This window comes from Kushneria avicenniae (assembly GCF_900112585.1).
GTDB classification, from domain to species: domain Bacteria; phylum Pseudomonadota; class Gammaproteobacteria; order Pseudomonadales; family Halomonadaceae; genus Kushneria; species Kushneria avicenniae.
The window spans coordinates 1-57,671 of sequence record NZ_FOLY01000004.1; the positions used below are offsets into that span (position 1 = coordinate 1).

Here is a 57,671-nt window from a genome sequence, read left to right on the forward strand (position 1 = left end):
CGGTGGGGCAGCAGCGCGGCGCCGGGCAGTTCCAGCCGCAGCAGGCGCTGTGACTGCGAAAGTGTTATGTCGAACTGTTCCAGCACACTGTTCAGAAATGAGGTTTCCGCCATCTTTCTCTCCTCGACATTGATCGCTTGTGCCCCACCTCTGGCAGTGGCTAAATTAACGTTTATTCACGCACCCGAACAGGGGGCGCCTTCATTCACTCTTTTCGGAGAATTCCGACAACATGAAAGGTATCGTTGTACTGGGTGACGCCACCAGCCATGGTGGCAAGGTCATCACCGCGCAGAGCAACTATCTGGTCAATGGCAAACCGGTGGCCTGTGTTGGCGACAAGGTGACCTGTCCGAAAAGCGGCCACAGCACCAACGCCATTGTGGAAGGCCATCCGACCATGACTGTAAACGGCAAACCCGTAGCCATGCACGGCCATAAAACAGCGTGCGGCGCCACGCTGATCTCCTCGCATAATGGTGACCATGGTCACAGCTGATCCCCTGGGGCTGACGGGCCGCCACAGGCCCGCAGCACCATCGCGCTGCTCTGTTTCTCACCGGCAATCTCCAGCACCAGCGCATCCTCGCCCTCCTCGAGCGCTGCCGTTGCAAGCACCAACTGCAGGCACATCATGGCTTCTCCGGGCCAGCCACCGTGGATATCCACTCCGATACCATCATCGATCAGGTCAAATGCCTCCCATCGCGTCATCAGTGCACCACCAGCTTCTACCGCGCGTCCCGGCAATGTCAGGCTGTCTACGACAAGCCGCGCTGGCGCGTTCGACACGGCAACAGAGGAATCGGGCAAGTCGGCCTTGTCTGGCCAGGCATCATTCAGTAGAGCGAGAAGCTGCTCGCGACGATGATAGTCACGCTGACCAGATCGCTTCTCATGCGTAAAGGTCGTTGCTGGCTCGATCAGCCAGCCTTGGTCAAGGGATTCATCTTCCGGCAGAACACGCTGAATCAGCAGTGCATTCACGGCCTCCCCGGGATGCAGACCCGGTCCTTTTGATGATCGTCCCAGTACACCCTGTGCATCGAGGCGCGCCACATCTTCGTCATTGATCAGGCTGTCGGCGCTTAGCCAGAGCACCCAGGCCATGCCACCTTCCTCCGGCACTGCCATTTGATCATGCAGTCCCCCCTGGCAGGGCACCAGGCGAGCACTTTCGAGACGATCACCATACTGAGTCTCCATGATGGCCTCTCGAGCCTGCGCCAGTACGATCTCGCCAGCCTGGGGTGACCTGAGCGGCAGCGTCAGTATCAGATCAAACCCTGCCTCTTCCGGCAGGGCTTCCAGCATGATCAAGGCCTCGACCATCAGGGTCTGGACCAGTGCATTCAGCCGATGCGCCTTGCGCTCCAGCCGCTTCAATCGACTGTCTTCCAAAGGCATGACATCGACAATGGGATGCACCAGCAGGCGATAACCATCCGGTCCATGGAGAGATTCGGAAAGCACCGGCGGGACAGCCTCGGGCATCACGCCGCGCGCCATGAAACCGGCCGGGGTCAGCGCCACGGCATCGACCAGATGCAGACGATCGGTCAGGTAATCGCTGCGCACAGTCGTCTTTTCGACAACAGGTGCAGCCTCCTGATGGCGCTGATGAAGCAGATCAAAGATCGAAGCGCGGGACATGGTCAGTCGTCATCCCGTTGCTGGGTGCCAAGAGTATCGCGGATATTGTCGATTACACCGTCATCCTTGATGACATCCTTGAGCCACTCTTCGAGCGGCATACGCCCCCATTTGATGGCACGTTCGACCAGATAGGGAACCGGGCTGTGCGGCTCGCGCTCCTTGAAGTAGCGGGCCACGCCATTAAGCATTTCAAAGGCTTCGTCACGGCTTTGGGGATGCTTGCGAAGGCTGTCGGCAGGCCCATGGCCGACAGACGTTGATATCGCTTCATTTACTGGTGCAGCGACGCCCGCTTCCGACATGGCGATGGGGGCGTCGAGCGGCGTCTCAGCGCTTTCGCTGGTAAAACTCGCGCCGCGATCACGCAGCAAGCGTTCGGTGAGGTCACGACACTGTTCCATGACCTTTTGCAGCGCACCATAGCTGGGGGCATCGTGCCCGAGCTTTTGATCACAGATGCTTTCCAGCTGGTGTAAACCGGTCAGTGCTTCGACGATATTGGCATGACGGTCTTTCAGGAACTCGGTACTGCTGAGTACAACGGAGCGCTGGAAAATCTCGTCGTTGATCTTGCCTTCTCTCAGGGCGGTGCCCATGGCATCAGGATCATTGCGCGCCTGGTTTTCGACCTGACGAGACTCCTCATAATCGGCAAGGCCGTATCCCTCGCCGGCCACCAGAGGCAGTGTTCGAACCACGCTTGTCAGCGTGTCACTCAACCAGCTCAATCGAGCAGAGCGCTCCTCGAGGTCATCCTCATCAAACTCGGGGTAAAGGCTTTCCCAGTACTCGTCGAGCAACCGCCCTGTTAGATGCAGGCCAAAACGAATGCCGGCGAACCCTTCACGATGGGCAAGCCCTTCACACAGCCAGCCGGCCAGCTGGATATCCTTGCTTTGCTCGGCCAGTGCCTGACCGGCAAGACGAATGACCAGACCCCAATCAGCCTGTTTGAGTTCGGTCTGCCACTCCCCCTGTGGGAGGTAGTCCGGGTCGGCACGGCGTGCTTCCTTGATCTCATCAAAAAGCAGGGAAAAGGTGAGGTCTTCGCCGCTGCCGCCATTGATTGGCGCCAGCAGCGTTTCGACGGAAAGCTCACCGAGTTCGTTCATTGCCCCTCTCCTGATCCCTTGTACCTGATGACTCTCGCCTTTCAGGTCGCACTTTACTAAAACAATGCATTATACAGGCTGAAAAAACGCAATACGCCCACCAGAGACATTATTAATGCCAACTGACGGGCGTAAAAGGAACGATCAGGTAACCCTCATGTCGAGCGCTACCCTGCCACTCTCAATGAGCAGCGTTCGAACTCAGGAATAAACCTTGTTACGAGTGCGATCCCAGCCGCCAGCAACGTTACCGCCGCCCTGACCATCGGCGCGTTTCTGCTGGGTGTAAGTGATCTTGATGCGCGCATAGTTGAACTTGATGGTTTCATGCGGCAGATCATGGCGGTCTTCGCTCTGATCCTGCTCAAAGCCGGTGGATACAGAAGTGCCTTCCATGTTGGTCGAGGAAACGATGACCTCTTCCATTTTCACTTCCATATAGCGCACCTTGTCACCACCGGCACGGTTGACGTGCATGGTGATTTCCTTGATGTGCTGGCCCTTGCAGCAGGCTTCAAAAAGCTTGGCAGACGCCTTGTCGATGAACTTCTGAACGCGGAACTCGCTCAGGTTGACGCGTTCGGCAGAGGCACCGCCTGCAGAGCTTGCAGTCGCAGACGTGGACTGGCTGGCACCGAAATCGAAGCTCAGAAGCTCGATCCAGTCCTTGTGCTTGTCGTCCAGTGCCTCACCGGGAATACCGTCGATCTTGAGGTAGGTATCAAATGCCATGTTATCCAGCTCTCCTGTGTTTTCAGTGTTTGAAAAAGCGCACCAGACCATCGTGCCGGTGCCTTTTTCTCTCCCCGCCGATGCCTTGACTACGACAGGGAGACGCTGCGCACCCTATTACCTGTCCGAAAGGCTTCGGCACCAGGGCCGCCTGCCCGTGGCTAACCGATGGCCAGCGCGACACCGGTTAACTCAAATTATATCCGCGATATCTTTTATAGGGAATGTGAACATACCCTTTTCCAAGCAAAAAACTTGATCGATTCACACTTACACAAACATTTTTAATGTTCACGACTGCTTGCGCACCTCGATTTCGACGCGCCGGTTGGGTGCCATGCACTCGATCAATGCAGCTCGCGGCTGATCCCGGTCACAGCTCACCAGCGGGCGATCACTACCAGCGCCGATCGCTTCAACCAGCTCGGAAGGAACGCCCTTGCCCACCAGATACTGACGGACGGTACGAGCCCGCTGCAGGGAGAGCTGTCGATTGGTTTCAGCATTGCCAATAGGGTCGGCGTACCCGGTAATCTTGATTTCGCCCAGATCACGCGTATTGAGTAATCTCTGGGCCAGCGCATCGAGCTCCTGTTGGCCGGCCTTCTGCAGCCCGGCATAATCTCCGCGCCCAAAAGCAAAGAGGGTATCCGACTCCAGCACGATGGTTTCAGCACTGGAGAGCGTCTGTTCCAGCAGGCTGTCGATATAGTTGCGGCTGCTCGAGATTAGAAACGCATTGGAAGAGATCCTTGGGGTATCGACTTCGCCTAACTGGCTTGCGTAAAAATCGATCTGGCGACCGGCTTCCTGATAATCCTCGCCGGCACGAGAATCATCATCTGCCCGGTAGGCGATGTCGGGGTACCAGAAGGCTGGTAGCTGCTCTTTCAGGAGTTTTGGATCGATTTCCTCACGATCCGTCTCGGAGAGCATCAGATAGGTATCCAGCGTCGCTCGTCCAAATTTGGCCAGTGACTGGGCACTGTTGTTGTCAGGACGCGCAAACGGTGCCACCGTCTCGGGGCCATCCAGTTTGCGCAGCTCGTCACTGCTGCGCCGATAGACGTCGATGGTGGTCAATGTGTAGAGCGAGCGGGTCAGATTGTGCTCCACCGGCTCAAGCATAATGGGCTTTAACGCCTCGAAATAGCTCTGACGCAGGGCCGGCTCGATCTCATCGCCTTGATAAAGTCCCCACTGCATGGCAAGCGGTACCCCATCATCATGGCGACGATCGTAATAGTGCTGACTCCATTTTCTGAGCACATCAAGGCTTTGCCAGCGGGCATACTGCTCCGGCTGCCGGTCATCCTGATGACCGGCTTCAACCAGAGACTGCGACAGCGAATCGATTTCATCGTGGTTGCGTAGCGCAGAGTGGATCCATAATCCACAAATCAAAAGCCCCGCCAGCGCCAGTGCCATCAGCCCGCCCAGACGCTGGCGTCGGCCACGGGTATTATTGACGTGGCGCCCGGCCAGATGCTGATCGGCGATGATGACATCGCGAAACAGATTGGCGATGAAATAGGGTCGATGTGCCCGCTCGGCCGAGGTGACCGGGGCTCGATTCAGGGCGAAGTGGCGACTGACGCGGTGAGCGTGTTCTCCCTCGATCGCCTCTCCCTCCTGCAGGGCACTGACGAAATAGAATCCGCGTAAAAGCGGCGCACTCTGATAGGGGTTGGCATTGGTCAATGCGGTGACGAAATCGCTTAAAGGCCCGCGAAGGGCTTCAAATTCCAGCGGGAACTGAAACGCCGCAACCTCTCGTCGTGTATCGGTAATATCACGCTGCACGATTTCGTCATCCCCGACCCGCTGCCAGTGGCGACAGAGATCGCCAAGCGCCTTGTCGAATTGCTCTCCCCAGTTGACGTTATGCGGCTGTTGATGGGGAAAGGTGTGCCCCAGCACCTCACTGCGTCGAGCCGGATCCAGTCGCTCGAAAAAGGGGGCGAACCCCTCGATGAGATCGCATTTGGTAAAGACCAGATAGATCGGCACCCGTGACTGCAACTGCTCGCGGGCCTCCTGAACCCGCTCACGGAGACGCCGCGCCAGAATACTGCGCTGGTGATCATCTGCGCGGATAACATCGCTGATGTTGACGGCCACAATCAGACCATTGAGCGGGCAGCGCCTTCGCTGTTCGCGCAGCATGCCCATGAAGGCCTTCCATTTGCCGGCCTCCTCTTCGCTGTCCATATAGCGCCCGGCGGTATCCAGCAGGATGGCATCGGCACTGAAGAACCAGTCGCAGTGACGCGTCCCCCCCATACCGGCCACTCGTGCGTTCTCGCGCTCGGCAAAGGGAAAATTGAGGCCGGACTGATAGACCATGGTGCTTTTGCCGGCTGCCGGCTGCCCCACGACCATGTACCAGGGCAGTACATACAATGCGTCGCGTGAACGTTTGCCACGCCCCTTGCCAGTGCTCTTCAGACGTTCGATCGACTTGAGAAGTCGCTCGCGCAGCAGGCTGATCTCTTCACGATCCTGTGGGCTGGCGTCCAGCACAGCCGCATCGGCATCATCCATCAGCAACCGCTCAAGGTTGCGCTTTTGCCCCACACCGCGATAAAGCAGCAATACGTAGAGCGCCGAGGCCAGCAAAAACACCAGAATGCCGGTGAGCAGGCTGGTCAACGAAGACAGCCCCAGCGCCACGCCCAGACGCCATACAAGGAAAATGGCGATAAAGAACAATACGCCCAGAATATAAGGCTGATACTTGAAAAATATGTACTTCAGATAAGCCGGCTTAAAACGTTTCATTGCTGTCATCCGCTCAATGCTCACCGCCGTCAGGCGTGACTTGGAAAACGTGCCATGGCCTGCGCCAGGCTTAGATGCATATCAGGTAGTGCGAGTGTTCCGGGATGCGCTTCATCCGGATGGAACGGTGCCATCACATCGATACAGTGATGGTGATCACCCGGATCCGACAGCACTTCATAAAACTGCTCGGCACTTGCCCAGGACGGCATCAATAGAAGACGCGGCAGCATGAAATCATCGATCAAAAGGCTCATTGCCGGCTGGCCGCCGGGGCAGGCACGACCCAGCCACTGCTGCCAGAGATCTGCGACCGGACGCTTGAGCCCACGCTCTGCCGGTAGCGGCAAAAGCGCTGTTACCGGGCTTCCGGCCTGCCAGCGCTGCATGATGTAGTAAAGCCGGTGCAGACACGCCGACAAAACGAACTCGGGCCGATTCCACATCATTGCCGCCGTGACATCAGCCAGGCTGTAATGCTCCAGAAAGCGCTCATGGACACGCTGATAGAGCGCCAGATCCTGATCGTTCCAGCTACGGAGCTCGGGCAGTGCCAGCGTCGGGTCGATCAGCGCATCGCCGTGGACAGCATCGGTCAGGATCTGTCTGGCCTGGCCGGCGAAAATTTCGGCCAGGATATGCTGGCAGGGCAACGTACGGGCGCGCTCCCCGTTGAGCGTTTGATAAATAAAAAAGGGATAGCGCCGTTGGGAGGCATCCGAAGAGCTGATCATCGCGCCCATCACATTCCCACCGGCACGAGCGTGATAGCTGTAATAGCAGATAGGCAGCGCATCGAAACGCTGCTGCCAGTCCGCGTGATCCAGAAAGCGTAACAGCGCCTGCTGAAGCCACTGATCCAGTTCCCTGATGGCCTCTCCGGAGGCATTTACACCCACAAAGTCAGCTCTGCCGGGGATCTTGCCAAAGCAGCCAATCATGATGCTCTTCCCTGTTACTCACTGCCCCATACCGGGAATGCTGAGTGACTTGATACGCTTGAGATCCGAAACCTTGACGCCACCAAAGTTGCGGACATCAAAGCTGACCGCGCCCATCCAGGTCTGCCATCCAAAGCGCTGTCGGGCCTGATCAAGAGGGGTAATATGCGCACTGTCGATCATGCGCAAAAAGCCCCATCGCCCGGGATAGTCAAAGACCGTATGACGTTCACCATTGCGATTGATGATGTCCATGCGGGCACCGAAGGATTTGCCGTCACCGGGCCAGACCAGCCGCTCCCAGTGCTGACTGTTGTTGCGATAGCGAATGGTCTGGCCATCAATGGTCAGCACAATTTCCGTCAGGCCCGCGGTCGGATTCATCTGCAATTCGAAACCGTTTTGCAGATCGGAAAGACTGTCGATCACACGCCCGAGTTCGGTGGCATTGTCGATGCTTTCAAGCATGCGAGGATCGACCATGTTCGAACGCTGGCCACTGCCGGAGCCGGCCAGATCGCCGATTTCGTCACGGCGAAACTTCGACAGCACGCCGTCATCGGGATCGATGAAATGTGAGAGATCGCGTACTGAAGCCTCATTGGTCGAATCAGCCACCGGATAACGACCGGCGACCATCTGTTGCCAGGGCGTATGCACCTGATCATTCCAGGCACCGTTGAGTTGAGTGCGGGCCGGTCCGTTAAGCGCTTTCCAGGTATTCTCCACAGGTGTGTGAAACAGGGGCTGAAGTGAGGCCACCAGTGGCGTTCGAGAAGTGTCTACACGTGCAGCAATAAAATTACGCAGCGTGTTGATCTCGGAAGACTGCCCCGCCAGGGTTTCCATGATCAGCGACTTACTGCTGCGTCCCGTATCCTGAGCGCCACGGATGTTGTCGATGCGGCTCTTGAGCTGGCGCAGATCCAGCAGGTACTGGTTGACCACGGAGTCATCACTGCCGGTGGCTTCATCGGCTGCCAGCAGTCGTGAAACCGGACGGAAATGACGCGCCAGCATGCCGTCGTTGATGCGCGGCAGCGATGCCAGATCAATCGAGGGGCCATCAGCACTGTCATCGCCAAACACTCGGGTCACGCGCGTCCAGAAGCTTTGATCCTGCTCGCGGCCACTCTGATCACTTTGCTCATCGTGGGCACGCGGTGAATCCCAGCGAGTGTTGTCGTCCACGGCCGCCAGAACCTGGCGCAGCGGTGAGGTCTGGAGGTCGCTGTATTGAGCCAGTCGGGTACTGGACTGATCCAGCGTGTCGAACTGCGAAACATGAGTGCTGGTCAGAAAGCGCTCCCAGGCTCTGGCATAGTCGCGCTTGTAACGGGCCATTAATTGACTGACGAAGCGGGCCTTTGACTGCACGGCATCGTCGGTAGTTTCATCATCAAGTACCCAGTCGGACTCGCGGGCGAGATCTCCGGAAACGGTTTTGATGATCTCCGGGCGTAGATATTGCTCCCAGACTTCACGAGTATAAAAGGCCGGCACGGCGCGGCTGGCGTACAAGAGCCGACCGGGCATGTCAGGCGCCATGCGCGAAAGCGTGAGCGGATCAAAGCGTTTTTCAACTTCAAGCTGATAGCGCAGGTACTCTCGATCCACCAGGCTGCTATCGATCAGGAAGGCATTGAGGTTGTTGCGCGTATCGGCCACCAGTCGGTCATTGCGCTCAAGCGCCGGCGCCTCACCCTGCTGAAGGAAGTGAACATACAGCGCTGCACTGTCCACGATGCCTTCCTGAGACAGCGCGATGTCCCGAGTGCGAGACATGTCGGTCAGCAGACGCGGCAGCGCCGTGGCCACGAAGTCTGCCTGATCCTCATGAGCGCCTGGATCCGTCAGAATCAGATAGAGCTGCAGCGAGGAGTAGCCCTCGATCAGACGTTCGATGTCCGCCTGATCAAGTCGAGTCAGCATTTCTTCGGAAAGCGATGGTCCACGCGACTCACCCGGTGTTGATGCGACACCCTGTGCGTCAGCTTCGTCTCCGTTCAGATCTCCCAGAGCATCTTCGCCCTGGCGCATGCCCTCTTCCACGTCAGTGCGCAGATCGCTACGCGCCGAATACCATGCATCCCGAGCACTGTCGGTGGTACGTGAACGAGCCTCGCTACGCACACGGCTACCCACCTCGGACAGGCTGGTCGGCGCGCTGCCCAGCGCTGGGCGCTCGGTAGAGCGCTCTTTCATGCGGGACACGGCAGAGTTGCCGATGGCCTGACCCCGATCGCTCAATGCCTGTGTCCGGCTGTTATCACCGGCCGACGCTTCCGGCGTGGTTTCATTATCCGAAAGTGCATTCTGAGCCGCCTCGTCACTGGTATCGATACCATCATGACGGCCGGCCAGAGCCCCCAGCTCACGCAACTGACGCGCCAGACGCATCTGCAGGGGCGTCAGGGCCTCGGCCTTCAACAGCGCCCCCCAGGCCTGCATCAGGGCATCACGCATGGCATCACCCTGATAAAGCCCCATGTCCAGCCGCAGTGGTATCCCCTGCTGGCGATACTGTTCAATGCCAGTCAGCTGGCGTTGCATGTCTGCCAGCAGGGAAAGACGCTGGTCCCGGCTCATGCTCATGACCGGCCCGGCGCCCTCCTGCTCGAGCGTCTGTGAAATCTCGTCAACCCACTGGTGATTATGCCAGGCAGACCAGCCCTGCGCTGCAATCACGGCCACGCCCAGCAGCCCGGCAGTGCCGATCAGAAATGGCGGAAGCGAGCGACGATTGCCATGTCTTGAGTAGTAGAGGCTCAGATTGCGATCGGCAAAAATGACCTCACGGAAGGTATCGGTGATGAAATAGCTTTTCTCGCCCTGCGACACACGACTATTGGCCACATCCGCGCTCTGCTCCAGAGCAAAATCATGTCGCGTTTTTTCATCCAGCAGGGCTGGCAGGGTCGGGCCACTTTGCAGGGCACTGGTAAAGTAGAGACCGCGCAGTACGGGGGCCCGCTCGCCGTGAAACTGGCTGTCGAACTGTTCAAGAAAGTCGCTGAGCACGCCCGAGAGTTCGGCAAAGTAGTCGCTAAAGCGCAGAAGCTCGCTGTCCGCCCCGACGCCTTCTTCCATCACGCGCCGATCCACCGTGGTGCGAAGCTGGTCGACAAGATGCGGAAAACGCTGCTGAAAGGCGGCAATCACGCCCTGCTGGCGCAGCTCTTCAAGAGAGAAGGTAATGCCCCAGGGACGCTGGCGCTCGGTGGCATCAAGTGATTCAAAGGTACGCGTAAAACCGGGCAGCAGATCCGCCTTGCTGAAAAAGAGATAAACGGGCGGATTGAGCCCCAGACAATCACGATACTCACCAACCCGACTCACCAGCTGCTCTGCCAGTGCATGGGCCTGCTGCCGGGAATCGTTCAGCAGGTCCGGCAGACTGACGACCAGCACCAGACCGTTGATTGCCGGGCGACTGCGCTGTTTGCGAAGCGTTTTCAAAAAGTCGGCAAATTCACTGGCAGGACGGTCATCGGTGAGATACCGACCGGCCGTATCGATCATGACCGCCTCACGACTGAAGTACCAGTCACAGTGCTGGGTACCGCTGACGGCTGAAAGCTGACTGCCACCTGCCATGGTCGCCGACAGTGAAGAACGGGTCAGCAATGAGGTCTTGCCGGCCGAAGACATGCCCACGACCAGATACCATGGCAGTGCATAAAGCGATGCCTTGCCACCTTCAACCGAACGCGAGGCACGCTGCATGGCCATGGCATGCTTGAGACGTTCACTTAGAACCTGATAGTCACCCGGCTCGCTGTCAGCCGCTTCACGATGTACTTCGAGCTCGACCAGATTTTCGATGTTGCGCTCGGCTCGAATGCGATGGTACTGGCGAAGTACCACAGCCAGCAGCCAGACGGCTGTCACGAGCGCCATGGCGATAAAAATCTGCTCGCGCTCCCGGGTCACCAGCGGCAGCAACAACACGCACATGACAAGACCTGCCAGCCATAGCACGATGGCCAGTGACCAGAACCCCTTGAGCGAGCGCAGAAATCGTAGAAAACGCATCATGTCCGACTCACTCTTGCCCGGGGGTATTGAACAGTTGCTGTATCTGTTCGATCAGGGCATCCGTCGCACTGCCCAACCACCAGTGCAGCCCGCCATATACCGCCAGACATAACACCACAATGGCCAGCAGATAGACCCAGAACGGAATTTCATAGCGTAATAGCTGCCCGACCTGGTCGGGCAGTTTCCAGCTCTCGCTGATGCCGGCATCGTGATGGCGATAGCGGGCAATGTCCTGCCCCAGCGTATTGGCGATATAGCGAAGCTGCTCCCGGTTTTCCAGGCTGTATTTCCCCTCGAAACCCAGTGCCAGGCAAAGATGGTAGACCTCCAGCACATCGAGATTGCCTCGCACATCGGCGCGCAGCGCGTCCAGACGGTCATAGAACCCTTCGCCGGCCAGATGTACGCCAAAATAGCGATATTGAAACGGATGAAGCTCGACATGCTCGCGAATGTTGCCCACCCCCCCCTTGAGTACGCTCTCATCAAGGAAGGCACAGAGTGCATACTGAGCATCCTGCACGGCATCAGCGCTGTAATTTTCGCCCCTGGCACGCTCTTCAAAATCCTTGAGCCATCGATCAACGCTTTCCAGAAATCTCTCGACGCTTTCGGCCTGCTGACCGCGTCGCACCATGAGGACCATGGAGATGAAATCGCGCGAAAGATATTTCAGGGTTCGTGGAGCGGCCTCATCTACCGGCCGGGCAAGGGCTTCGTTCATTTCATTACCGCCATCAGTTCAATGCTGAGGTTTGTGAACCCGCTGGGCACGTAGAAGGCAATGGCCTGGGCCTGCATCATGCGTTCGTAAACGCTTCCCTGGGGCTCAAGAGCAAAATAATGGTTGTCCAGCCTTACCGGTATGGCACTGGGCAGACGAGAGGCATGCGTTAATGTGCCGCCGGGCATCGCCGTGTTGACCACGACCTCGATATCTTCCGGTGAGCCCACTTTGAAGGCCCGGGGCACCAGTTCGAGAATGCGCGCGCCGGGCATGTCGGCATGAACGCTGATATAGAAATCGGCGTCCTTGAGGCGGGCATCGTTGAGTCGGCCGACGTAATACGAGGGTCGGGTCTGTTCGAGCGGAATGGGGATATACTGATTGGGAACCACGACATCCAGCAGTTCCCGTACGACCTGCTCGAGTGCCAACAGTGAAGGGGCCGGATCGCGGTGGTCGTATTCGGGAATATCGGCCAATGCGTGCGACATTGAAAATGTCATCAGACTGGCGGCAAGTTCCGCCAGAAAGTGATAGAGCCTTTCCGGATGACATCCTGTATGGGCGAGAAGATGGGAAAGCTGGGGATAGGCTCGATTAATGGTATAGAGCAGCCAGAAAAGCGTCACATCGCTGGAGCCGAATTCAGCCACCTGGTCGGCGCGCTCGCGTCGACGACCTGACAGGGCTTCGCTGCGGGCCTGAAGCATTCCGATCAGACGATTGCCGATCTCGAGCGGCAGTGATGAAGAAAAGAGATGAAGCGAGGGCGGCATGAACTCACGCGTTTCGAGACTGAACCCTCCTGCTGCATTGCGCTTGAGCAGGGCGATCGGACAGCTGGTATAACCATCCAGACTATCCCCCTCCATCAAAAGGGTAACGTTGAGTTCCAGCGTCCCCAGTTCGTTTTCAAGCGAACCTTCGTTGAGATCAACCATCGAGTCAAAACGCTGGATAAAACGACGGTTGCCGCTGCGCGGCCCATGCTCGTTCAGATAGCTGGGCGCCCAGGGTTCCACGACTTTCAACGCTGCGTATATTCGCACCTCGGCATTGCGAGACAACTCATTGAGGTCACGCCCCAGCGGCAAAGGATCATGCTGGGGGGCATCCACCAGCGTACCGTCGGGAAATACCAGCTTGAGACGCGTCAGTCGAAGAGTACCCTGCTCAAGCGCTCCCTCATCAAAGGCCAGTTGCTGAACGCCCCAGTGAAACGGCGTCTGGGACTGACGTGCCGCTACCTGCTGGCGTTGATGAAATTCGTCCTGATACTGGAAGTGCTGGGGCAGAAGAAACATGCCTTCTGACCACATGATGCGATTACGCTTGCTCACTTGAATCCATCCCGAACGCCGCCGCGTTTACCTTTAAACTGTCAGCACACTGATACCAGAGCATCAGCGCCCTCATAAGATGTCCCATCAATGCCCGCTGCCGGCCGTCACCTGACGGTTGATCAGGTCATCGCCCCTCTCGAGCTCGATCCGATCATCCACAAGGCGCACCCGAATGCCTTCGGAAGCGCTTAGCAGACCGTCACGACGCAGCTCGTCGGCATCCAGCGCCACATGCCATACGTTGCGCTGCGTGTGACGAAAGAAAGCCGCGATGCCCACATACCGTGTCTTTTCATCAAGAGCTGCCACGTCAATTTTTTCATCGCCAGGCAATACCGTGAGCTCGCGCTGGGAAAGTAGCGCCTCACCCAGCACATCATCCGGATTATCCCAGAGCTGATCAGGTGCTGCCGTTGCAAAGGGTGGCAACTCCCCAAGCTGATAAAGACGCACCACCACCGACAGAGGCTCTCCCTGAGTATCCGGGTTAAGCGAGGCATCGCTTGCGATCACGACTCTCACACGCTCCTGATTACCGAACAGATCGCCTGCCCATGAATCGCTCATTCGGTTACCGACCCGATCGGCAACGCCACAGCCGCCAACCAGAAAAACCATGCAAAGCATTAATACTAAACGCATTAGCGACATCATCGATGCCTCGATTGAATGGACCCTTGATCGAGGAAAAGACATGGCTGCCATAACCTCTGTAAAATATCATGACGTACTTTATCAGATTAATTCGCTATAATCCGCCCAAAGATTCACTGTTAATTACCAAAACACACTTTTTGATACACGGAAGGACCATGAAGGTATTAACCCCACTGCTCGCAATGATGACAGTCCTGATGGGAGTGACAGGCTGTACTTCAACGCCCCCTACCGAAGTTCATGCCGTCAGGGCCCTGGAGCGATTTGAAGGGACCCTGCCCTGTCCGGACTGTAGAGGCGTTGCCACCGATCTTGTCATCCGTCGCGATCCCATTACTGGTGCTCCTGACAACTTCTATCTTCATGAAGTCAGAATCGATGCACCGGGCGGTCAACGCGTCAATACCAGCTGGGGACAGTGGCGCATCGAACATGACCTTTTTGACGAACACAACCACCGTTATCGGCTAACACCGGAAATTGGTGACGAACGCCTTATGCTGATTCGCTCGGATGGCGCGCTTCAACCCGTTGGCAGTGAAGGGCGCCCCCTCACCGACGACAAGAGTGACCCGGCCCTTTTAAAGCCCATGACACCTGACCTTTCCATGACCACAACGCCTTCTTCACAAGAGAAGCCAGTTCGGAATGCGGGCGAGTGAAGCGCAAATGGCAATGGAATATCAGCTTAAAGGCATGTCAAAATTAGCCGTGAAGATAACAGAAGCTTTAATGTAGTGGTACATTCATTAGCTATATTGATAAATACCGATATACGGTAGCGCCTGTCAGCCTCTGAATGACGCGGCTCACATGCAAGGCATCTGCAACCATGGTCAGGAAAACGTGATGACTCAGCCCTTCGATGTTGAAACGTTCATTCAGGCGAGAAAGCGCACACGGGTAATCTCGGATCTGCTCAGAACGCGGGCCAGTGATCATCTGTCCACACTGGCGCCGCTGGTCAGACCACAGCCCTTGTTCGGTGAATATCTGCAGGGTGCCCCACGAGGCAGCGGGCGGGAAAGCCAGCATCACTTCAAGGCTTTTCGCGCCCTGTTTGACAAGCATGCTGGCGCAGCCCCCTTCAATCTGATGAATGAGCTCGATATCCCACTGAATGTCATCAGTTCAACACCGGTCCTTTTTGCGCTGGAATACGACATTGACCTGACACCCGAGGAACGGATAAGTGTCATCAGCCCTGTGCGCTGGGTCGTGGGATACTCCTCCTTTGACCTGAGTCGCTTTCGAGAGGTGATCAACGATCCCAATCGCAGCAGCTCCGAACTACAGCGTTTTGTGGTGCACTACCTGATGCTGTTTCATTGTTTCAGCAAGGCAGATGGCCTGGGCAGACTGCTGCGGGATCTGCGTTTTCCCATCAGCTTTCAACGTTTGAAGGGCTTTGGTGATCTCCCCTTCTGTGTCATGGGCTCGCCCATTGATGCCACCCTGCCCGATGAAGGCATTATTCGTCAGAGTACCGAGATATCCGGTAGCCACAGCTTCGAAGAGCTGATCGATGACACTGCCATCGACACCATGCAGGACGATCTGCGTGAGCAGCTTCTTGCGGCCATACGCGACATGCCGACCAGGACATGATCCTTTGCCGTTCTGAGCTTCGATCATCCGCCAACAAGCCTGCCATAACGAGAGAGGAAACCTTTCATGGCCAGAAATGATAGTACCCAGCACAAGCTTTCACGCGTTCGTGCGCCCCGTGTTCATCTGACCTATGACGTCGAAATCGGCGACAGCATTGAAAAGAAGGAGCTGCCGTTCGTAGTCGGTGTCATGGGCGACTATTCAGGCAATCCGCTTGAGCCATTGCCGCGCCTCAAGGATCGCAAGTTCGTCAATGTTGATCGTGACAACTTCGATAGCGTCATGAAGGGCATCAAGCCGCGTCTGAGCTACCGGGTCGACAACACGCTGGCCAATGATGGCACTCAGCTGCCGGTAGAGCTCAACTTCAACCGGATGGAAGATTTCGAGCCGCAGGAAGTGGTGCGCCAGGTCGAACCGCTGCGCAAGCTACTGGAAGTACGCAGCAAGCTGGCAGACCTGCGCAACAAGATGGGAGGCAATGATCGGCTTGAAGAGCTCCTGATGGACGTTCTGCAAAATACCGACAAGCTCAAGACTCTGGGAGAAGAACTGGGCCGCCAGGCTGCCGCCAGCCCACAGGACAACAAGGAATAACAGGAGACACCATGGCCGAGAATCAGACAGATCAGCAGGCGCAGAGCGAGACCCGGGATGTTTTTGCACCGGAAGCCTCACTGCTTGACAACATCATTTCCGAAAGCCGCGTGGCCCGCTCGGAATCAGAACGCAGCCGCACACGCGATTTGATCGATGAGCTGGTTCATCAGGTACTTGATGGTGAAGTGACTCCCAGCAAGGATCTGATCGCTGTGCTCGATTCGCGCATTGCCGAGATCGACTCGCTGCTGTCCGAGCAGCTTAACGAAATCATGCATGCCAGCGAATTCCAGCAGCTTGAATCCTCCTGGCGCGGGCTCAAGTACCTGACCGATCAGACCGAAACCAGCACCAACATGAAGATTCATGTGCTGAACGCGCCAAAAAAGGATCTGGTCAGGGACCTCAAGTCGGCATCTGAATTCGACCAGAGTGCGCTGTTCAAGAAGGTCTATGAAGAAGAATACGGCACCTTCGGTGGCGCGCCTTATGGCATGCTGATCGGCGACTACGAATTTGGCCGCCATCCCCAGGACATGTATCTGCTTGAGCAGGTGTCCCATGTGGCTGCCGCCGCACATGCACCGTTTATCTCATCGGCCTCTCCCGAACTCTTTGGCTGGGACTCCTTCACGGACATGTCCGGTCCTCGCGACCTGTCGAAAATCTTCGATACCGTCGAATACGCCAAGTGGAAATCCTTCCGTAACTCCGAAGATGCCCGCTATGTGGGTCTGACCCTGCCGCACGTTCTGGGCCGGTTGCCCTATGGCGAGGAAACCACACCGGTGGAAGAGTTCAACTTCACCGAAAACGTCGATGGACGGGATCACAACCGCTATCTATGGATGAACGCGGCCTACACCATGGGCGCACGCGTCAACGATGCCTTTTCGAAATATGGCTGGTGTGTCGCCATTCGTGGTGTCGAGGGTGGTGGTCTGGTTGAGGATCTTCCCACCCACAATTTCCAGACCGACGATGGTGAAGTCGCCCTCAAGTGCCCGACAGAGATCTCGATCACCGACCGTCGCGAGAAGGAGCTTTCGGACCTGGGCTTTATCCCGCTGGTTCATTGCAAGGGCACCGATTACGCCGCCTTTTTCGGTACCCAGTCGGCGCAGTTGCCCAAGCACTACAATACTGACGTTGCCAACGCCAACGCTCGACTCTCTTCGCAGCTGCAGTACATCTTCGCCACATCGCGCATTGCCCACTTCATGAAGGCCATCATGCGCGACAAGGTAGGCAGCTTTGCCTCCCGGCAGGGTGTCGAGGATTACCTCAATGAATGGCTGTCGCAGTACGTTCTGCTTGACGACAACGCCGGTCAGGAAGCCAAGGCGCAGTATCCGCTGCGTGAAGCCCGCGTCGAGGTTGCCGAAGTTCCTGGCAAGCCTGGCGCCTACAAGGCCGTCACCTTCCTGCGCCCGCACTATCAGCTCGATGAGCTGACCGCGTCGCTGCGACTGGTGTCCGAGCTGCCGCAATCCACGCGCGGTTCCTGATCGAAAACGGGTCAACAGGCATCGGGCGCGTCTCCCGATGCCTGCCGGTTCAGGATCTTTTCCGTGTTGAAGGAGCGCAACGCCGATGAGTGACCACTTGCAAATGGTGCCGACCCTGCTGGATCGGCTGCTTGACGATGACCCCGCCAGATCGAGCGAGTCGCGGCCGGGGCACCTTTGCTCACTGACCGAGTACAAGGCAAGCGTTGTGCGCGACCTTGAGCTACTGGTCAACACTCGTCGCGAACTCGTTGCCCGTGAGCTGGACGACTGGCCGGCCCTTCAGGGCACCCTGCTTGACTATGGCCTGCCCGACTTTATCAGCCGGGGGCTGCACAGCAGCGAGGATCGACGCCTGATTCAGCGCCAGCTTGAGCGCACCATTGAGCATGGTGATCGACGTTTCAGCAGTGTCAGGGTGCGTCTGCTCAACCAGGAAAATCACGACCGGGTGCTGCAGTTTCGCGTTGAAGCCGTCCTGTCACTAAGCGAAGCCTCCCAGCGAGTCGCCTTCGATGCCGTGCTTCAGGTAACTACCCGTCAATACAAGGTTTCGAATCTGACCTGATGCTCGACGACCTGCTTCCCTACTACGAAAAGGAACTCTCGCACCTGCGCTTTCTGGGGCAGGAGTTCGCTGGACGTTATCCCAAGATCGCCTCTCGCCTGCTCCTGGAGGGTGACCATTGCGAGGATCCACATGCCGAACGCATGATCGAATCCTTCGCTTTTCTGAGCGCGCGCGTCCACAAAAAACTTGATGACGATTTTCCCGAGATTGTGGAGTCCTTTCTGGACGTGCTGTATCCCCACTATCTGCGGCCCACACCATCGATGTCGATCGTCGAATTCGAGCCGGGCAGACAGACCTCGCTGACCGGGCGCTATCATGTCCCGCGTCACAGACTTCTGCATTCGCGTCCGGTGGGCGATGCCTTCTGTCGTTTTCGCACCTGCTATCCGGTCGATGTCTGGCCCATTGCCGTGACAAACGCCGGCATGAAGCGACTGGAGCGCTCGGCCTTCAATGCCCATGGTAATGAACATGTCGCACGTCTGAGCCTCTCTCTGGAAAGTCTTGGCAACACCGATTTCGCCCAAATGGACGTCGATCGCCTGCGTTTTTTCTTGGATGGTGAAGGCAGCCTGATGCACACACTGCACGAGCTGCTGTTCAACAACGTGGCACGTGTCAGTCTAAGCTTTACCGACAATGGTCAGCGCCGGGAAATGGCGCTCGATCATGACGCCATTACCCCCGTTGGTTTTGGTGCCGAAGAAGGGCTGATCGATTACTCATCACGCTCCTTCATGGGCTACCGACTGCTGCATGAATACTTTGTCTTTCCTGAAAAGTTTCTGTTTTTCGATCTCAACGGTCTATCCCGCCGGCTTGGCGGTCGACCGGTTACCGCCCTTCAGATCAACATCTCGTTTCATCAATATGATCAGATGGATCAACTGGCCCGTCTGGAGCAGACCCTTGGCCGGCACAATTTTCGTCTGGGCTGCACACCGGTCGTCAATCTCTTCACCCAGCAGGCCGAGCCCATTCGCCTGACCCATACCCGTCACGAGTATCCCGTGGTCCCCGACGTGCGCCATGCCCATTCGACGGAAATCGTGTCCATCGACGAAGTGACCCGCGTCGTGCGCAGCACGACACGCGATGAGGTCACGCCCTGCCTGCCCTTTTTCGAACCCCGCGACAGTGATCATGGCAAGCAGCAGAGCTACTGGATCAGCCGGCGCGTGGCCGCGGCCAGCGGGCGTGACCCGGGAACGGACATGAGATTGAGGATCGTCGATCGTGAACTGGAGCTTCTCGAAAGCAGCAGTGACACCCTGAGCCTGCGTTTGACCTGCAGTAACCGCGATCTTCCGCGGCTGATGACCATTGGCCATCCGCAGGGTGATTTCACCATGGAGCAGGAACAGGTCGTACAGCGTATTCGAGCCTTGAGAAAACCGACGGCGCCAGTACGTCCACCGCTGGGCAAGGGTCGAATCTGGCGTCTGGTCTCACACCTGTCTCTCAATCACATGTCGCTGGTCAACGACGGGCGCGAGGCCCTGATGGAGCTTTTGACGCTTTACAACTACCGCGAAACGTCGGCGACCCGCAAACAGATCAACGGTATCACTGCTGTCGAGAGTGCGCCGGTCATGACCCGTATCGGTCATCCCAAACCCTCTTTCGTACGTGGCACCGGTATTACGCTGACACTCGATGAAAGTCAGTTCACCGGTAGCGGCATCTATCTCTTTGCCATGGTGCTGGACCACTTTTTCGGCATGTACTGCTCCCTGAACAGTTTCACCCAATTGACCCTGCGCTCGCCCCAGCGCGAACAGCGAGTTGCCCAATGGCCTCCAAGAACCGGTACTCAGCCCCTGGTCTGATCGATCAGGCGCGCGCGGAGCCCTGGCGTTTCGGCTTTTTTCAGCTGGTGCGACTGCTGCGGCTGCACTACAGCCGTAACGGGCGCATTGATCCTGAAAACCGCCCGCATCAGGACCCATTGAGATTTCGCAGCCTGCTCTCGCTGAACTTTCCACCCAGCGAGATCAGCGATCTGCGTTTTGAGAGCGTGCCGTCGGGTCCGGCAGGAGATGCCCCGCTCAGTGAGGTTCAGGTCACCTTCATGGGACTGGTCGGCCCTTCCGGCGTACTGCCTCGACCCTATACCGAGCTGCTGATCAATCGCCACATGGAAAAGCGTGATGATGCGGCTCACGCCTTCATGGACTTTTTCTCTCATCGAATGACAGCGCTCTTCTATGAGGCATGGCAGAAGTATCGTTTTCACATCGAGTACGAGCGCAAGGGCAGCGCCGCCTTTGAGGATGCCCTGCTGCATCTGACCGGGCTGACCCGGAACACCATGGCAAGAACATTTGCCAATGATGACCCGGCGACGCTGCGCCGTGAACTTTTTGACTGGTTTGCCGGGCTCTGGACGCAGCGGCCGCGTAACGCCGGCAACCTGCAGTCAATGCTGGAATACACCTTCCGACAGCCCTGCCGGGTCAGCTCCTTTGCCGGACGCTGGATCACGCTGGAACGTGATCAGTACACCTGCCTGGGCCAGTCCAATGCGAAGCTGGGAGAAAGTGCCGTCGCCGGGACCCGGGTAAGGGACTATCAGTCCACCTTTCGCATTACTTTTGGACCGCTATCGCTTGAAGCCTATGAGGCGCTGCTGCCCGGTACCGAGCAGTATCGCAAGTTGATACGCATGGCACGTTTTTATGTTGGCATCGAACTGGATTTCCAGGTCGAGCTGATTCTTGATCGCGACGCCATTCCAGGGCCACGGCTCGGTGCAACCGGCAATGTTCGCCCGGGGCATCTGGGCTGGCTTAAATCCGACGATTGCCAGCCACGGGCACACGGGCATGCAATCTTTGATATTTTCTACGATGGAGCCACGGCGTGAGTCTCAAATCCCTGTTCGACAAGCTCAATGACCCCACCCGAACCGCCACTGAAGGGGCGGCAGCGCTCTGTCTTGCCGAGCGTCAGTACGACGTCGATATCGAGCATCTGCTGCTCAAGCTGCTCGACAGCGACGACAACGATATACTGCGCATCGCGCGTCACTATGACGTAGCGCTTGATCGCCTGGCCGGTCAGCTGGAAGAGACCATTGCCACCTTCAAGACCGGCAACACCCGCACACCAGCCCTGTCACCGCGTATTACAAAGCTGATCGAGCGCGCCTGGGTCATTGCCTCCATCGATCAGGGCGACACTCTGATTCGCAGCGGCCATATGCTGCTGGCGCTATTAAAGGATGACGAACTGCGCCGCGTCGTGATCGAGGGTGCCCGAGCGCTCGAGCGCATCAATGTCGATGATCTACAGGCCCATTTCAACGATCTGGTGGCCGGCAGCAGCGAAGATCATCATGCTCGCCCCGCCTACGAGGGCGCACCCGATCAGGGCAGTGCTTCAGAGGCTACCGCGGGTACTCGCAGTCAAAAGACCTCGGCACTGGATCAATACACCATTGATCTCACCGGCAATGCCCGGGCCGGACGCATCGACCCGGTACTGGGAAGAGAGCAGGAAGTACGTCAGATGGTTGATATTCTGACCCGCCGGCGTCAGAACAATCCGATCCTTACCGGCGAAGCCGGGGTAGGAAAGACTGCCGTGGTTGAAGGCCTGGCCCTTCGCATTGTCAACGGTGATGTACCGCCCCCCCTGAGAAACGTCGAACTGCGCACACTCGATCTCGGTCTTTTGCAGGCTGGTGCCGGCGTCAAGGGTGAGTTCGAAAACCGTCTTAAAAACGTGATCGAAGAGACGCGTAAAAGCCTACAGCCGATCATCCTTTTCATTGATGAAGCCCATACGCTGATCGGCACCGGTGGCCAGGCCGGTCAGGGCGATGCCGCCAATCTGCTCAAGCCGGCGCTGGCCCGAGGCGAGCTGCGCACCATCGCCGCCACAACCTGGGCGGAATACAAGAAGTACTTTGAAAAGGACGCCGCCCTCGCCCGCCGCTTTCAGGTGGTCAAGGTCGAGGAGCCCGAAGAACCAGTGGCCATCAACATGCTGCGCGGTCTGGCCAGCCGCATGCAGGATCATCATGGCGTGACCATCATGGATGACGCCATCGTTCAGGCCGTCCGGCTGTCTCATCGCTACATTACCGGTCGCCAGCTGCCCGACAAGGCCGTCAGCGTGCTGGATACCGCCTGCGCTCGAGTAGCACTCGCGCAATCCTCACAGCCCGCCGCGCTGGAAGATGCTTATCGCCGCGTGGACAACCTTCAAACCGAGATTGAAGTGCTCGAACGCGAGCAGTTCGAAGGCAGCGATCACACTGAAGCGCTCGCGGCACTGCATCAGACGCTGGAATCGACACGCGACGAAATCGATGTACTCGAGATGCGCTGGAAGCGCGAGATGGAGATCGTCGAGCGTCTCAAGGCACTGGAAAACCAACGCAACGAGCTGCTGAGCAAGACGGAATCCACAGCAGAAAGTGACGAAAACAGCGCCACACAGGATCTTGAAGCACTTGGTCGACAGATCGGCGATACTCGCCGCGAACTTTCACAGGTTCAGGAAGCGCAGTCGCTGGTGCATGGCCACGTTGATGGCAATGTCATCGGGGAAGTCATTTCCGGCTGGACCGGTATTCCACTGGGCAAGATGGTGCGCGACGAGATTACCACTGTTCAGCAACTGCCCGACCTGCTGGGCGAGCGTGTGCTGGGGCAGGATCATGCCCTTGCAGAAATCGGCAAGCGTATCGCCATTTCACGCGCCCGCATGGAAGACCCCAACAAGCCGATCGGTGTCTTTCTACTGCTCGGACCCAGCGGCGTAGGCAAGACCGAAACTGCCCTGTCGCTGGCTGATACGCTCTATGGCGGCGAGCGCAATGTCATCACCATCAACATGTCGGAATACCAGGAAGCCCATACCGTCTCGAGCCTCAAGGGCTCTCCCCCGGGGTATGTGGGCTACGGAGAAGGTGGTGTGCTGACCGAAGCCGTACGGCGCAAGCCCTATAGCGTGGTGCTGCTTGATGAGGTTGAAAAGGCACACCCGGATGTTCTGGAGCTCTTCTTTCAGGTCTTCGACAAGGGTGTACTCGATGATGGAGAAGGCCGCGAGATCAACTTCCGCAATACCGTCATTTTGTTGACCTCCAATGTTGGCACCGAAGAGATCATGCGGCGCTGTCTCGGCGCCGAGACCCTGCCGGCGCCGGATGATATCGTTGACGGCCTGCGCGATCAGCTCAACACGGTCTTCAAACCGGCCTTTCTGGGCCGACTCAACATCATCCCCTACTACCCGGTACAAAAGGAGATTCTGGCCAACATCGTGCGTCTCAAGCTTGAGCGCATCAAAAGCCGTTTCGAATACAACCACCGTGCAACGCTGGCCTATGATCCGGCCATTATCGAAGCAATTGCCGAGCGCTGCACCGACACCGACAGCGGCGCTCGCAGCATCGACAACATTCTCTCCGGATCCCTTATGCCCTCGCTCGCCGCACAGGTGCTTGACCGCATGGCACGAGGCGAAGCGATCGAGCGTCTCGATGTCACCCTTGATGATCAGGGCGAGTTTGCCTATTCGCTGCAGTAACGGCTGAGTTGCCATGGCCAGGCGGATGACGGCTCCCGGACGCCGTCATCCGCTGTGACCACCTGCTCTCGGCTGGCGATCAAAACCTTTTTCAGACATTCATGCCCTAGTCTGTACTCATAAAAATGATGCTTTACTCATCCAATGAAGTGACCGATAGGACAGGCCCAGATAGCATCGAGTGCAGCACCGGGTGCTCTGACAACCGTAGCCCAGACAAAGCACAAACATATGCTGTTTTGTCTGCCTTCATTACAGAGCTTTTCAAGCCAGACTCATGGGATCGCAAGGAACACGGTCCCCGTATCGGCCGTATGTTTCCGACAGACGCCTACGCGGCATCCATTCAGGCATTGAACCGGACAACGATCTTTTTGCCAAAGGGTCAAAGAATCCACGCCTTAAGGCAAACATTCGTCAGTCACGCCGTCATGAAAGACAATGATCTACGGACGCTGCAACGGATACTTGGCCATCAAACCGTTCAGATGACCATGCGCTATGCGCACCTGTCGTCAGAACATCTGCTGGAAGCAGTTAAATTTGGCCCAAGTGTGAGTTAGCAGGAGATATGGCACTGAAGGATTTGGTGGGCGGATATGGGACAAAGCGCGACATGGCGCGGCTCGCAGCGCGACACGATGTTTAATTCAGTGCCAAAGCATACAAAGGCAGAAAAGGGCCAGCTCATAGAAAGGCAGTACGGTTCACTGAACTATTAAGTAAATTGGACAAAGAGCTTGGTTATTGCCAAATACATTGCGATAACACGCTCACTAACCGCGCAACTCGGGTGCCAATTACCTTGCCAAGAAATGCCAAATCCGGCGCGGCGCTACATACAGGTTGCCGCGCATCAGCAACCAAACCGCAACCAAACATTGAACAGGCTGTCTAATAATCCCGTAACCATTTGATTTAAATGGTGGGCCCAGCAGGACTCGAACCTGCGACCAAGGGATTATGAGTCCCCTGCTCTAACCAACTGAGCTATAGGCCCTGATATTGCGGTTGCGTATGATAACCAAAGCATTGCCGTGAGACCAGTGCTGTTAATCAACAAGGAGTGGGCGCATGCGTGATCGTTTCTGGAAGATGCTGGGAGTAGCAGGCGTAACGCTTGCAATGACGACACAGGCACACGCAGCCTGGCAGCTTGTTCCCGCCAACAGCGAGATCAAGGCTCATGTAGCAGGTGAAGGGCAGCGTGGCCCGATGGAGCGCACCTATCATGTTTCTGATCTGGCAGGCACGATCAATGATGACGGGCAATTCGAAATGCCGTTGCGCCTTGAGCAGACGGATCTTCTGGGCAAACAGGGCGGTCTGAGCGGCCTCCTGTCAGGGCTTTCCTCCGATTCTGCCATGGTGACGCTTTCGACAAAGGTCAACCCGGACTGGTTGAGCAATCTTCAGCCGGGAGATTCGACCACCCGTAACGTGACGCTGACCGCCAGCGGCCACCATTTTGAGCGCAGTGAAGAGATACCCCTGACGCTTGAACGTCTCGACCAGCGGTATTATCACCTGGCATTCGCCGAGCCAATCAGCGTGGATACCCAGCAGTTAATGAAGCTGGATAACGCACAAACTGTACTGTCTCTATTGGGCTACAAGCGTCTGAATAACAGCATTCCGATCGAACTTGACGCGCGCCTGATCAGGCAGTAATGCAATACATATAAAAGCGCCCGGCACAGCCGGGCGCTCGATGCAGAAAACCATCCCTCACTCCTGCATCTCTCGCGGTCGTGGCGGTGCGGCTTCCGAACCACGATTATGCATCCCCATATGATTTTCCTCCATCATGGCACGACGTTCGACACTATTGCCATGAAGGTTGATACCCAGTATTCCACTGGCTGAAAAGATTAACCAGGTCATGATATCCACACAGTCCTGAATGCGATCCGGATCCCTGATGACGGTCAGGCAGACGGCCAGAGACATGAGCGTCAGCATGCCGCAAAGTGTCCAGCCGACCCCTGCCCGCCAGTCATTTTTGAAAAGCCCCTTTACGGCAATCTCTACCGGCTGAGATGTGGAAGCCTTTTGATCGATCTCTCCAAGCTGTAGCCGAATTCTCTCGACATCCAGCATCCGGATTCTCTCCATAAGCTCCGGTTGCTCTTCCAGTGCCGATAGTACGGCACGTGAAGAAGCATCCTTCCAGCATCCCAGCGTGGCTGCCACGATGGCCCCTGCAGCCTCACAGGTCACAGGGCTATCAAACAGCCTTGCCACTTCAGGTGCTTCATCGGCGAGACGTCGTCTGACGTCACGCCATTCCATGACGAGATCCTCGTCGTTCTCTGGACTCTGCGTTTCGACCAGTGCCAGGTTTGATGTCATACATAGCCTCTTCGAGCCTGACGACACGATCTATCCAGCCCTGAGCGAATGCCTGTTGAGAGACATCGCGCCTTGCAAGATCGACCAGCCACGCCAGACGCAGCGCATTAACGGTACTCGCGAGTGTATTGCCACTATTCACACCGCGAAGCTTGAGCATGGCGTCCACTGCCCTTAGCGTCTGCGTTCCAATGCAACCGTCCACTTCAACGACGCTCCAGCGTCGCCCGTTGTTGCTCAATACATTGATCACCTCCTGTAGCTGGCGTGCAGCACGTCCAGTTCCGCTATGTACGCCGTAATCGAGCATGGCAATCGCCAGTGCGGGCGCACGCGCACTGACCTCATCGAGTTTCATCGCATGCCAGTAGGTTTTCAGATAGATTTTTTCAGCCAGCATCTGTGGCAGGTCGCGCATGCTGCCGCGATAACCATGTTCTGCAGCCACACGCTGCGTAATGCCATAGTTGGTTGCACCACCACGGTCATCGGGGTGGTCAACGAAACCGCCCTCACGTTTCATGAGGGCGACAATAATCTGACTGCGCTGTGATTCGTTCATGAGACTCTCCGTACGTATGGGTAAGGTTAAAAACCATCCGCAAACAGGAACTCGCGCTTTTCACATGGCAATATCCAGTCACCGGATGCACAATATGCACATATTTGGTTAACAACTGCGAGTATGCGCAGGTTTTAATTAACCATCAAGGATATTTTTAAAAAGTTTTAATACTTCCAGCGAGAGCCGGTCATGCAGAGAGTGAGTGAAATACGACGGGACAACGCGCGCGCGCTGCGCGATCAGGCAGGGAGCAACAAGGCGTTTGCCGAGTGCGTTGGCGTTGAGCCACCGGCGGCCAGCCGGGTATTGAGCAACAGGGCAACACGCAATATCGGTGATGATTTCGCACGCCGTATCGAAGCAGCCTTCGACAAGGAGGATGGCTGGCTGGACAGCGTTCACGAAACGCCTGGAGTTCGGCAAGACAATGTGGTCGCCATGCCTGCTCGTAGTGACAACAGTATCGACCAGGCGCCTGTCATGAACGGGATGGCCCCTCTGCTCAGCTGGGTGCAGGCTGGTGCCTGGACCGAGACGTCAGCCAGCGTTATCGACCACGGAGATCAGGAGTCCTTTCCACGCCCACCCAACTGTGGTCCCGGCTGTTTCGTGCTTCGCGTTCGCGGAGAATCCATGATGGAGGTCTACCCGCCGGGAACGCTGATTTTCGTGGATCCAGACGTTCAGGCCATGTCGGGGGACGATGTGATCGTGCAATGCGAAGAGCATGGCAGCGCCGAGGCCACCTTCAAACGCTATATCGAGGAACCAGGCCAGCCGCCCATGCTCAAGGCATTAAACCGTGCCTGGGCACAACAGTACATGGCACTTGGTCCTCATTGCCGAATCATTGGTGTGGTCATGGCTCAGATGATGCTGCGCCGGTGACCCATATTAATCTTTCAGCAAATTACTGTTCAAAAAGGATTAATTTTCCGCGCCAAAATAATTAACCATAAAAGCCAATTTAGGGGTTGACGGTATTAACCAAATAATTAACCATGATTACACGTTATCCAAAAAGGGTAACCGCACGACACCAACATGGTTATTTTGGAGAATACGCATGACCACGACGACTGAAAAAACCGTTCTGGATTTTGGCGCCGACGCTACCGGCAAGAATGATAGCTCTCAAGCCTTTATCGATGCAGCGGCATCAAAGGAAGTCGCTACAGTTATCATTCCTCCTGGCATATACGTCATTTCCAAAACGGTAGATTTGAATCGTAAAAACATGTGCGGTGCTGGCCGTTTTAGAGAGAATCAACACGGTGGCATCTCTTATGTCAGGTCAGGCAGCAGGATCGATGGCCCCATGTTTCGCAATCAGGGTGCCATTGTCGAAAACATGTACATTTCGGGTCAGGGAGAGAGTGATAACAAAACCGTCTTCGACGCTTCTGGATACAACAGTAACTTCAATAACATTCACTTCAGCAATATTGGCCGCGCCATCTATGTTGATGAGATTTTGGTGAATTTCACACTCAGGGATTGCACTTTCATCCAGGTAGGTTATGGCCTCTATTGTCATGACAGCAAAAACAGCTATTCGACTACTGCCCGCTTTCTGCGCAATGAGTTCAACAACTGCGGCAACGCATTCGTTTTCCGCCGTCAAATCAATGGCTCTACCTTTCAGGACAATATTTTCGAATTCATGAGCGGCGATGCACTGGTCGCTTCACATATCTATGACTGCAACTTTATCGGCAACTGGTGGGAAAGGCGTCGCAATTCGGGGACAGCCGCAAACGTTCCACTGGTGGCCCCTGGCGATGAGAAAGACGATGAAAGTGGCTATCCTGCCATTCGTAGCAGCAGCTATCAGCAGATCATGAACTGCTTCGCTGCGGGCAATAAGGTCACCTGGGGCTGGCGTAACGTGTTCAGCTCGTTACTGCATGACACTCGAATGGGGGGCGTTTCAGCACACGGCGGCGCCATGGTGGTTCGAAGCTCTTCGGGTCGCGCCGTGCGCATCACCTCTGACAGCATCGTCCAGCAGGCCGATAAATGGGCATATCTGCCGCCACTGGTAATCGGAGCCTGTAAAAATAGCGCAGGGTCTCCCAAGGGCATCTCGATGCGCACCAGTGGCGGGCCGATGACGATTGAAGATAATGAAGGCGCTCCTTTTTCGGGCACAATCTCCATTGCCAAGGGCGACGGACTCTTTGAACATTACAGTTTGACCCGCAATGCCGGTGGTCAGCCGACCATAGGCATGACAGGTGTCAGCGAAATGATGATCAAGGGAGAAAAGGTCAAGCTGACGACAGGCATACCGCAGCATTTCCTGTGGCGACAGGACAAGCTCAGCCGAGGCCTTGGATGTTTCACAACCAACGAAGTGACAAGTGAGGGCACCATCAAGCTGGTCACCGAGTATCTGCTGGATAACCCTTTGATCCAGATCACGGTAGAGGATCGTGGTATCCGCTTTGATGGGCTCAAGCATTTGGAAAGTTATATCAATAACAGCAAAAATCGCCGTCAGTGCAAGGGCTTTGAGCTGTACTTTGTCGATACCGATGGCAAGCCGAAAACGCCAACGGCCTTTTCGATGCAGATGCTGACGCTCAATCCGTCTTTGCTCTCTTCCTGACACTATGCAAGATATTGTTTGATACACAACAGAAGGGGCGCCTGTCGGGCGCCCCTTTTACGTTTCACCCAACGCTTGATCAGAGTGAAGTCGCGTCGAGTGCAATAACCCTACTCATCCCATACCGGTGCGAAGGAAGGGTTGGCAATACGCTCGCCGCGATCGAGTGCATTGATGCGTTCGATCTCATTCTCACTCAGCGACAGGGCCATGGCGTCCAGATTGGACTGCTGATGCGCCCGTTTCGTGGAGGAAGGAATCACCACGATATCGCGCGCCGCTACCCAGGCCAGCGCCACCTGTGCAGACGTCGCCTCATGGCTTTCGGCAATCTGTTTGAGCGTGTCATCTTCCATGACCTTGCCAACTGCCAGCGGCATGTAGCCGGTCACCCGGAGCCCCTTTTCCCTGCAGTGATCAACCAGCGCTCTATTGGCCAGGAAAGGATGTACCTCGATCTGGTTGGTAATGAGCTGATCACCCCCTTCAACACCAAGCGCCTCGTCAATCTGGGCGATGGTGAAGTTGGAAACACCAATATCACGCGTCAGACCGCGATGTTTTGCCTCGACCAGTGCACTGATGGATTCGGCAACCGGGACCTCGTTGTCGGGAGACGGCCAGTGCAGCAGCACCAGGTCCACGTAGTCGGTACCCAGTCGCTCCAGACTCTCTTCAAGGCTTTTGATCAGATCGTCATGGTGAAAGCGATCCGTCCAGATCTTGGTGGTCAGAAAAACCTCTTCACGCGCCACGCCGCTGTCGGCAATGGCTTGCCCTACTTCAGCCTCGTTGCCGTACACCTGAGCGGTATCGATGTGGCGATACCCGAGCTCAAGCGCCGTGGTGACCGAATCGATGACATCCTGCCCCTTGAGGCGATAGGTACCCAGTCCAATATCGGGAATCATGTGACCTCCTGTCGGATGGCGTCCGCAGACGCCCTGTAACCACTTGCCGGCCGTTGGCCGCAGACCGTTGATGGCCCATCAATGACGTGAGGCCCGGTACAGATATTTTCAAGTCATTAGCCTGCAAATCATGTCGACAGTAAAATTCATCAAGCCCATGATGGGCATCTTGTGACAGGTGTCATCAGACTTTCGTAATGACACCCTCACCTGGACATGCGAGACTGCGTCGCCAGTCTGGAAGCCAACATCATCGCCGTCACCACCGGCGATCATCCCGGAAAAGAGATCGCTATGATCAAATGGACAATCGTGGCCCTGATCGTGGCCAGCATTCTTTATGTGCATTTTCGTGGCCGTGTTCGTCACAAGCCCTTTCGCCAGCTCTCGGATCACTCCAGTTTCATGGCGCCCATCAACGGGTTCATGTATCTATTTTCAAAGGTTCCGGATCGTCCCTATCATCGCGCCGAGGATTTTCCTGAAATTGCGACCCTGACATCGCACTGGGAAGAAATTCGTGACGAAGCCCTGACGCTTGAAAGCCACATCAAGGGATCAGCCAAAAAGGATGATGCCGGGTTCAATTCGTTTTTCCGCCGTGGCTGGAAGCGTTTTTATCTCAAGTGGTATGGCGACAGCCACGAATCGGCTCGCCAGCTCTGCCCGCGCACCACCGAGATTCTCGCCGGCATTCCGGGCGTCAAGGCGGCGATGTTTGCCGAGCTGCCCGCCGGCAGCAAACTGATGAAACACCGCGACCCGTATGCAGGCTCGATCCGCTATCACCTGGGGCTACGTACGCCCAATGATGATCGCTGCCGCATCAATGTCGATGGCATTGACTACAGCTGGCGCGATGGTGAAGCGGTGTTCTTCGACGAGACCTTCATTCACTATGCCCAGAACGATACCGAGCAGAATCGTCTGATTCTGTTCTGCGATATCGAGCGCCCCATGAAGTATCGCTGGGCCGCGGCAGTCAACCGCTGGTTCAGCCGTAACGTCATGGCCGCGGCGGCCTCTCCCAATGACGACAGCGACCACACCGGCGGTCTCAACCGCGCCTTCAAGTACATCTATAAGGTTCGCGAAGCCGGCAAGCGCCTTAAAAAGAAGAACAAGACGCTGTATTACGTCGTCAAATGGTTAATCTTCGGCGGCATCATCGTCGGTCTACTGTCGCTTTAATACCCCTTCGCCATGTCTGACGCGATCGCGACCCCGCAACCATGCTGGCCCTTTATTTCCCCGGCTCGTGGGGCGCGATTGAGCCTGACCACTTTCGACGTTCAACGCTTTGATGACAGCGCCTTCCCCTTTCACGGTATGGCGCTGCCCGACAGTCTTTCTCGCGCTGTGACCAAGCGCCGTGCCGAGTATCTGGCCGGCAGGCTATGTGCCAGACACGCCCTTGCCGCCCTGGACATTCAAGTCAATGCGCTGGGCAGCCTGCCCGACCGTCAGGTCGACTGGCCGACACCGTCCCGGGGCGCCATCACCCACGCGCATGATCTGGCCGCTGCACTGGTCGGTACAGCACCCGATCATCAGGGGCTGGGCATTGATGCCGAACGCTGGCTGACACCCGAGCGCGCCGACTATCTTGCCAGCTCGATTCTGACGCCACGCGAACAGGACATCATCGACGCTTTCACGCCCGAGCAGCGCGCGCGCGCCATCACCCTGACCTTCTCGCTCAAGGAGAGCCTTTTCAAGGCGCTCTATCCGCTGACCGGGACACGCTTTTATTTCCACGACGCCTGGGTCGATACGTTCGACGCCACAGCACCAGCAGGTCAATGCACCCTGGTACTGGCGCGTGCGCTCAGCGCATCATGGCAGCCCGGCACGCGCCTGACCGGTGACTTCGCCAATATGGGAGCACACGCGCTGACCGCCGTCATGACCGGTGCCATCCCCGGCGCGGCATGAGCCGCGAAATGGGCTCGGTAATCCCGCGCAGGAGATGAATGCAATTCAGTTGTTGTTTTGCTGCAACGCATTTACTGTATACAAATACAGTAAAGAGGCGCCTTTATGCAGCTCACTGACAAGCTGATCGTTCTGGCCGACGCCGCAAAATACGATGCATCCTGCGCCAGCAGCGGTGCCCCCAAACGTTCCTCAAAGGGTCAGAAAGGCCTGGGCGCGACCAATGGCAACGGCATCTGTCACAGCTTCACTCCGGATGGCCGCTGCGTGGCGCTGCTCAAGATCCTGATGACCAACTTCTGCCTGTACGACTGCCAGTACTGCATCAACCGACGCTCCAGCAACGTGCCCCGGGCACGCTTCAGCGTGGATGAGATCGTGCGGCTGACGCTCGATTTCTACCGTCGCAATCTGATCAGCGGCCTGTTTCTCAGCTCGGGCATTATCCGATCCAACGACTACACCATGGAGGCGCTGGTTCGGGTCGCCAGAACACTGCGCATTGAGCACCAGTTTCGTGGCTATATCCATCTCAAGACGATTCCGGATGCCTCTCCTGACCTGATCCGCCAGGCCGGGCTGTACGCTGACCGTCTCAGCGTCAACGTCGAACTGCCCACCAGTCAGAGTCTGGAACGTCTGGCGCCCGAGAAAAGCGACACCACTATTCGCCACGCCATGTCGACCATACGTGACGGGCTGGAAGAAGCCACGGCCGAGCCGAAAGCGCCCCGTTTTTCGCCCGGTGGCCAGAGCACCCAGATGATCGTGGGCGCTGATGAGACCGATGACCACACCATTCTGGGCAACGTCCAATCGCTCTACAGCCAATATCATCTCAAGCGAGTGTATTACTCGGCCTTTTCACCCATTCCCGAAAGCCCCTCATCGGTACCGCTGATCGCGCCGCCGTTATTGCGTGAACACCGCCTCTATCAAGCCGACTTCCTGATCCGGGGCTATGGTTTCCATGCCGACGAGCTTCTGACGGGCCCCGGCAACCTGTCACTGGATATCGACCCCAAGCTGGCCTGGGCGCTTAATCATCGCGAGCTCTTTCCCATCGATCTCGACAGCGCCGACATGTACATGATTGCCCGCGTACCCGGCATCGGAGTGACCAGCGCGCATCGTATCGACACTCTTCGCCGTGAACGTCGCATTCGCTACAGCGATCTGACCCGACTGGGCTGCTCCATGAAAAAACTGGCGCCCTTCATTACTACCCAGGATTACCGACCCCGACAGGCCGGTCTGGAACGACACGCACTGCTGGCACAGTTGCAGACATCAACACCGGCGCAGATGGCCCTGCTTTAGTCTTTCGGGAGCTGCCATGACGATGTACACCCTGCACATGACACGAGCCAATTTTACCTGCTGGCGCGATGATGCCCGCCGGTTGCTGGCCGCGCGCGTGCCGCCCGGAAACGTGCTGTGGCAGAGCGAGGACTCGGCGGGAGATCTCTTTGCCAGCGGTGGTACCGATTTACCGCCACCCGCCGAAGCACCGCTGGCATTGAGGCTTTCCAGACATGAACTGCGCCGGCTTGAGTGCGCCTCGCACTACTGGCACACCCATCATCAGGAGTGTCGCTGGGCGCTACTTTATCGGGTGGTCTGGCGACTGGCGATGGGAGAAGGCGAAGCCCTGCTGGCAGGTGATTCTGACGGTGCAATCATCGAACAGCGGGTCAAGGCCGTTAGTCACGAAGTGCACCACATCCACGCCTTCCTGCGATTTCATCCGCAGCCCGTGGATGACGAGCATCAGCATGCGCCTGAGTTTATCGCCTGGTTTGAACCCCGCCATGATGTTCTTGAAGCCGCAGCACAACACTTTATTGACCGCATGGGACAGCATCGCTGGCTGATCATGACCCCGGGAGGCGCCATCATCTGTGACGGTCGCCAGTGGCACATTGAACGCCCCGAGACCGGCGCCTTCACGGTGAAGGATTATCAGGCCCTGGCAGAGATGGAGGACGATGCCGAGGATCTATGGCTGGCCTATTACGCCAGCACCTTCAACCCGGCCCGGCTCAATGAAAAAACAATGGTGCGCAGCATGCCATCGCGCTTCTGGCAGCATATGCCAGAACGCGTGCTGATTACCGGCTTGATCAGCCATGCTCGCCATGGGGCACAGCGCCTTGGACAGGACAGTCGACTCGCGACCCGTCGCGGTCGAACCATTGCATCAAATGGAAAATCTCGACACTAGCGGCTGCTTCTTTCAGGATGACTTGCAAGCGACGGTAAAATCCCGGGAGAATATATAGACTATCGTCTAATGATCTTCCTGCCTTCAAGGTCTCTCATGTTTACTCAACTTCTGGCGGTCATGATGCCCATCATGATCGGCGCCGGTGTCGGTTATTTCTGGGTGCGCTTTCGACAGCCCTATCCGACAGGCTTCGTTACCAAGCTGGTATTCAACGTCGGTACGCCGTGTCTGATCATTAATGCTCTGTCAGACGCGCACGTTGAACTCGCGGCCTTCTCTCGCATGGCGGGAGCGACCCTGCTGTGTCTGCTGGCCCTGCTGGTCGTGGGCATGATCGTGGCCCGTGTCTCAAATATTCACTGGAAGGTTATCATTCCGCCGGTGCTGTTCCCAAACACCGGCAACATGGGGCTACCGCTGGCCATGTATGCCTTTGGCAAGGGTCAGGGATTTTCGCTGGCCATTGCGGTATTCGTCATCGTCTCCATTGCCCAGTTTGTGGTTGGCAGTATTACCAGTAGCTCACGTCCGCTGAAGAGCATGCTGACCAATCCCACTATTTATGCCAGCATCATCGCCATTGTGCTGATGGCGTATCAGATTACGCTGCCCGCGTGGATGGCCAACAGCATCGAACTGCTGGCCGGGATGACCATTCCCATCATGCTGATCACGCTGGGCGTGGCGCTGGCCAGCATTCGGGCCCGCAATCTGTCAGCAGGACTTGCTTTTGCACTTGGCCGGGTGGTGATTGCCGGTTTGATCGCTCAGGGCGCCGGACTTGTGCTGGGGCTGAGTGATGAAGCACGCGGTATCCTGATGGTCATGATGTGTATGCCGATTGCCGTCTATAACTATCTGTTCGCGCAGAAGGCCGGGCGTTCACCCGAGTTTGTGGCAAGCCTGGTCATGTGCTCCACCCTCACCTCCTTTATCTATCTGCCGCTGATGCTGATGTGGATCATCTAGCGGGGCCTACCAGCATCTGCCCATGAAAAGGCCCCGGCGAAGCGGAGCCTTTTTATTGCATCATCCTGTTGATCCATCGCCACGATCAGGCCGGCTGTGCCTGACCTTCACGATACTGCGAAAAATTTTCGACCCGGCCACGACGGAATTTTTCACTCATCAGGGTCTCCATCGACTCCAGCGGTACGCCTTTTGTTTCCGGAACGAAGCGCCAGACGACGAACAGGCTGACCAGTGTGATGGCGCCAAAGAGCCAGAACGGGAAGGCGCCGTTGAAAACATTGTTGAGCCATTCGCTGCCGCGCATCATCGGGAAGGTCTGCGCCACGATAAAACCGGCCGTCCATTGGGCCCCCATGGCCATTGCCATGCCAGATTCACGAATGGCATTGGGGAAGATTTCCGACAGCAGCGCCCAGCTGCAGCACCCCCATGAAATGGCATAACCGGTCACATAGACCATGATGGCGATCATGGCGGTGTAACCCTGGACATCAAACCAGAACACCGTCCCCAACACGGCCATGCTCAGAATACAGGCCAGTGAACCGAGGGTAAGAAGACGCACGCGTCCAACGCGGTCAATCAGATACATGCCCGCCAGGTTGCCCACGATGAAGATCAGGCCGATATAGCCTGTCTGTAAAAGCGCGCTCCCCGTGCTGTCGGTTACGCCGGAAAGTACAGTAGGCGCGTAATACATCACCACATTGATGCCGGAGAGCTGCTGCGCCGCCGAGAGAAAGATACCGACCAGCGCGATGCCCATCATCACGGGCTTTTTAAGCGCGCTACGCGAACTGCGCTTTTCCTGACGCAGCTGGCGATTCATGGCGCGACGCCCGGCAGATTGGCCGCCATCCAGGGAGTGACGCACTTCCTCGACCATCGGCTCGATATCCTTTTGAGGGGTAAAGCGTGCCAGAATGCGTCGAGCCCGATCATGCTGCCCGTGCATGATGCACCAGCGCGGCGATTCGGGAACCAGCAGCAGCAGCACTGCAAAAAGCACGGCCGGAATGGCCTCGGAGCCCAGCATCCAACGCCAGCCGTAGTTGTCCAGCCAGGTCTGGGCCACATCGCGGGCAATAAAATAGTTAACGAAAAAGACAATCGTTTGACCGACTACCAGCGATTGCTGAAACATGCTCAGCGTTCTGCCGCGCCAGTGCTGCGGTGCCAGCTCTCCCATGTACATGGGAGAGACCACGCTTGCAATGCCAACGGCCACGCCGCCCACCAGGCGCAAAATGATGTAAAACCAGAATGAAGGCGCCAGTGCCGACCCCAGCGCCGACACCAGAAACAGCGCTGCTGCCGTCATCATGGTCATGCGACGTCCGAGGATGTTGGCAAGGTAACCGGCGCCCAGTGCGCCCACGATACTGCCAATGACAACGCTGGACACTGCCCACCCCTTCATGGTGGAGGAAAGATCAAAGTAGGTGGTGATCGAGTCGATGGCACCTGAAATGACTGCCGTGTCATAGCCAAACAGGATGCCGCCAAGTGCCGCTACAAGGCAGATGGAAAGTATGTAGCCTATCCCGCTGGAATCCTTTTGATTCGTCATGTACGTCCGTGTTCGTCCCTGAGTGTTGCCAGCCTTTAGCTGGCCTTAAGCTTTCAGCGAAAGACTTTAGTAGAAGACGACGACTTTCTCGAACCTGGATTGAAGGCCGGGTTTTACGGACTCTGAGGATCAGCCATAAAAAAGGGCCGCTTCCAGAGAAGCGGCCCTTTCAGGGTGATCGATGGCTTACTGCTTTTGCTGCGCCATCTGTTGAACCTTTTGCATCATCTGAGGATCGTTCTGGACAGCCTGACCGATCTGATTGAACTGCTCGACCTGCAGATCGTTATCCTGAACGGCCTGAACCATCTTCTGGTTGGCCTCTTCACGGATGCTCTGCTGTGCGTCAGCGCCATCGGCGCCCTGCAGCTGCTGTGTGTAATCCTGAGAAATGCCTGCAATTTCCTGGGAAGCAGAGGCAAAGTTCTGCAGCTGCTCATCGCTGAAGTTCTGTGACTGCTGCTGGCCCTGAGCCTGCTGAGTCGGTTGCTCCTGAGCGGCAAGCGCTGGCGTGGCAGCGAGGCCGGTCGCGACCAGCGATGCGGAAACAACTGCGGCGAAACGTTTCATGAACATCCTCCTGACTTACCTTTGCTTTTCAATGCATGCGTACTGACATTATGACGCTGTGCGCGGCATTAAGTTCAACCGATTTTGTTACTGCATGTAATTAATTTTAAAGGCTTTATGGCCTTGTTCCATGCAGCATCATCTACTGTAGACGCTGTAGATAGCGAGTGCCGCCCAACTGTCTCATCTGCTGTCTGACCCAGGTGCTACGCTGCGCCACCCGGGCACTGGGCGTGACCGGATTCCAGCCACGCGGATTGGGCAGAACGGCAGCAAGTCGTGCGGCCTGATCCGCCGTGACCTGACTGGCGCCGATGCCATAGTAATGACGGGCCGCGGCTTCCAGTCCGAAGACGCCCCGGTCCCACTCCACCACATTGAGATAGACCTCAAGGATACGCTCCTTGGGCCAGATCAATTCGATCAACAGGGTGAACCAGACCTCCATGCCCTTGCGCAGCCAGCTACGATCAGACCACAGGAAAACATTCTTGGCGGTCTGCTGACTGATGGTACTGGCACCGCGCAGGCTTTTGCCTTCCTGCCATGCCTGAATGGCGTCGTGAACCTGATCAAGATCGAACCCATAGTGGTAGGGAAATTTCTGATCCTCGGCAGCAATCACGGCCAGCTTTGCCTGATCCGACAAGGAGCGCCACGGCGTCCAGCGATATTCAAGCGTCATGGGCTCGCCATCCACCATGGAGCCCACCTTGCGCTCCAGCATTACCATCGACCCGGGCAGCGGCACAAAACGAAACAGCGTGACCAGCAGTATCGAAAGCACGACGGCTCCCAGAACTACCTTCCCGAACCATCGCAACAGCTGTCCGATCAACGCCCATCTCTCCTTGTTCCGGCCGCAACACTTGTTGTCGTATCGAGCGGCACCACTGAAATCGTGTCAAGGGCAACAGGTTACACGCAGTGATAACCGGATGCCTTTCCAATATGTGACGCTTCAAACGCCTCCGGGGCTCCCATGGAAGCCCCGGACGACATTCAATCGTTAACACTCTGAAAGATCATGCCTGATCGGCGAAGAGATGATGCGCATGATATTCAAGGTGATCGTCGATAAAGCTTGCCACAAAGAAATAGCTGTGGTCATAGCCTTCATGACGGCGCAGTTTCAGCGAAACGCCCTGAATATGGCAGGCCTTTTCAAGGTTCTCGGGCTTGAGCTGTTCATTGAGGAACTGATCATCCTCGCCCTGATCGACAAACATGGGCTGTCCGGAGCTTTTGGCCAGTACCAGTTCGCAGGCGTCCCAGTCGGCCCATTCACCGCGCTCATTCCCGAGATAGTTGCTGAAGGCCTTTTCTCCCCAGGGGCAGGCCACGGGATTCACGATGGGGGCAAAGGCAGACACGCTGGCATAGCGCCCGGGCTGTTTCAAAGCACAGATCAGGGCGCCGTGGCCTCCCATGGAGTGGCCACTGATGGCCTCGCGCTCGCTGATGGGAAAGTGTTCGCGCACCAGAGCGGGCAGCTCGCTCGTCACATAGTCATACATGTGATAGTGGCGGCTCCAGGGCTCTTTTTGGGCGTTGATATAGAAGCCGGCCCCAGAGCCAAAATCGTAGCTGTCATGCTCGCCGGGCAAATCGGTGCCGCGCGGACTGGTATCCGGGCAGACAATGGCAATGCCCAGTCTGGCCGCCATTTTCTGAGCGCCGGCCTTTTGCATGAAGTTTTCATCGGTACAGGTCAGACCGGAAAGCCACCACAGTACCGGCACATTGCCCTCTTCTGCCTGAGGAGGCAGAAAGATGCCAAAGGTCATGTCGCAATCAAGCACCTGCGAGCGATGGCTAAAGCGCTTGACCCATCCACCATGGCTTTTGGTGGCGCTCAACTGTTCAATGCCCTGCGTCATGTCTGTCTCCACTTGTGGGTGTATCTCTGGCGCAAAGATGGGTTCAATGCTGATCCATACAGACTGATGAGACGCATGGCATCACCGACTGGAGCACCGGAAAGCGTCAATCATCAATCTGTTGCTGCAATATAGTGAGACACACGGCTGACGACAGCAACCGCAAGGGGCACAGAGCTGGAAATGGGTCGTAAACAGACAAGATCCGGCTGGACATGTCTGAAAAAGACTATCGTATCGAGGAAGGCTCACATCACGAACAAGGGCAAATGCCCCGGACAGCTTTGGTTAACCTGCCCGGGGCACCCGAATACCTTCGCCATGGCCTTTGACAGGACCGGATGACGCTCTGTCAGTTCCACCGGTTCAGCGCAGACCACCTCCACTGTGACTGTCCCGGTCGGAGCGTTCCAGCAGCTCATCGACGCTGTCACTGAGGTAGATATCCGAAAATCCGGCCACCTCATGGAAGGCTTTCAGATCCGGAATATCGATACGGTTGCGCTCGCGATACAAAAGCCCCTCTTCACGAAGCTCGGAAAAGGTGCGGCTGACATGCACCGCTGAAAGCCCCAGGACATCGGCCAATACCTGCTGTGACAGTGGCAGGTGAAATTGATGCGAAGTGTTCGGGCAGGTCTTGCTCAGACGAAGGTGCATTTCACAGATAAAGTGGGCCACCTTTTCGCGCGCGTTACGTCGACCCATGTTGACCAGTCGCTCGGCCATGATGGCCTGTTGCTGACCCGCCAGCGAAAAAAGCACCGTGGTCAGCCTTGAAGATGTTGCAAAGATATTTGTCAGGTTATTGAGTGGAAAACGACAGACAACCCCTTCTGTCAGCATGGCCACCGACGTCAGATGACGCCGGGGTGAAAAGTCGCTCAGTCCGATAATGTCGCCCGGCAAAAAAATGTTCAGAATCTGTCGGGTTCCATCATCCATCGACCGATAGGAATAGGCCCATCCTTCGCTGAGCACACACAAAGTGTCCGCAGGATGGTTCTCCTCCCATAGCATCTGGGCATTCGACATGGTCTGAGGCGTCTTTTCCAGCGCTGCCAGAAGCTCGGCTTCCGTCTCGTCAAGCGCACAATAATGTTTGAAGTTACGCACCAGGCAGCTATCCCTGTCCAACATGGCATGCACCCTGAATCGCGTTGAGAAAGCCATTCAGTATTATAGTAAGAATTGATGCATTACCGTCCAAAGATAGTCACTATTGTTGGACGAATCGGGAAGGAATGCCGCTAACCTGGATTATGCAAAGAGCAAAAAATCAATCATTTAGAGTGGGTGCCGACCGCCGGATCACATGACAGGGGATCGCAGTTTCACTATGGTCACCGGCGTGTCGTGCTCCCGCTTACCGGCTCGAGGAAGGTCCCTTGTGCCCCTTGAACAGGGGCTGCGTTTCAAGCAGGGGAGTAATACGTTCAGCAGGCATGGAACGGAAGTAATAAAACCCCTGCACCAGATCGACATTGAGCTCGTTGACCAGCTCAAGCTGCTCACTGGTTTCTACGCCTTCAGCAATGACTTCAAGGCCCAGTCGATGGCCAATAAACACGATACCCGCGAGAATGGCGCGATCCTGCAGATTGTCGGGCGCATCCACCACAAAGGTGCGATCAATCTTGAGTGAGGTAACGGGAAACTGCTTGAGATAGGCCAGTGACGAGTAACCGGTCCCGAAATCATCGATGGCGATCTTCATGCCGCGATGGTAAAGCGTCTGCAGATAGGCTTTCACTGTCTCATCGGCGCGCACCAGCACGTTTTCGGTAATTTCGATGCCGACATCGCGCATGGAAAGCTGATGACGCTGTATGGCTTTCTCGAGCTTCTCGAGCATGGCAGTAGAGCGAAGGTGTTCTCCCGACAGATTGAGATCCACGCGATATCCCGTAAGTCCCTGCGTCTTCCACACCGCCTGCTGAGTGCACAGGGCGTCAATGGACCAGCTTCCCAGACGCTCCATCAGTCCAAAGCGCTCGGCCAGCGGAATAAACTCGGCCGGCGAGACCATGCCGCCTCCAGCCGGAAACCAGCGCAGCAGTGCTTCCATGCTTTCAATTCGGCCGCTGCGCGAGATCTGAGGCTGGAAATGAAGGGCAAGCTCATCCTGATCGATGGCGTTTTCCAGTCGCTTGAGCAGCTCATGCTGATGGATCAGATCGCGATGAAATTCATGGCTGAAGATCTGAAACCGGCTTTCACCCGGCGTTCTGGCGCGGTTGCGCGCCACATTGGCGGCATGAACGAGTGACCGGGCATCCTCACCGTTGTCGGGAAAGAGGCTGATGCCCTGACTGATCCTGATGCGATGAGGTTTGCCTGCCAGCGTGAAAGGCATTTCAAACATGCTGTTAATGCGATCGATCAATTGCAGGGCATGGCGCCGCGAATCCAGCTGCGTACACGCCATGACAAATTCATCATTACCAAAGCGTGCCAGAAGATCAGAGGTATAGCAGTACTGCGACAGCCGCTCGGCCACCAGGGTCAGCAAATGATTACCCTGCTCGTAACCCAGGGTGTCATTGATGTCGGAAAACTTCTCGATATCGATGAAAAAGACCGCCAGCGGCGCCGACTGGCGATCTTCAAGCAGGCGGTCAAGCTCGGCAATGAAGGCATCGCGATTGGGCAAAAGCGTCAGCGGATCATAGCGCTGGATAAACTCCAGATCGCGATGGGCCTGTTTTTGAACCGACAGATCAACATCGACGCAGAACATCAGCGGATTGTCAGTGTGCTGCCCGAGCATGACATGGTGAGAAAACACTGCGACGTGGCGCCCGGACTTGTGCAACAACTCTATCTCGCTGGCCGGGATTTCAACGCCTTCGTTGATCCACGCCTGATGAGCGCGCACGACCGACTCACGCATGTCTTTGGGAATGATCAGCTCTTCAAACCGGCAGCCCATCACTTCGCCGGGCATATAGCCATAAAGCTGTGTGCTTGCGGCATTCCAGTAAATGACACGCCTTTGTCGATCATAGCCCTGCACGGCCACTCGCGGCAGACTCTCGAGCAGCGCCCGAAAACGCTGCTCGCTTCGGTCGTAACGCAGACGTTCGTGGCTGCCGAGATGGTTGGCCGGATGATGAAGCCGCCGATAGAGCTGGCGATTGCGCTGACGGCAGCGATGCCAGGCCAGCAGCACCATCACCAGCGCCACGGATAAAAATAGAACGATCAGATGATGGGCACTCATAAAAGCCATGATAGCCAGCGCCAGTATCAGAGCCATGCCCAGGGCAGAGCCGTAGCGCGGGGACCTGTGAGAAATGCGCATCTCCAATTAATCCTGATCTGACCGGTCAGACGGTCGGCTGGTCAAAAATGCTGGTGTCTGTCGTCAGCATAACAGCTTACGCCATGTCACAAGGAACAATTCAGCTATTACCAGCGTGCAGAAATTGTCGCAGTTTCACGCACGCAAGCGTCCCCCGGTCATTCTTCCCCTTCTGAAAGCCCATAACATTTATGTGTCGGGTGTCGGCAAATGCCGACACCCGACAAAAATCCTTATCCTTTCAGGAGTCAAAAGATGACCACGACCAACGCTCAATCCTGGTGGCAGCACAACGTCCCCACCGCGCTTGCCGAAAAGGACTGGTGCTTTACCCATGTTCGCGATCGTATCGATCTGGCAGCATGGCAGGCCTTTACCCGCAATGTGCCGCGCGACCCTTACGTCGAGCGCCGCTGGAAACGCATGTCCTGGCTCGCGCTGGACGAACAGGGAAAGATGAAGAGTCTGGGCGAATGCCCCATGGCGCAGGGCGGTCAGTACAACGATGCCGACAGCATGGCAGACAAGTTGCGCTGGTATCCGGCACTGGAGCAGGACTTTCTCGACCGTCCCGACGTACGCGCCTTTGTGGAATCCTGGGCCGGCCTCTGGGGGCTCGATGCCAACGAGCCGATCCTGATGCAGATTACCGGTGTCCGCGGCTCGGGTGAACTGGACCCGCTACAGGGTCAGGGTATCCATGCCGATGGCTGCCGCTATCTGAGCATCATGGTGCTGGACCGTAACAACGTCAGTGGCGCCGAAAGCGTTCTCTACGCCGACCGCGCGGGGCAGGAACAGGTGGCTGATCAGGTCATGGAGCCGGGCGATGTGCTTCACCTGCGTGACGACCGCCTCTTTCACGGCGCGAAGCCGCTGCGTCAGGAAGATGCCAACCAGCCCTACGAGCGATTCATCATTATCATCAACGCAAGCTTTGTGGATGGTTTTCAAAATCGCATGCTGCGTCGCTATTTCCCGGAAGCCGTCATTCACGAACACATTGCCTGATATGTCAGGCAGCTCTGTGTCTTCAATCATTCATCTTCAATCATGAGGGAGCCGCCGGCCGACACATGTCGGCCGGCACCTGATCATAAAAGTGTCTCCAGAGGATCATGACCGACAGATGATGGCGTTCTCCCCCATCGCCGCTATCACCTGACGCCTGTGGCAATCAGGCGCGTGATCATTGACCATGCCCGTTGCCTGCATCCAGGCATGGACGATGGTGGGGCCTGCAAACCTGAACCCTCTTGCCTTGAGCGCTTTTGAAAACGCAGCCGACAGTGGCGTTTGCGTCGGCACCGGCGGAGCATTCTGAATCGGTCGGGAATCCACCATCGACCAGCAGAATCCGGCAAATTCCTCCCCACGTTCGTGCATACGCAAAAAGGCCCGGGCGTTACCGATGGTCGCCTCGATCTTGGCCCGCGAGCGAATGATGCCGGCATTGCCGAGCAGCCGCTCGATATCCCGCTCGGTGAAACGGGCCACCCGCTCGGGGTCAAATCCCTCGAAGGCCTCGCGAAAGGCGTCACGCTTTTTCAGTACGGTCAACCAGGATAGACCAGCCTGAAACCCGTCAAGCATCAGCTTCTCCCAGAGCGCCTGCCCGTCCGGTTCCGGCACGCCCCATTCATGATCATGATAGTGCGCCAGCAGCACATGCCCCTGCGCCCACTGGCAACGAATCGGCGACACGGCGTTCGTCATGAATCATCTCCAGGCCAACATATGGATATTTCGCGCTATCTGCCGCCAATCACCTGACACGGGCGCCGTTATGTCCCTACCTTGAAGGTTCGCTTTATTACTCGCCCAAAAGGTACAGCCCATGACGCCCATCATGCACACGATTGTGGTCGGCATCCTCAGCTATCTGACCCTGATCATTGTCCTTCGTATTTCAGGCAAGCGTACCCTGTCGAAATGGAATGCATTTGATTTCGTGGTTACCATTGCGCTGGGATCGATTCTGGCCACGTCGCTGACCTCCACCGAGGTCACCCTTGCCCAGAGCGTGACAGCTTTTGTGGTCATCATTGCTCTGCAGTTCGTGATCACCTTTACCTCGGTGCGCTCGCGGGGGGTGCTCAAGCTGATCAAGTCGCAACCTACGCTGCTGCTTTACAAGGGCGAGTATTGCCATGACGCCATGACGCGCGAACGCGTGGTCAGGGCGGAAGTTCTTGCCGCTGCCCGTGAAAAGGGCATGGTGGACATCGAGCAGGTTCATGCCGTTGTCCTGGAAACCGACGGCGCCTTTAGCGTTATCGGCCAGGCCGGCGAACACGATTCGGCACTGGAGGGCGTCGAGGGCGTGCCCGGTCGATAATCCGAAAATGGCCTGCCTCAGGGGCTCTGATCGGGCCATGGTCGGCGCTGATATGGCGACATCATGAGAATGTCGCTCCGGCGCCAGCCCATGAACCTCTTGGTATCCGCCCATGCCTGCACTGCGTCGCGCACTTGCTGCCCCACTGGTGATCTGCTGTCTGGCGTTTGCCGGTCCGACCTCGGCGCAAACCTTCACCTGGTGGGACGACGCTCGCGAGATGGCCGTTACCCAGTCAAGCGCCGAGCTGGTTAAAGAAGTTCGTCAGCGTACGGGCATGGCGCAGCTTCAATATGTCAATCGGATCATCAACAACGCGGCGCGCCAGCGGGAAGAAAAGACCGACATCTGGAAAGGATTTGACCGCCTGACGCGAGATGGATACGGCGACTGCGAGGACTTTGCCATCGCCAAATACCAGATACTGCGAGCGGCCGGCGTATCGGCAGACAGGCTGGATTTTCTGGCCGCAAGGGACACGCTGACACCGACCTATCACGCCGTTTTACGCTATCAGCGGGATGACGGCAGCCATCTGGTACTCGACAATCTGACGCCCCTGATCCTGCCCGAAACCCAGCGCACGGATCTCACGCCGATCGTCACTTTCGATGAACAACACAGCGCGCTATGGAAGAATCATCGCTTCGTACCGGTTGATCCTTCCAGGGTCACGCTGGGAGGCAAGCTTTTAAGCGAGCGCATGTCGAATCTGATGCACTACTGATTACCGCGCCCTTCAGGCCGCCAATGCCTCCGTCAGATAGTGGCGAAGGGACGCATTCTTGAACTGACACTTCAGATACCAGAGCTGTCGGCTGGTCATGGCCTTCGGTCGCATCATGTAGAGCACTTCCGCCATAGTGGGGACAAAGGGCTTCAACAGCAGGGCCATGCCGGCCTCTTCCGGCGTCCGATTGCCCTTGAGACTGTTGCAGCGCTGACAGCAGGCGACAGCATTGAGCATCGAGAGCTGTCCACCGCGCGAGCGAGGCAGGATATGATCGATCGTCAGAGCCTGACGCGTTACCGGTACACCGCAGTAGGCGCAGCACAGGCCCTCGCGATACTTGCACAGCACGCGGTTAAAGCCGGTATGCTCAAACGCCAGCATGGCGTTGACGGGAGGCGACACACCGATCACTTCGGGAATGTCGATAAAGGACTGCTGCCCGGTCAGCGAGCTGGTGCCCCCATGCAGCCGATAGGCCGCCTCGCCATCCGACCAGACCACACCGCCCTCACTGGCACGTGACATCAATACCGCAGCCTCTTCGAGCGTCAACCAGTCGATCGGAATACCGGAAGCATGAAGGCGTAACACCATGGGTTGGCGCATAACACGAAACTCCCCACGAGTCGAGACGATACCCACGATCCTACACCACTATGTCACTGACGTGACAATCCCTTCATGAGTCTCTCTTCGTTGGCCACATACCTGTCGTGACAACGGCCAAAAACCAGACCGGTTGACAATCAGATGTTCCATATATAGAACGTTTCATATATGGAACAATTGAGCAGATTAAATGAATGACGCATCCACCAGACGACTCGGAGAGCGTATCGCCCTGTTGCGCCGGCACAGGGCATGGTCGCTAAGCTTTCTGGCCGAGCAGGCAGGCATCGCCAAGTCGAGCCTGTCACGTATTGAGCAGGGAATGGGCAATCCAACGCTGGATACGCTCTGGCGTCTGGCCCTGCAGCTGGAAATTCCCTTCAGCGCTCTGATGGCGTCCACCCAGAGCACCGTCACGGAGGCCGATATTTCGGTAGCCCTGCTCGATCGTCATCACACCCCACAGCCCGTGGATATTTATCTGATGACGCTGGCACCGAAGGCACAGCGACGCGCCACGGCCCATGCCGCCGGCACGCGTGAAACGCTTCAGGTCATTGCCGGCAATCTCCGAGCCGGCACGGAAAACGATCTCGCCACGCTTGAAGTGCAGGACGTGCACCGATTCCCGGCCGATCAGCCGCATGCCTATCTGGCCGGAGCACAGGGCGCCACGGCGTTGATTACCATCTTCTACCCCGATGAGACGATGTCGTGAACGGTCCGGTCTGGCGCCTGGGCGCTCGCGAAGCCTTGCCGCTATTGAGCGGTTATCTCCCGGTCGCCCTCTCTTTCGGGCTGATTGCCGGTCAGGCCGGATTCAGCGCCTTTGAGGCCACGGCGCTGTCGCTGCTGATTTACGCCGGCGCCTCGCAGTTTCTGTTTGTAGGCATGGTGGCAGGCGGGGCGCCGCCATGGCTGACCGTGCTCATGACGCTTTTGATCAATGCCCGCCATGTAGTTTATTCCGCCTCGCTGGCCCCTTGGCTGTCAGGGAGTCGACGCTGGCCATGGTTGATGCACGGTCTGACAGATCAGGTCTTCGCCCTGGCGCATTACCGCCTGCCCCTGCTTGCCGAACAGGACCGCATGAGCTGGTTTACCAGTACCGCCCTGATCGCCTGGCTCGGCTGGGCAGGCGGCACGCTGATCGGCAGTCTTGTAGGTGAGCAGATCATTGATCGATGGCCGCTGCTGGCCGATGCCCTCTCTTTTGCCCTGCCGGCGCTGTTTCTGGTACTGCTGGCCCCGGGGTGTACTTCCGTTCGTCGCGGCGCGGCAATAGTAGCAAGCACTCTTGCCGCCCTGATACTTGCTCTTGCGGACATGAGCAGCATCGCAGTTCCCCTGGCGGCGGCTATCGGTGCGCTGTGCTTCTATCTGCTGCCTGAAACCACGGGAGAAAGGCGATCATGAAGAGCGACATCTGGCTGGCGGCCGGTGCAGCGGCCGTAGGAACGCTGCTGATTCGAATGCTGCCGCTTTACTGGATACAGCGGCGATGGCAGCGTGCGGAAGGAAAAGAAACGATAATGCCGTCATGGCCCGGAGTACTGGCGCCACTGATGATTGCAGCGCTGCTGGGCATATCGATGGTGCCGCAGAATACTGGTACAGAGGGTTGGAGCGCCACGATGATGGGAAGTCTCGTGACGCTTTTGATCTGGCACAGAACGCGAACGCTCGGCCTACCGGTCGCTTTCGGTGTCGCGGCCTACGCTCTGGTGCGGATGGGCGGGTCATGACGTCTTTATCGTGACCCGCCCATGGCTCAGCATTCGATGGCGTTAACAGCCAGACCGTAGTTGACGGCCAGACCGCCCAGCGAGGTTTCCTTGTACTTGCTCTGCATATCACGACCGGTATCACGCATGGTACGGATGGCATGATCCAGCGAGATAAAGTGAGTGCCGTCGCCGTTAAGTGCAAACTGCGCTGCGTTGATCGCCTTGACCGAAGCGATGGCATTGCGCTCGATGCAGGGCACCTGCACCAGGCCTCCGACCGGATCACAGGTCAGCCCCAGGTTGTGCTCCAGACCGATTTCGGCGGCATTTTCCACCTGCTCGGGCGTACCGCCCATAACCTGACACAGACCGGCAGCAGCCATGGCGCAGGCCGAACCTACTTCCCCCTGACACCCTACTTCGGCCCCTGAAATCGAGGCGTTTTTCTTGCACAGGATGCCGATGGCGCCTGCCGTCAGCAAAAAATCCACCACGCCGCGCTCACAGGCCGTCTCCTCGAACTTCATCCAGTAGCCCAGTACGGCCGGAATGATGCCAGCAGCGCCGTTGGTCGGCGCAGTGACCATACGCCCACCGGCAGCGTTCTCCTCGTTCACCGCCAGCGCGAACAGGTTGACCCAGTCCATCGCCGAGAAGGTGGTGGCAATCAGATTCTGTTCAGCACGTTCCAGACGCGCCAGTAGCCCTGCAGCGCGGCGTTTCACGTTCAAGCCGCCGGGCAGTACGCCGTTCTGCTCAAGCCCCTTGGAGATACAGGCCTGCATGGCCTGCCAGATATTGAAGAGTTCCTGGCGCACCTCTTCCTCACTGCGCCAGGACAGCTCATTGGCCATCATGACCTCAGGGATGCTCATGTTTTCGCGCTTGCAGATCGCAAGCAGCGCATCGGCGCTATCAAAATCATATGGCAGCGTGACGCTCGGTTCGGCGTCGTCGTTTTCCTCATCAGCGCCGTTGATGACAAAACCACCGCCGACCGAATACCAGGTCTGCGTCATGTTGGTGCCGTCCCTGAGGGTAGCGACCAGCGTCATGGCGTTGGGGTGACGCGGCAGCGGCTCGTTGGACCAGTAGAAATCCCGCTCCCACAGAAACGGGACGCTGACTCGCCCACCCAGACGCAACACCTGTGACTCCAGCAGCTCATCGATGGCCGGCGCAATGATGTCGGGGTCGATCGTGGCCGGCAGCTCTCCCATTAACCCCATGATGACGGCACGGTCGGTACCGTGGCCAACACCGGTGGCCGACAGAGAGCCGTGAAGGTGAATCTCGATACCGGTCACCCGCGAGGTATCCTGTCGGCTATCCAGCGCATCCAGAAAGAATCTGGCCGCGCGCATGGGTCCTACCGTGTGAGAGCTGGAAGGGCCAATGCCGATATTGAACAATTCGAAGACGCTGATAGGCATGCTGTCACCTCAAGATCGGTGTAAGGAGCGCTAAACCGTCAGTGGCTTTATGCGCGATGCGCTCAGCATGTATTGCATGAGACCGCCTTTCAAAGCATAAATAGGCAACCAGGGTTTAGTAGAGCTAAACCATTACATGTATTGCCCGATGATCGGGCTATCGCTGATGTTGGGTTATTCATGCCTTCAGCCACCACTTCCATGCACGCCGGCCTGCATGTCTTTGCCTGCGCGGCGCGTAACCTTTCCTTTACGCGTGCCGCAGGCGAGCTCAATGTCACCACCGGCGCGGTCAGCCAGCAGATTCGCATGCTCGAGGAGCGCCTCGGCTTTCGACTCTTCCATCGCCATCCACGCAGGCTATCACTGACGGCAGAAGGGGAACGACTGGCCGAGGCAGTTCTGTCTGCCCATGGGCGCATCGACCAGGAACTCAAGCGCCTCTCGCGTGGCTTGATGAGCGGCGAGCTGGTACTGCGCTGCGTGCCGTCGTTTCTGACCCGCTGGCTGATGCCTCGCCTGCCGCGTCTGCAGGCGCAGCTGCCGGCGCTGGACATCTATCTTCACGCCGAAGACAGCGACCGCGCCCTGACGGAGGAGAACTTCGATCTGGCCATTGATCTGGGCGATGACCACTATCCGGGCATGGCCTCCACGCTGCTCATGGAAGAGGTGATCTTTCCGGTGTGCGCACCGTCCCTTTTCAGCCATCGCCCGGCGCTGAATCACCCCGACCGGCTCGCCCACTATCCGCTTTTACATGATGTGACAGCATGGCGCGGCAGCAGCCCGCATGGCGAGTGGCATCACTATCTGTCGGCCATCAGCGCTGACACCGATGGCATCCAGCGCGGCTACAGCTTCAACCGCCATGACCTGACCATGGAGGCCGCCCGTGCCGGGATGGGCATCGCCATCGCGCGCCAGACGCTGCTGCGCGACGAACTCAGCAGCGGTGAACTGGTTGCCCCTCTCGCCCAGCGGGTCAATACGGGGCGTCATTACGCGATCGTGCATGCCTTCGGTGCGCTGGATGATCCACGAATTCGTGCCGTTCATGACTGGATCTGTGCCGAGGCCAGACGCGCTCCCCTTCCCTGAGCCTTGAGGCGGTAATCCACGCATAAAAAACGCCCGCTCCGTGACCGGAGCGGGCGCTGATACGAACAACGGCAATCCTTTATTCGTCGATAAAAGAGCGCAGCGACTCGGAGCGCGAGGGGTGACGCAGCTTGCGCAGCGCCTTGGCCTCGATCTGACGGATACGCTCGCGGGTCACATCAAACTGTTTACCCACTTCCTCGAGCGTGTGGTCCGTATTCATGTCGATGCCGAAACGCATGCGCAGCACTTTCGCCTCGCGGGCCGTCAGACCGCCCAGCACGTTGCGTGTGGCTTCGATAAGCCCTTCGCCGGTCGCAGAATCGATCGGGGATACCATGGTGGAATCTTCGATGAAATCACCCAGATGCGAGTCGTCGTCATCACCGATGGGCGTTTCCATCGAGATCGGCTCCTTGGCGATCTTGAGCACCTTGCGAACCTTGTCTTCCGGCATTTCGAGACGCTCACCCAGCTCTTCAGGCGTTGGCTCGCGGCCCATCTCCTGAAGCATCTGGCGCGATACGCGGTTGAGCTTGTTGATCGTCTCGATCATGTGGACCGGGATACGAATGGTGCGTGCCTGGTCGGCAATCGAACGGGTAATGGCCTGACGAATCCACCAAGTGGCATAGGTCGAGAACTTGTAGCCGCGACGATACTCGAACTTGTCGACCGCCTTCATCAGGCCGATGTTGCCTTCCTGAATCAGGTCAAGGAACTGCAGGCCACGGTTGGTGTACTTCTTGGCAATCGAGATGACCAGTCGAAGGTTGGCTTCCACCATCTCCTTCTTGGCACGACGCGCCTTCGCTTCACCGATCGACAGGCGACGGTTGATGTCCTTGAGCTCGGACACCGGAAGCATGGCCAGCTCTTCCTCAAAGGCAATCTTGCGCTGGGCGCGCTCGATATCGGAGCGCAGCGGCTCGACATTGCCGGCATGCTTGCTGTTGCGCTCGATGAAATCATCGATCCAGGTCGTGTCGGATTCACGCCCCGGAAAAGAAGCGATGAAGGTCTTGCGAGGCACCTTGCCGCGCTTGACGCACAGCTGCATGATGGTCTTTTCCTGCTCGCGGATCTGCCCCACGCTCAGGCGCAGCTGACCGACCAGTCGCTCGAAATGGCGCGGTACCAGCTTGATCGGCGAGAACAGCTCTGCCAGACGCGCCTGCTCGGCACGCGCCTCGGAAGACGTCAGACCGTGTGCTTCGATGGCCGCCTTCGCTTTTTCATTCTGCTCGCGAATCTGCTCAAAGCGTACGCGGGCCAGCTCCGGATCAGGACCGCCTTCGGAGGCCGTATCGTCCTCGTCATCGCTGTCGTCATCGTCGCTGTCGTCATCGCTGTCGCTGTCATCGGCGTCATCAGCAGCGATTTCGGGCATGGGCTCTTCGACCTCGGCCACACCCGGAACGCCTTCATCAGGGTCAATGAAGCCGGAGAACAGATCAGACAGGCGACCCGGTGCCTCTTCATCCTGAGTGCCATCGTAGGCTTCAAGGATCGAATCGACAGCGCCCGGCAGGCTTGCCAGCGCCGACATGACTTCGCGGGTACCCTCTTCGATACGCTTGGCGATCTCGATCTCGCCTTCACGCGTCAGAAGCTCGACGGTTCCCATTTCACGCATGTACATGCGCACCGGATCAGTCGTGCGGCCAACGTCACTTTCGACAGCCGCCAGCGCTGCAACAGCTTCTTCGGCGGCCGATTCGTCAGCAGACTGATCCGACATCATCAGCGTGTCTTCATCGGGTGCTTCTTCAACGACATTGATGCCCATGTCGTTGATCATGCCGATGATGTCTTCTACCTGATCGGGATCTGCAATATCCTCAGGCAGATGGTCGTTGACCTCGGCGTAGGTAAGAAACCCCTGTTCCTTGCCTCGCGCGATCAACTCCTTCAGACGTGACTGCGGTGTATTTCCAGCCATAGAAACCTATCTCGAAGAAGAATGAAGCGCCTGGATCGTGCCGCAAGGCACGCCAGACAATCCAGTATAGACCAGCAGGGAGCCGACAGCAGAAGACTGACGCTTCTCACCAATCCTGTAAGTTGATTCAGATACCCAATGCGCATGGCATCTGTTGATTATCCCCTTAGATAAGGGGGGCAAACGCCTGTTTCAACCCCGTTACGAGGGCTCAGCGCTTGAGCTCACAGATCAGCTGCCACAGCCGCCCTGCTTCCTCGCGAGTGAGCTTTTCACCGCTGCGCTCTCTGTCCTGCAGCGCCTTGAGCTCGCGCTCGGGGCTCGAGCGCTGGCGCTGCTGCTCGAAATGCGCCACCAGTACTTCGATCTCCCGATGGCGCAACGGCCCGGGGATCAGGGGCTCACGCTGCAGCAGGGCCAGCAACCGATTGCCGTGACTGCTGCCGTGAAAATGCGCCAGCAGCACCTGCGAAGAGCGATAACCACCGGCACGAATCAGCCTGACCACCTCCCCAAGAAGCTGGCCATCCTCGTCATCGGGGCACCACGCCTCGCCCTGCGGCAGTGCTTCCACCAGTGACGGGGAATGCACCACCAGATGCAGGATGCGACCGCTGATGCTCAGAGTCGTCGATCCCTGCCGGCGATAGGATGACGTCTGCGTGGCCGGCCTGTCCTGCTGTCCGACCTCATTAACCGAATCTTGTTGCGACACCGCCTGCGAGGTTGCTGCAGCCGGGGACGTACCGCGTTCGGCAAGCTCTTCGAGCGTACCGCGCTCAAGCCCCGTGCGCTCGCTGAGCTCACGCATCAAAAGCGATTTCAAAAGCCCCTGCGGCAAACGCCTGATGCCCTCAAGAACGGCACTGGCAAAGCGCTCGCGATCCTCGATACGACGCAGATCACGCCCTTCACCGGCATGATCAAAAAGATACTCGGTCAGCGAACCGGCACGCACGATGCGCTGCTCAAAGGCCTCACGACCCTCCTGACGAATCAGCGAATCCGGATCCTCACCTTCCGGCAGAAACAGGAACCGCGCCTGTCGCCCGTCAATCATCAACGGTAGTACCGTGTTCAGGGCGCGATGAGCGGCCTGGCGGCCGGCATTGTCGCCGTCGAAACAGAACACGACCTCATCAACCAGTCGAAACAGTCGTCTGAGGTGCTCATCCGTAGTGGCCGTACCCAGCGTTGCCACGGCGTAGTCGACACCATGCTGGGCCAGCGCCACCACGTCCATGTACCCTTCCACGATGAGCATGCGCTCGGGCCGGCGGGACTGCGTTCGGGTCTCGTAAAGACCGTAGAGCTCTCGACCCTTGTGAAAGACCGGCGATTCCGGCGAGTTGAGATACTTGGGTTTTTCATCCCCCAGCACTCGGCCCCCGAAACCAATGGTTCGCCCCTTCCAGTCGCGGATAGGAAAAATGACGCGGTCACGAAAGCGGTCCCAGCTCCGCCCCGTCTCCTCCTTGCGCACCAGCAGGCCGTATTCAACCTGAACGTTTTCATCCACGCCCCTGTCGCTCAGATGACGCTTGAGTGCGTCCCAACCCGCGGGCGCATAGCCAATGGCATAGCGACTGACGATGTCCTCACTCAAACCACGACGCGCCAGATACTCGTGCGCCTGCTGCGCCGCCGAAGACGCCAGCTGCTGCTGATAGAAACGCGTTCCCATCTCCAGCAGATTGACGCCCTCTTCCTGACGTTTCGCCTCCACGCGCGCCTGTTGACGCTGCTCGTCGCTCTCTCCTTCCCGCGGTACTTCCATGCCGGCACGACCGGCGAGCGCCTCGATCGCCTCGGGAAAGTTCAGACGATCAAACTCCATGATAAAGCGCAGGGCGTTGCCGCTCGCACCACATCCGAAGCAGTGATAAAACTGCTTATCGGCACTGACGGTAAAGGAAGGAGACTTTTCCTGATGAAATGGACAAAGCGCAGAGTGGTTGCGCCCGGTCTTCTTGAGCTGCACACGAGAACCAATGACATCGACGATATCCGTTCGCGCCAGTAGATCATCGATAAATCGTTGAGGAATTCTGCCGGCCATGATGTCCTGCACCACCTCAAGAGTCAGGGGTCACGCCTGCTACAGTGCGGCCACTTCGTTACGGGAAGGCCTGATGTATCAGGTGCTCGTGTTGCCTCGTCGGTAATGATATCAGCAACTGCCATGCTGTCAGCAGCGCCCGATCCATCACCCTGCATAAAAACGAACGGCCGCCATTGGCGGCCGTTCGGCATCCCGCTGAAGCGTTGGGCATACGCTCAGGTACGGATCAATACAACCGTTCGAAGCGCTTGCGCTCGCGCTGCAGTTTCTTGGCATGACGCTTGACAGCTGCTGCTGCCTTGCGCTTGCGCTCGGCCGTGGGCTTTTCGTAATTCTCACGACGACGGACTTCGGAGAGCACGCCAGCCTTTTCACAGGAGCGCTTGAAACGACGCAGAGCGACGTCGAACGGTTCGTTGTCACGTACTTTGACGGAAGGCATTAAGCAATCACCACCTTAAGGAGATCAATGAGGTTTGAATGTGCTCAATGCCGTCGATGCGGCACTTGACCGGTCATGACCCGATTATCACGGATCAACGGAAGGCGCCGCGATCAGCGGCCAGAAGCACAGCCCGGTATTACAGGGTCACGCATTATAAACGTCGCAACGCCGGTTTGCAAAGCGCCTGACGCGAGAGGCACAAACGGGTAAACTTGCCGCCCTGGCGGCAACGATGACGTGTCGCAAAGTCATAACGTGTTGCACAGTCATACCCACCTTGATCGACGCCCTTACTGGAATCAGGACACATCATGCGCGTACTGGGGATCGAAACGTCCTGTGATGAAACGGGAATCGCCCTGTTTGACAGCGAACAGGGGCTTTTGGCCGACGCCCTGTTCAGCCAGGTCGAGATGCATATCGAACACGGCGGCGTGGTGCCGGAGCTGGCCTCGCGCGATCACGTCCGCCGCCTGCTGCCGCTTGTCGATCAGGTGCTGGCAGAGGCGGACCTGAGCGCCCGGGATGTCGATGCCATTGCCTATACGGCCGGCCCAGGGCTGGTCGGCGCGCTGATGGTCGGCGCGGCCACCGCGCATGGGCTGGCCTGGGCCTGGCAGGTCCCGGTACTGGGCGTGCATCACATGGAAGGTCACCTGCTGGCGCCCATGCTGGAAGAGGAACGTCCCGAATTTCCCTTTGCGGCGCTGCTGGTCTCCGGTGGTCACACCCAGCTGGTGGCCGTGCACGCGCTGGGGCACTACGAGCTGCTGGGCGAATCCGTGGACGACGCGGCCGGCGAGGCCTTTGACAAGGCCGCCCGCATGCTCTCGCTGCCCTACCCCGGCGGCCCTCACATTGCCCGTCTGGCCGAGCAGGGCAATCCCGATCGCTTTCGCTTTCCAAGACCCATGACGGACCGACCCGGGCTGGATTTCAGCTTTTCCGGTCTGAAAACCCACACACTGACTACCATCAGGGCGCTTGAAGCTCAAAACGCGCTTGATGACCAGACGCGGGCTGATGTGGCTCGCGCCTTCGAGGACGCCGTTGCCGATACGCTGGTCATCAAGTGCCGACGCGCGCTGGATCAGACCGGACTCAAGCGCCTGGTGGTGGCCGGCGGCGTCAGTGCCAATCAGCGCCTTCGCCAGCGTCTGGATGCCGCGCTTGAAAAAAGAGGCGCGCGCGCCTTCTATCCCAGAGGACGCTTTTGCACCGACAACGGCGCCATGATCGCCTATGTCGGTACCCAGCGCCTGATGGCCGGTGAGCGCGACGGACAGGCCATGCTGGCCACGCCGCGCTGGCCCCTCTCGGAGCTGACACCGCCCGCCCGGCGGCAGGATTGACCCCGACAACCCATGACAGGAGTAACGCCATGGACATGGTGCTGATCGAAGAGCTGGCGCTGGAAGCCGTCATCGGCGTGTATGAATGGGAAAAGCGCATTCACCAGCGTCTTTTGCTGACCCTGGAGCTGGGCTGTGACATCGCACGCGCCGCACAGGACGACGATCTGGGCGCCACGCTGGATTATGCCGCCATCAGCCAGCGCCTTCAGGCCTATTGCCTCGAGCATCAATTCGAGCTGGTGGAGACTTTCGCCGAGCGCATCGCTGCCCTGCTTCGTGAGGAGTTCGGCATCGCCTGGCTGCGGCTCACGCTGAAAAAGCCCGGCGCAGTGGCAGACGCCGCCTTCGTGGGGGTAAGAATCGAGCGCGGCGAGTACCGCAGCTGACATGGCTTTCGTACTGTTCAGTCTGGGCAGCAACGCCCATCGCCATCAACGCATCGAGGCGGCTCTGACGGCTCTGCATGACGCCTTTGGGGAGCTGCTGATCTCGCGGGTCTTTGAAAGCCACCCGGTCGGCTTTGACAGCCCGTGCAACTTCTATAACCTGGTGGTGGGCGCATCATGCCCCTGGCCGGTGGCCCGTCTCAATCAATGGTGCAAGCAGGTCGAGCGCGACAACGGCCGTGATCACAGCGCTCCGAAGTTCAGCTCACGGGCGCTGGATATCGACATCCTGTGTGTCGATGATCTTACCGGCTGTGTTGACGGCGTCAGCCTGCCGCGCGAGGAGATCGCCTATAACGCCTTCGTGCTGCGCCCGCTGGCCGAGAGTTTCGGTGATTATCGCCACCCCGGGACAAACAAGAGCTACCGGGAGCTCTGGGAGACCTTCGATGTCGACTCGCAGACGCTCTGGCCGGTCACCTTTGACTGGCAGGGCCAGCGAATTTCGACCAACGCGCCTTTTCAGACCGCTACGCTGACGCCAGCGCGCATTCGATAGCGCGACGACGTTCGACATCGATCATGCGGCCCAGTTCTGCCCCCTGATATCCCTGCGCCATGAGCGACCGAGGAGATACCTGCCGCGCCTGGTCAAGGGCCTTCGCCAGCGCCGATACCGGCAGATTAAAGTCACCGATGGCGAGCATATCGAGCACCTCATCAATGCGCGACTGGCGCCGCCAGGCATCCATGCCCTGCGCCCAGGCCAATACCTGATCAGCATTCGGGGAGGATGGCAGCATTGCCTGGCTGCGCACG

At 57.5% G+C, this 57,671-nt stretch carries 52 protein-coding genes, 1 tRNA gene and 1 pseudogene (1 of these 54 running past the window's edge); 28 read left to right on the forward strand and 26 right to left on the reverse strand.

All coding sequences use genetic code 11. The features are described from left to right. The first annotated feature begins 232 nt into the window (after window positions 1–232). Complete coding sequence (locus BM079_RS09265) at window positions 233–499, forward strand: PAAR domain-containing protein (RefSeq protein ID WP_090133325.1); 267 nt, start codon at window positions 233–235, stop codon at window positions 497–499. Here BM079_RS09265 and BM079_RS09270 read toward each other — a convergent pair. From BM079_RS09270 to tssJ, 9 genes are all read right to left on the reverse strand, one after another. Beyond that, complete coding sequence (locus BM079_RS09270; RefSeq protein ID WP_090133326.1) at window positions 490–1,653, reverse strand: hypothetical protein; 1,164 nt, start codon at window positions 1,651–1,653, stop codon at window positions 490–492. The genes BM079_RS09265 and BM079_RS09270 overlap by 10 nt on opposite strands. 2 nt (window positions 1,654–1,655) lie before the next feature. Next, complete coding sequence (tssA, locus tag BM079_RS09275; RefSeq protein ID WP_090133328.1) at window positions 1,656–2,768, reverse strand: type VI secretion system protein TssA; 1,113 nt, start codon at window positions 2,766–2,768, stop codon at window positions 1,656–1,658. Window positions 2,769–2,969: 201 nt separating this feature from the next. Then, window positions 2,970–3,500 carry an Hcp family type VI secretion system effector gene (locus tag BM079_RS09280; RefSeq protein WP_090133330.1) on the reverse strand — a complete coding sequence of 177 codons (531 nt, stop codon included), beginning with the start codon at window positions 3,498–3,500 and terminating at the stop codon, window positions 2,970–2,972. A gap of 291 nt (window positions 3,501–3,791) precedes the next feature. Continuing rightward, window positions 3,792–6,281, reverse strand: coding sequence for a type VI secretion system membrane subunit TssM (gene tssM, locus BM079_RS09285; RefSeq protein ID WP_090133332.1), 2,490 nt, complete (start codon window positions 6,279–6,281; stop codon window positions 3,792–3,794). Window positions 6,282–6,310: 29 nt separating this feature from the next. Continuing rightward, window positions 6,311–7,222, reverse strand: a complete 912-nt coding sequence (gene tagF, locus BM079_RS09290; protein ID WP_090133334.1) for a type VI secretion system-associated protein TagF — start codon at window positions 7,220–7,222, stop codon at window positions 6,311–6,313. Window positions 7,223–7,240: 18 nt separating this feature from the next. Beyond that, the gene (locus tag BM079_RS09295; RefSeq protein WP_245742934.1) at window positions 7,241–11,260 is read right to left on the reverse strand and encodes a type VI secretion protein IcmF/TssM N-terminal domain-containing protein; all 4,020 of its coding nucleotides are present in this window, start codon (window positions 11,258–11,260) and stop codon (window positions 7,241–7,243) included. A gap of 7 nt (window positions 11,261–11,267) precedes the next feature. After that, window positions 11,268–11,987, reverse strand: a complete 720-nt coding sequence (gene icmH, locus BM079_RS09300; protein WP_090133336.1) for a type IVB secretion system protein IcmH/DotU — start codon at window positions 11,985–11,987, stop codon at window positions 11,268–11,270. Further along, window positions 11,984–13,330, reverse strand: a complete 1,347-nt coding sequence (gene tssK, locus BM079_RS09305; RefSeq protein ID WP_090133338.1) for a type VI secretion system baseplate subunit TssK — start codon at window positions 13,328–13,330, stop codon at window positions 11,984–11,986. The genes icmH and tssK overlap by 4 nt, the downstream gene beginning before the upstream one ends. An 87-nt stretch (window positions 13,331–13,417) precedes the next feature. Next, entirely contained in the window at window positions 13,418–13,987 is a 570-nt protein-coding gene (tssJ, locus tag BM079_RS09310) for a type VI secretion system lipoprotein TssJ (protein ID WP_090133340.1), read from the reverse strand. 68 nt (window positions 13,988–14,055) lie between these two features. On the opposite strand from tssJ, the gene BM079_RS09315 reads away from it, so the two are divergent. From BM079_RS09315 to BM079_RS16950, 9 genes are all read left to right on the forward strand, one after another. After that, window positions 14,056–14,652 (forward strand): copper resistance protein NlpE N-terminal domain-containing protein, encoded by a 597-nt coding sequence (locus tag BM079_RS09315; RefSeq protein WP_090133342.1) that lies wholly within the window; start codon window positions 14,056–14,058, stop codon window positions 14,650–14,652. Between the two features lie 187 nt (window positions 14,653–14,839). Next, on the forward strand, window positions 14,840–15,598 hold the full coding sequence (locus BM079_RS09320; RefSeq protein ID WP_090134187.1) for a hypothetical protein: 759 nt from the start codon (window positions 14,840–14,842) through the stop codon (window positions 15,596–15,598). A 66-nt stretch (window positions 15,599–15,664) separates the two neighbouring features. Next, window positions 15,665–16,198 carry a type VI secretion system contractile sheath small subunit gene (gene tssB, locus BM079_RS09325; RefSeq protein ID WP_090133345.1) on the forward strand — a complete coding sequence of 178 codons (534 nt, stop codon included), beginning with the start codon at window positions 15,665–15,667 and terminating at the stop codon, window positions 16,196–16,198. 11 nt (window positions 16,199–16,209) lie between these two features. Then, on the forward strand, window positions 16,210–17,709 hold the full coding sequence (gene tssC, locus BM079_RS09330) for a type VI secretion system contractile sheath large subunit (protein ID WP_090133346.1): 1,500 nt from the start codon (window positions 16,210–16,212) through the stop codon (window positions 17,707–17,709). An 85-nt stretch (window positions 17,710–17,794) separates the two neighbouring features. Beyond that, the gene (tssE, locus tag BM079_RS09335; RefSeq protein WP_090133348.1) at window positions 17,795–18,277 is read left to right on the forward strand and encodes a type VI secretion system baseplate subunit TssE; all 483 of its coding nucleotides are present in this window, start codon (window positions 17,795–17,797) and stop codon (window positions 18,275–18,277) included. Next, window positions 18,277–20,112 (forward strand): type VI secretion system baseplate subunit TssF, encoded by a 1,836-nt coding sequence (gene tssF, locus BM079_RS09340; RefSeq protein WP_090133351.1) that lies wholly within the window; start codon window positions 18,277–18,279, stop codon window positions 20,110–20,112. The genes tssE and tssF overlap by 1 nt, the downstream gene beginning before the upstream one ends. Beyond that, window positions 20,076–21,149 carry a type VI secretion system baseplate subunit TssG gene (tssG, locus tag BM079_RS09345; RefSeq protein ID WP_090133353.1) on the forward strand — a complete coding sequence of 358 codons (1,074 nt, stop codon included), beginning with the start codon at window positions 20,076–20,078 and terminating at the stop codon, window positions 21,147–21,149. The genes tssF and tssG overlap by 37 nt, the downstream gene beginning before the upstream one ends. Further along, complete coding sequence (gene tssH, locus BM079_RS09350) at window positions 21,146–23,824, forward strand: type VI secretion system ATPase TssH (RefSeq protein ID WP_090133355.1); 2,679 nt, start codon at window positions 21,146–21,148, stop codon at window positions 23,822–23,824. Before tssG ends, tssH begins: the two co-directional genes overlap by 4 nt. A gap of 314 nt (window positions 23,825–24,138) precedes the next feature. Next, entirely contained in the window at window positions 24,139–24,387 is a 249-nt protein-coding gene (locus BM079_RS16950; RefSeq protein WP_281243957.1) for a tyrosine-type recombinase/integrase, read from the forward strand. Between the two features lie 360 nt (window positions 24,388–24,747). On the opposite strand, the gene BM079_RS09360 is transcribed toward BM079_RS16950, so the two are convergent. After that, a tRNA-Ile gene (locus tag BM079_RS09360) sits at window positions 24,748–24,824 on the reverse strand. A 74-nt stretch (window positions 24,825–24,898) separates the two neighbouring features. Here BM079_RS09360 and BM079_RS09365 point away from each other — a divergent pair. Next, window positions 24,899–25,495 carry a hypothetical protein gene (locus BM079_RS09365; RefSeq protein WP_090133359.1) on the forward strand — a complete coding sequence of 199 codons (597 nt, stop codon included), beginning with the start codon at window positions 24,899–24,901 and terminating at the stop codon, window positions 25,493–25,495. A gap of 57 nt (window positions 25,496–25,552) precedes the next feature. Here BM079_RS09365 and BM079_RS09370 read toward each other — a convergent pair whose 3' ends face one another. Both BM079_RS09370 and BM079_RS09375 read right to left on the reverse strand, forming a co-directional pair. Further along, window positions 25,553–26,116, reverse strand: a complete 564-nt coding sequence (locus BM079_RS09370; protein ID WP_090133361.1) for a hypothetical protein — start codon at window positions 26,114–26,116, stop codon at window positions 25,553–25,555. Further along, a complete protein-coding gene (locus BM079_RS09375; RefSeq protein WP_090133363.1) occupies window positions 26,103–26,738 on the reverse strand; it encodes a glycoside hydrolase family 108 protein in 636 nt (211 codons plus the stop codon). The genes BM079_RS09370 and BM079_RS09375 overlap by 14 nt, the downstream gene beginning before the upstream one ends. A gap of 192 nt (window positions 26,739–26,930) precedes the next feature. Here BM079_RS09375 and BM079_RS09380 point away from each other — a divergent pair, with 192 nt between their 5' ends. Continuing rightward, entirely contained in the window at window positions 26,931–27,629 is a 699-nt protein-coding gene (locus BM079_RS09380) for a S24 family peptidase (RefSeq protein ID WP_090133365.1), read from the forward strand. Between the two features lie 178 nt (window positions 27,630–27,807). After that, the gene (locus BM079_RS09385) at window positions 27,808–29,352 is read left to right on the forward strand and encodes a glycosyl hydrolase family 28-related protein (protein ID WP_139215291.1); all 1,545 of its coding nucleotides are present in this window, start codon (window positions 27,808–27,810) and stop codon (window positions 29,350–29,352) included. Between the two features lie 110 nt (window positions 29,353–29,462). On the opposite strand, the gene dkgB is transcribed toward BM079_RS09385, so the two are convergent. Continuing rightward, on the reverse strand, window positions 29,463–30,263 hold the full coding sequence (dkgB, locus tag BM079_RS09390; protein WP_090133368.1) for a 2,5-didehydrogluconate reductase DkgB: 801 nt from the start codon (window positions 30,261–30,263) through the stop codon (window positions 29,463–29,465). Window positions 30,264–30,479: 216 nt separating this feature from the next. Here dkgB and lpxO point away from each other — a divergent pair, with 216 nt between their 5' ends. The 5 genes from lpxO (at window position 30,480) to BM079_RS09415 (ending at window position 35,394) form a co-directional block, all read left to right on the forward strand. Next, window positions 30,480–31,454, forward strand: a complete 975-nt coding sequence (gene lpxO / locus BM079_RS09395; RefSeq protein WP_245742944.1) for a lipid A hydroxylase LpxO — start codon at window positions 30,480–30,482, stop codon at window positions 31,452–31,454. Between the two features lie 78 nt (window positions 31,455–31,532). After that, window positions 31,533–32,198: a 4'-phosphopantetheinyl transferase family protein gene (locus tag BM079_RS09400; protein ID WP_175489663.1), complete on the forward strand. Its 666-nt coding sequence runs from the start codon at window positions 31,533–31,535 to the stop codon at window positions 32,196–32,198. A 105-nt stretch (window positions 32,199–32,303) separates the two neighbouring features. After that, window positions 32,304–33,518, forward strand: a complete 1,215-nt coding sequence (locus tag BM079_RS09405) for a putative DNA modification/repair radical SAM protein (protein ID WP_090133373.1) — start codon at window positions 32,304–32,306, stop codon at window positions 33,516–33,518. Between the two features lie 16 nt (window positions 33,519–33,534). Continuing rightward, on the forward strand, window positions 33,535–34,422 hold the full coding sequence (locus BM079_RS09410; protein ID WP_090133374.1) for a TIGR03915 family putative DNA repair protein: 888 nt from the start codon (window positions 33,535–33,537) through the stop codon (window positions 34,420–34,422). Between the two features lie 96 nt (window positions 34,423–34,518). Beyond that, window positions 34,519–35,394 carry an AEC family transporter gene (locus BM079_RS09415; RefSeq protein WP_090133375.1) on the forward strand — a complete coding sequence of 292 codons (876 nt, stop codon included), beginning with the start codon at window positions 34,519–34,521 and terminating at the stop codon, window positions 35,392–35,394. Between the two features lie 85 nt (window positions 35,395–35,479). Here the strand turns inward: BM079_RS09415 and BM079_RS09420 are convergent. The 6 genes and pseudogenes from BM079_RS09420 to BM079_RS09445 all read right to left on the reverse strand — a co-directional run. Further along, window positions 35,480–36,982: pseudogene (locus BM079_RS09420) on the reverse strand (sugar porter family MFS transporter); the annotation flags it as partial. A gap of 171 nt (window positions 36,983–37,153) precedes the next feature. Then, window positions 37,154–37,537, reverse strand: a complete 384-nt coding sequence (locus BM079_RS09425; RefSeq protein WP_090133379.1) for a DUF4168 domain-containing protein — start codon at window positions 37,535–37,537, stop codon at window positions 37,154–37,156. Window positions 37,538–37,679: 142 nt separating this feature from the next. Continuing rightward, complete coding sequence (mtgA, locus tag BM079_RS09430) at window positions 37,680–38,372, reverse strand: monofunctional biosynthetic peptidoglycan transglycosylase (RefSeq protein ID WP_090134191.1); 693 nt, start codon at window positions 38,370–38,372, stop codon at window positions 37,680–37,682. A gap of 190 nt (window positions 38,373–38,562) precedes the next feature. Continuing rightward, complete coding sequence (gene fghA, locus BM079_RS09435) at window positions 38,563–39,417, reverse strand: S-formylglutathione hydrolase (RefSeq protein ID WP_090133381.1); 855 nt, start codon at window positions 39,415–39,417, stop codon at window positions 38,563–38,565. A gap of 366 nt (window positions 39,418–39,783) precedes the next feature. After that, on the reverse strand, window positions 39,784–40,557 hold the full coding sequence (locus BM079_RS09440; protein ID WP_090133383.1) for a Crp/Fnr family transcriptional regulator: 774 nt from the start codon (window positions 40,555–40,557) through the stop codon (window positions 39,784–39,786). A gap of 226 nt (window positions 40,558–40,783) precedes the next feature. Further along, window positions 40,784–42,721: a putative bifunctional diguanylate cyclase/phosphodiesterase gene (locus tag BM079_RS09445; RefSeq protein WP_245742946.1), complete on the reverse strand. Its 1,938-nt coding sequence runs from the start codon at window positions 42,719–42,721 to the stop codon at window positions 40,784–40,786. Between the two features lie 255 nt (window positions 42,722–42,976). Between BM079_RS09445 and BM079_RS09450 the strand changes: the two genes are divergently transcribed. Then, entirely contained in the window at window positions 42,977–43,732 is a 756-nt protein-coding gene (locus tag BM079_RS09450; protein ID WP_090133385.1) for a 2OG-Fe dioxygenase family protein, read from the forward strand. 105 nt (window positions 43,733–43,837) lie between these two features. On the opposite strand, the gene BM079_RS09455 is transcribed toward BM079_RS09450, so the two are convergent. After that, on the reverse strand, window positions 43,838–44,437 hold the full coding sequence (locus BM079_RS09455; protein ID WP_090133387.1) for a DNA-3-methyladenine glycosylase I: 600 nt from the start codon (window positions 44,435–44,437) through the stop codon (window positions 43,838–43,840). 121 nt (window positions 44,438–44,558) lie between these two features. On the opposite strand from BM079_RS09455, the gene BM079_RS09460 reads away from it, so the two are divergent. Further along, window positions 44,559–45,059 (forward strand): DUF421 domain-containing protein, encoded by a 501-nt coding sequence (locus BM079_RS09460; protein WP_090133390.1) that lies wholly within the window; start codon window positions 44,559–44,561, stop codon window positions 45,057–45,059. A 112-nt stretch (window positions 45,060–45,171) separates the two neighbouring features. Continuing rightward, window positions 45,172–45,786, forward strand: a complete 615-nt coding sequence (locus tag BM079_RS09465) for a transglutaminase-like cysteine peptidase (protein WP_090133392.1) — start codon at window positions 45,172–45,174, stop codon at window positions 45,784–45,786. Between the two features lie 12 nt (window positions 45,787–45,798). On the opposite strand, the gene BM079_RS09470 is transcribed toward BM079_RS09465, so the two are convergent. Next, complete coding sequence (locus BM079_RS09470) at window positions 45,799–46,398, reverse strand: HNH endonuclease (protein ID WP_090133394.1); 600 nt, start codon at window positions 46,396–46,398, stop codon at window positions 45,799–45,801. A 193-nt stretch (window positions 46,399–46,591) separates the two neighbouring features. Here BM079_RS09470 and BM079_RS09475 point away from each other — a divergent pair, with 193 nt between their 5' ends. The 3 genes from BM079_RS09475 to BM079_RS09485 are packed head-to-tail and all read left to right on the forward strand — an operon-like array spanning window position 46,592 to window position 48,146. After that, window positions 46,592–47,119 carry a helix-turn-helix domain-containing protein gene (locus tag BM079_RS09475; protein WP_090133396.1) on the forward strand — a complete coding sequence of 176 codons (528 nt, stop codon included), beginning with the start codon at window positions 46,592–46,594 and terminating at the stop codon, window positions 47,117–47,119. Continuing rightward, entirely contained in the window at window positions 47,116–47,817 is a 702-nt protein-coding gene (locus tag BM079_RS09480; protein WP_090133398.1) for an AzlC family ABC transporter permease, read from the forward strand. Before BM079_RS09475 ends, BM079_RS09480 begins: the two co-directional genes overlap by 4 nt. Next, window positions 47,814–48,146, forward strand: coding sequence for an AzlD domain-containing protein (locus BM079_RS09485; RefSeq protein ID WP_090133400.1), 333 nt, complete (start codon window positions 47,814–47,816; stop codon window positions 48,144–48,146). Before BM079_RS09480 ends, BM079_RS09485 begins: the two co-directional genes overlap by 4 nt. Window positions 48,147–48,172: 26 nt before the next feature. Here the strand turns inward: BM079_RS09485 and BM079_RS09490 are convergent, their stop codons facing one another. Continuing rightward, window positions 48,173–49,561: an L-serine ammonia-lyase gene (locus BM079_RS09490; protein WP_090133402.1), complete on the reverse strand. Its 1,389-nt coding sequence runs from the start codon at window positions 49,559–49,561 to the stop codon at window positions 48,173–48,175. A gap of 180 nt (window positions 49,562–49,741) precedes the next feature. On the opposite strand from BM079_RS09490, the gene BM079_RS09495 reads away from it, so the two are divergent. Beyond that, window positions 49,742–50,662, forward strand: coding sequence for a LysR substrate-binding domain-containing protein (locus tag BM079_RS09495; protein ID WP_090133404.1), 921 nt, complete (start codon window positions 49,742–49,744; stop codon window positions 50,660–50,662). Between the two features lie 79 nt (window positions 50,663–50,741). On the opposite strand, the gene rpoD is transcribed toward BM079_RS09495, so the two are convergent. From rpoD to rpsU, 3 genes are all read right to left on the reverse strand, one after another. Continuing rightward, entirely contained in the window at window positions 50,742–52,604 is a 1,863-nt protein-coding gene (gene rpoD / locus BM079_RS09500) for an RNA polymerase sigma factor RpoD (RefSeq protein ID WP_090133406.1), read from the reverse strand. 211 nt (window positions 52,605–52,815) lie between these two features. Next, window positions 52,816–54,663, reverse strand: a complete 1,848-nt coding sequence (gene dnaG, locus BM079_RS09505; protein ID WP_090134196.1) for a DNA primase — start codon at window positions 54,661–54,663, stop codon at window positions 52,816–52,818. A gap of 229 nt (window positions 54,664–54,892) precedes the next feature. Next, entirely contained in the window at window positions 54,893–55,108 is a 216-nt protein-coding gene (gene rpsU / locus BM079_RS09510; protein WP_086622362.1) for a 30S ribosomal protein S21, read from the reverse strand. Window positions 55,109–55,422: 314 nt separating this feature from the next. Here rpsU and tsaD point away from each other — a divergent pair, with 314 nt between their 5' ends. Genes tsaD through folK form a run of 3 tightly spaced genes read left to right on the forward strand, consistent with a single transcriptional unit; the run spans window position 55,423 to window position 57,411 of the window. Then, on the forward strand, window positions 55,423–56,463 hold the full coding sequence (gene tsaD, locus BM079_RS09515) for a tRNA (adenosine(37)-N6)-threonylcarbamoyltransferase complex transferase subunit TsaD (RefSeq protein ID WP_090133408.1): 1,041 nt from the start codon (window positions 55,423–55,425) through the stop codon (window positions 56,461–56,463). 29 nt (window positions 56,464–56,492) lie between these two features. Then, on the forward strand, window positions 56,493–56,852 hold the full coding sequence (folB, locus tag BM079_RS09520; protein ID WP_090133410.1) for a dihydroneopterin aldolase: 360 nt from the start codon (window positions 56,493–56,495) through the stop codon (window positions 56,850–56,852). A 1-nt stretch (window position 56,853) separates the two neighbouring features. Beyond that, on the forward strand, window positions 56,854–57,411 hold the full coding sequence (folK, locus tag BM079_RS09525; protein ID WP_090133412.1) for a 2-amino-4-hydroxy-6-hydroxymethyldihydropteridine diphosphokinase: 558 nt from the start codon (window positions 56,854–56,856) through the stop codon (window positions 57,409–57,411). Here the strand turns inward: folK and BM079_RS09530 are convergent. Then, window positions 57,383–57,671, reverse strand: the 3' end of a protein-coding gene (locus BM079_RS09530) for a polynucleotide adenylyltransferase (RefSeq protein ID WP_322787939.1). 824 nt of this gene lie beyond the right edge of the window; only the last 289 of its 1,113 coding nucleotides appear in the window; the start codon falls outside the window, past its right edge; the stop codon is at window positions 57,383–57,385. The genes folK and BM079_RS09530 overlap by 29 nt on opposite strands.

Excerpts from the sequence above, each read along its gene's own strand:
- BM079_RS09265 (WP_090133325.1), top strand. The coding sequence starts at position 233 with ATGAAAGGTATCGTTGTACTGGGTGACGCCACCAGCCATGGTGGCAAG.
- BM079_RS09270 (WP_090133326.1), bottom strand. The coding sequence starts at position 1,653 with ATGTCCCGCGCTTCGATCTTTGATCTGCTTCATCAGCGCCATCAGGAG.
- tssA (WP_090133328.1), bottom strand. The coding sequence starts at position 2,768 with ATGAACGAACTCGGTGAGCTTTCCGTCGAAACGCTGCTGGCGCCAATC.
- BM079_RS09280 (WP_090133330.1), bottom strand. The coding sequence starts at position 3,500 with ATGGCATTTGATACCTACCTCAAGATCGACGGTATTCCCGGTGAGGCA.
- tssM (WP_090133332.1), bottom strand. The coding sequence starts at position 6,281 with ATGAAACGTTTTAAGCCGGCTTATCTGAAGTACATATTTTTCAAGTAT.
- tagF (WP_090133334.1), bottom strand. The coding sequence starts at position 7,222 with ATGATTGGCTGCTTTGGCAAGATCCCCGGCAGAGCTGACTTTGTGGGT.
- BM079_RS09295 (WP_245742934.1), bottom strand. The coding sequence starts at position 11,260 with ATGATGCGTTTTCTACGATTTCTGCGCTCGCTCAAGGGGTTCTGGTCA.
- icmH (WP_090133336.1), bottom strand. The coding sequence starts at position 11,987 with ATGAACGAAGCCCTTGCCCGGCCGGTAGATGAGGCCGCTCCACGAACC.
- tssJ (WP_090133340.1), bottom strand. The coding sequence starts at position 13,987 with ATGATGTCGCTAATGCGTTTAGTATTAATGCTTTGCATGGTTTTTCTG.
- BM079_RS09315 (WP_090133342.1), top strand. The coding sequence starts at position 14,056 with ATGACGTACTTTATCAGATTAATTCGCTATAATCCGCCCAAAGATTCA.
- BM079_RS09320 (WP_090134187.1), top strand. The coding sequence starts at position 14,840 with ATGACTCAGCCCTTCGATGTTGAAACGTTCATTCAGGCGAGAAAGCGC.
- tssB (WP_090133345.1), top strand. The coding sequence starts at position 15,665 with ATGGCCAGAAATGATAGTACCCAGCACAAGCTTTCACGCGTTCGTGCG.
- tssC (WP_090133346.1), top strand. The coding sequence starts at position 16,210 with ATGGCCGAGAATCAGACAGATCAGCAGGCGCAGAGCGAGACCCGGGAT.
- tssE (WP_090133348.1), top strand. The coding sequence starts at position 17,795 with ATGAGTGACCACTTGCAAATGGTGCCGACCCTGCTGGATCGGCTGCTT.
- tssF (WP_090133351.1), top strand. The coding sequence starts at position 18,277 with ATGCTCGACGACCTGCTTCCCTACTACGAAAAGGAACTCTCGCACCTG.
- tssG (WP_090133353.1), top strand. The coding sequence starts at position 20,076 with ATGGCCTCCAAGAACCGGTACTCAGCCCCTGGTCTGATCGATCAGGCG.
- BM079_RS16950 (WP_281243957.1), top strand. The coding sequence starts at position 24,139 with ATGTTTCCGACAGACGCCTACGCGGCATCCATTCAGGCATTGAACCGG.
- BM079_RS09365 (WP_090133359.1), top strand. The coding sequence starts at position 24,899 with ATGCGTGATCGTTTCTGGAAGATGCTGGGAGTAGCAGGCGTAACGCTT.
- BM079_RS09370 (WP_090133361.1), bottom strand. The coding sequence starts at position 26,116 with ATGGAATGGCGTGACGTCAGACGACGTCTCGCCGATGAAGCACCTGAA.
- BM079_RS09375 (WP_090133363.1), bottom strand. The coding sequence starts at position 26,738 with ATGAACGAATCACAGCGCAGTCAGATTATTGTCGCCCTCATGAAACGT.
- BM079_RS09380 (WP_090133365.1), top strand. The coding sequence starts at position 26,931 with ATGCAGAGAGTGAGTGAAATACGACGGGACAACGCGCGCGCGCTGCGC.
- BM079_RS09385 (WP_139215291.1), top strand. The coding sequence starts at position 27,808 with ATGACCACGACGACTGAAAAAACCGTTCTGGATTTTGGCGCCGACGCT.
- dkgB (WP_090133368.1), bottom strand. The coding sequence starts at position 30,263 with ATGATTCCCGATATTGGACTGGGTACCTATCGCCTCAAGGGGCAGGAT.
- lpxO (WP_245742944.1), top strand. The coding sequence starts at position 30,480 with ATGCGAGACTGCGTCGCCAGTCTGGAAGCCAACATCATCGCCGTCACC.
- BM079_RS09405 (WP_090133373.1), top strand. The coding sequence starts at position 32,304 with ATGCAGCTCACTGACAAGCTGATCGTTCTGGCCGACGCCGCAAAATAC.
- BM079_RS09410 (WP_090133374.1), top strand. The coding sequence starts at position 33,535 with ATGACGATGTACACCCTGCACATGACACGAGCCAATTTTACCTGCTGG.
- BM079_RS09415 (WP_090133375.1), top strand. The coding sequence starts at position 34,519 with ATGTTTACTCAACTTCTGGCGGTCATGATGCCCATCATGATCGGCGCC.
- BM079_RS09425 (WP_090133379.1), bottom strand. The coding sequence starts at position 37,537 with ATGAAACGTTTCGCCGCAGTTGTTTCCGCATCGCTGGTCGCGACCGGC.
- fghA (WP_090133381.1), bottom strand. The coding sequence starts at position 39,417 with ATGACGCAGGGCATTGAACAGTTGAGCGCCACCAAAAGCCATGGTGGA.
- BM079_RS09440 (WP_090133383.1), bottom strand. The coding sequence starts at position 40,557 with ATGTTGGACAGGGATAGCTGCCTGGTGCGTAACTTCAAACATTATTGT.
- BM079_RS09445 (WP_245742946.1), bottom strand. The coding sequence starts at position 42,721 with ATGCGCATTTCTCACAGGTCCCCGCGCTACGGCTCTGCCCTGGGCATG.
- BM079_RS09450 (WP_090133385.1), top strand. The coding sequence starts at position 42,977 with ATGACCACGACCAACGCTCAATCCTGGTGGCAGCACAACGTCCCCACC.
- BM079_RS09455 (WP_090133387.1), bottom strand. The coding sequence starts at position 44,437 with ATGACGAACGCCGTGTCGCCGATTCGTTGCCAGTGGGCGCAGGGGCAT.
- BM079_RS09460 (WP_090133390.1), top strand. The coding sequence starts at position 44,559 with ATGACGCCCATCATGCACACGATTGTGGTCGGCATCCTCAGCTATCTG.
- BM079_RS09465 (WP_090133392.1), top strand. The coding sequence starts at position 45,172 with ATGCCTGCACTGCGTCGCGCACTTGCTGCCCCACTGGTGATCTGCTGT.
- BM079_RS09470 (WP_090133394.1), bottom strand. The coding sequence starts at position 46,398 with ATGCGCCAACCCATGGTGTTACGCCTTCATGCTTCCGGTATTCCGATC.
- BM079_RS09475 (WP_090133396.1), top strand. The coding sequence starts at position 46,592 with ATGAATGACGCATCCACCAGACGACTCGGAGAGCGTATCGCCCTGTTG.
- BM079_RS09485 (WP_090133400.1), top strand. The coding sequence starts at position 47,814 with ATGAAGAGCGACATCTGGCTGGCGGCCGGTGCAGCGGCCGTAGGAACG.
- BM079_RS09490 (WP_090133402.1), bottom strand. The coding sequence starts at position 49,561 with ATGCCTATCAGCGTCTTCGAATTGTTCAATATCGGCATTGGCCCTTCC.
- BM079_RS09495 (WP_090133404.1), top strand. The coding sequence starts at position 49,742 with ATGCCTTCAGCCACCACTTCCATGCACGCCGGCCTGCATGTCTTTGCC.
- rpoD (WP_090133406.1), bottom strand. The coding sequence starts at position 52,604 with ATGGCTGGAAATACACCGCAGTCACGTCTGAAGGAGTTGATCGCGCGA.
- dnaG (WP_090134196.1), bottom strand. The coding sequence starts at position 54,663 with ATGGCCGGCAGAATTCCTCAACGATTTATCGATGATCTACTGGCGCGA.
- rpsU (WP_086622362.1), bottom strand. The coding sequence starts at position 55,108 with ATGCCTTCCGTCAAAGTACGTGACAACGAACCGTTCGACGTCGCTCTG.
- tsaD (WP_090133408.1), top strand. The coding sequence starts at position 55,423 with ATGCGCGTACTGGGGATCGAAACGTCCTGTGATGAAACGGGAATCGCC.
- folB (WP_090133410.1), top strand. The coding sequence starts at position 56,493 with ATGGACATGGTGCTGATCGAAGAGCTGGCGCTGGAAGCCGTCATCGGC.
- folK (WP_090133412.1), top strand. The coding sequence starts at position 56,854 with ATGGCTTTCGTACTGTTCAGTCTGGGCAGCAACGCCCATCGCCATCAA.